This is a genomic window from Streptomyces sp. GQ60 (assembly GCF_059758875.1).
On the sequence record NZ_JCAXEG010000011.1, the window covers coordinates 113,376 to 170,803 of the forward strand.

Below are 57,428 nucleotides of genomic sequence, written 5' to 3' on the forward strand. Positions count from 1 at the left end.
CCGCCGGAGCCGACCCAAGTCGCGCCGGACATGTTCGGGGTGTAGCCGACGAACCAGGCGTTGTAACGGCTGTCGGTGGTACCCGTCTTGCCCGCGCTCTGGCGGTCGGTCAGACCCGACTGCTGGCCGGTACCGGAGTCGACCACGCCGAGCAGCAGCGTGTTGATGGTGTCCGCGGTCCGCTCGGTCATGGCGCGGCCGCACTTGGACTTCGGGACCGTCAGCGCCTTGCCGTGCGAGTCGGTGATCGACTCGATGGTGATCGGGGTGCAGTACACGCCGCGGTTGGCGAAGGTGGCGTAGGCGTTGGCCATGGTCAGCGGGGACATGCCCTCACTGCCCAGTGCGATGGCCGGGACCTCGGGGAGCTTGGCGCCGTTGGCCGGGATCACACCGAGCTTGGTGGTCATCTCGGTGACGGGGCACATGCCGATCTCGGAGATCATCTCCACGAAGTAGGTGTTGACCGACTTGGCCATCGCCTCCTTCATCCCGTACGGGCCGACCTCGGACTCGGTCTCGTTCTCCACCTTCGCGCGGTCGGTGTTGACCCAGGGCTTGTCGCCGCAGGTCCGCACCGGGCTCGGGTAGTCCATGTCGTACGGGGCCTGGTACATCTTCGTCGGCGGCAGTCCGCCCTCCAGGGCCGCGGCCGCGACGAACGCCTTGAAGGTGGAGCCGGTCGGGAAGCCGAAGTTCGAGCCGCCCATCTTCTTGTCCACCGAGAAGTTGATCTGGGTCTCGTCCTTGCCGAAGCCGTACGGCTTGGACTGCCCCATGGCGAGGACCCGCCCGGTGCCGGGCTGGACGAGGGTGACGGCCGTCGCGACCTTGTCGTCCTGGTCCACGTGGTCCTTGATGGACTCGTTGACGGAGTCCTGCGACTGCGGGTCCAGGGTCGTACGGACCGTCAGGCCGCCCTGGTTCCAGACCTTCGCCCGCTCCTCGCGGGTTTTTCCGAAGGCGGTGTCGTCGAGGAAGGTGTTGCGCACGAAGTCGCAGAAGAAGCCCGCGCCCTTGACGGCGGTGATGCAGCCGTTCTTCGGCTTGGTCACCTTGAGCTGGACCGGCTTCGCCTTCGCCGCGTCCGCCTCGGCCTGGGAGATGTCCTTCACGTCCGCCATGCGCTGGAGGACGATGTTGCGGCGCTTCATCGCCTCCTGCGAGTCGTTCAGCGGGTCGTACCGGCTCGGCGACTGGACCACGCCCGCCAGCAGCGCCGACTCTTCCAGGGTCAGGTCCTTGGCGGCCTTGCTGAAGTAGCGGTGGGCGGCGGATTCGATTCCGTACGCCTGCTGCCCGAAGTACGTGATGTTGAGGTAGTTCTCGAGGATCTTCTGCTTCCCGAGCTCCTCCTCGACCTGGATCGAGTACTTCAGCTCGCGGATCTTGCGCCCGAGGCTCTTCTCCTGGGCCTCGCGCACCTTGGTCTCGTCGTCGCCGGCTTCCTCGACGAAGACGTTCTTCACGTACTGCTGCGTCAGCGTCGACGCGCCCTGAGCCGCGCCGCCCTCCTGGGCATTGCGGTTGACCGCACGCAGGATGCCCTTGAGGTCGATCGCGCCGTGCTCGTAGAAACGGGAGTCCTCGATCGCGACGATGGCCTTCTGCATGTACGGGGAGATGGCCGTGATCGGGACCACCTGCCGGTCACGCGAATAGACCGTGGCGATCAGGCCACCCTCGGAGTCCAGAATCGTGGTGCGCTGGCTCAACGGCGGTGTCTTGAGATTGGCCGGGATCTCATCGAACCCCTCGACCGTGCCCTTGGCCGCGAGCCCCAGGGCGCCGGCGCCCGGGATCGCGATGCCGGCGAGTACAACCCCGGAGAGAACGGACACACCGAGGAACTTGGCGGCCTGCTGTGGCCCCGTGAGCCCGCCGCCCGAGCGCTTCTTTCCCATGGAGGGCAGCCTACGTTCTCATTCGCCGGACACGCGCGAATGCCTTGGCCTAAGCTGTCCTCAACTGTCACAGCAGTGCGGTGGGACATCAACCCCTCGGCTTGTTTTTCACCCTTCCCGAATGGGGTGGACGCATGTCCGAATCTCGCCCCCTGTGATCAGCATGCCCCGTCGATTTCACCCAAATCGCCGGAATGGTCGGGCATGTCGCAGGATCACTCCGTCGGGTGATCTGCCGCTTACCCATAGTCCGTTCGGACCATTCAAGATTGGGCCCGTCGGGGGTGTTGCACTGTGCCCACCTTCCGTAACGTCCTCAACTGGTAGCGGTGAATATGCCGCTACCGCCGTGGGGGAGCCTCGATTCGGGAGAGGACGGCGCCGGGATGGGCTGGGTTACCGACTGGAGTGCGCAGGCAGCCTGCCGCACTACCGATCCGGATGAACTGTTCGTTCAAGGAGCGGCACAGAACAGGGCCAAGGCGGTGTGCACCGGATGTCCGGTGCGGACCGAGTGCCTGGCCGACGCGCTCGACAATCGTGTCGAGTTCGGAGTGTGGGGCGGAATGACCGAGCGGGAACGACGTGCGCTGTTGCGCCGGCGTCCCACCGTCACCTCGTGGCGGCGACTGCTCGAAACCGCCCGCACGGAGTACGAGCGGAGTACGGGCATCCTCACCATGGATGCCGATGACGAGATCGGCGTTCCGTACGAGACGTACGCGGCAGCCGGGTAGACACCTGGGCGCCACGTCGTAGGAACGCCTACGCTCCGGCCGGAACCCCGGCCGCGAGTCGCTCTCCGATGGCCCGCAGCCCGGCGAGGTCGTGTACGTCGCCGGGCAGGGCGGCCACTTCGGCCACCGCCACCTCGGGGTGCAGCGAGGTGAAGCGGTCACGCGTGCGCTGTTCGCGCGCGATGACCTGCATCCGCTCCGCGTGCAGGCGGAGCAGTCCTGCAGTGATCACGTCCACGTCCACGTCGTCGTCGGCGCCGGTCTCCCGCACGGTGCGGGTGTCGGGGTCGGCCTCGGGGGCGGGGTCCGTGCCGGGGTCGGAGCCGGTGTCCGTGGAGTCACGAAGTCCAGCTTTCCCGGACTCCTGATCCACAATGCCGCCTTCTTCAAGATTCTCCGCGGCGGCCAACGCCCGCTCCGCCGACAGCTGTTCGGCGTCGCTGCCGTGCACCCGGTTCAGTACGAGCCCGGCCAGCGGCATCCGCTCCGCGGCCAGCCGTTCCACGAAGTACGCGGCCTCGCGCAGCGCGTCCGGTTCAGGGGCGGAGACCACGAGGAACGCCGTGCCGGGAGCCTGGAGGAGCTGGAAGGTCGCGTCCGCGCGGGTGCGGAAGCCGCCGAACATCGTGTCCATGGCGGCCACGAAGGTCTGTACGTCCTTCAGCAGCGAGGCACCCATCAACTTGCTCAGCGTGCCCGTCATCATCGACATGCCGACATTGAGGAACTTCATCCCCGCCCGGCCGCCCACCTTCGCCGGAGCCATCAGCACCCGGATGAACTTCCCGTCCAGGAAGGACCCCAGGCGCCCCGGCGCGTCCAGGAAGTCCAGCGCGGAGCGGCTCGGCGGGGTGTCCACCACGATCAGGTCCCAGTCGTCCCGGGCCCGGAGCTGACCCAGCTTCTCCATCGCCATGTACTCCTGCGTGCCCGCGAAGCCGGCCGACAGGGACTGGTAGAAGGGGTTGGCGAGGATGGCCTGCGCCCGCTCGGGGTCGGAGTGGCCTTCGACGATCTCGTCGAAGGTCCGCTTCATGTCGAGCATCATGGCGTGCAGTTCGCCGCCGCCCGTGCCGTCCGTGCCCGGCCCGCCCTGCACCCCCTGAACCCGGCGCGGGGTGTTGTCGAGCGAGTCGATCCCCATCGACTGGGCCAGCCGGCGCGCCGGGTCGATGGTCAGGACGACCACCTTGCGCCCGCGCTCCGCCGCCCGTACCCCGAGCGCCGCGGCGGTCGTGGTCTTGCCGACCCCGCCCGCCCCGCAGCACACGATGATCCGGGTCTGCGGATCGTCCAGCAGCCGGTCCACGTCCAGCCGCGGGGGAGCGTCCATCGTCGCCTCCATCGTCCCGGGCTCGCTCATTCCTCGCCCACCTGCTTCCGCAGCTCCGCGGCGAGGCCGTAGAGCCCGGCCAGGTCGATCCCCGCGCCGAGCACGGGGAGTTCGTACGTCGGTACGCCCAGGCCCGCCAGTACGGTGCGCTGGGCGCGCTCCAGTTCCACCCGGCTCGCGTGCTCCGAGGCCTGCGCGAGCAGCGGGTCCACCAGCCGTTCGGCCGGTCCGCCACGCCGGGCGCTGCCCAGGCCGGCCCGGGACAGCGCCCTGGAGACGTCGGAGCGCCGCTCGCCGGCGGCGGAGCGCAGGGCGTCCTCGTCCAGGTGGTGCGGCCGGACCATGTTGACGACGACCCGCCCCACCGGCAGGCCCGCCTGCCGGAGTTCGGCGATCCCGTCGGCGGTCTCCTGCACGGGCATCTCCTCCAGCAGGGTGACCAGGTGCACGGCCGTCTCGGGGGACTTGAGCACCTTCATGACGGCCTGCGCCTGGTTGTGGATCGGCCCGAACCGGGCCAGACCCGCCACCTCGTCGTTGACGTTCAGGAAGCGGGTGATCCGCCCGGTCGGCGGGGCGTCCATGATCACGTGGTCGTAGACGAACCGGCCGGTCTTGTCCTTGCGGCGCACCGCCTCGCACGCCTTGCCCGTCAGGAGCACGTCCCGCAGCCCCGGCGCGATGGTCGTCGCGAAGTCGATGGCGCCGAGCTTCTTGAGGGCGCGTCCGGCCGAGCCGAGCTTGTAGAACATCTGGAGGTAGTCGAGGAGCGCGCGCTCCGCGTCGATGGCGAGCGCGTAGACCTCACCGCCGCCCGAGGCGACGGCGATCTTCCGGTCCTCGTAGGGGAGCGCCTCCGCCCCGAAGACCTGGGCGAGGCCCTGCCTGCCCTCGACCTCCACCAGAAGAGTCCGTCTGCCCTCGCGTGCGAGGGCGAGCGCGAGTGCCGCGGCGACCGTGGTCTTGCCGGTGCCGCCCTTGCCGCTGACCACCTGGAGCCTGCTCACAGGGCCCGAGCCTAATTCCTCCCGGGCGGCGGCGGTGGTGGCGGGGCCCCGCACGGCAGGCACTACGCTCGCTCCCATGACCAAGAAGTTCGAATACGCGACCGTCCCGCTGCTGGTCCACGCCACCAAGCAGATCCTGGACACCTGGGGCGAGGACGGCTGGGAGCTCGTCCAGGTCGTTCCCGGCCCGAACAACCCCGAGCAGCTCGTGGCCTATCTGAAGCGGGAGAAGGCGGCATGAGCGGAGCCGTCGAGGCGAAGCTGGCCGAACTCGGCCTGACCCTCCCCGAGGTCGTCCCGCCGCTGGCCACGTACCAGCCGGCCGTCCGGTCGGGTGTCTACGTGTACACCGCGGGCCAGCTCCCGATGGTCAAGGGCAACCTGCCGGTCACCGGCAAGGTGGGCGCCGAGGTCTCGGCGGAGCAGGCCAAGGAACTGGCCGCGACCTGCGCGCTGAACGCGCTGGCCGCGGTGAAGTCCGTCGTCGGCGACCTCGACAAGATCGCGCGCGTCGTGAAGGTGGTGGGCTTCATCGCCTCCGCCCCCGACTTCACGGCCCAGCCGGGCGTGTTGAACGGCGCGAGCGAGCTGCTGGGCGCGGTCCTCGGCGACAAGGGCGTCCACGCCCGCAGCGCGGTCGGTGTGGCGGTCCTCCCGCTGGACGCACCGGTCGAGATCGAGATCCAGGTCGAGCTGGTCCCGGGAGCCTGACCTCACCGTCTGCCTGCCCCTGAGGGCGGGATCTTGCGGAGGGGCTGAATGTGCCCGCAGGGCGCATTCAGCCCCTCCGGCGTCTTTCCAGCCGTCCGGCGTTGAGGACCGGGGTCCGGAAAGAGCCCGGGGAACGGGCGAAGGGTGGCAGCGGGGGCTTCCCCCGCGCAGCGGCAAGGGTCGCAGCGGTGACTACGCCCCGCGCAGCGGCAGGGCGCCCCTCGAACATCGGCCCGGATGCCCGTAGCATCCCGCCATGCCGAATGGTCAGTACGGTCAGCAAGAGACCTCCGCCGGAGGTCAGTGGTACCCCCCGGAGTGGCCCGACCGGATCCGCGCGCTCGCGGACGGCGCCCTCACCCCGGTGGAGCCGAGGCGAGCCGCCACGGTGATGCTGTTGCGCGACACCCCCGACGGCCCCGCCGTGCACATGCTGCGCCGCCGGGTCGAGATGGCCTTCGCCGGAGGCGCGTACGCGTACCCCGGCGGCGGTGTGGACCCCCGTGACGAGGACCACCTCATCGGCTGGGCCGGCCCGAGCCGTGCCGAGTGGGCCGAGCGGATGGGCACCGACCCCGCCACCGCCCAGGCGATCGTCTGCGGAGCCGTCCGCGAGACCTTCGAGGAGGCCGGGGTGCTGCTCGCGGGCGAGTCCGCGGACACCGTCGTCGGCGACACCACCGGCGAGGAGTGGGAAGCCGCGCGCGCGGCCCTGGTCGCCCGCGAGCTGTCCTTCGCCGAGTTCCTGGACCGCCGGGGCCTGGTCCTGCGCTCCGACCTGCTCGGTGCGTGGGCCCGCTGGATCACCCCGGAGTTCGAGCCGCGCCGGTACGACACCTGGTTCTTCGTCGCGGCCCTCCCCGAAGGCCAGCGCACCCGCAACGCCTCCACCGAGGCCGACCGCACGGTCTGGATCCGCCCGGCCGACGCCGCCGCCGGCTACGACAAGGGCGAGCTGCTGATGATGCCGCCCACGATCACCACCCTGCGCTCCCTGGAGCCGTACGGGAGCCCCGCCGAGGCCCTCGCCGCGGCCGGCGCCCAGGACCTGACCCCGGTCCTCGCCCGGGCCACCCTGGCGGACGGGCAGCTCGTGCTCAGCTGGCCGGGCCACGACGAGTTCACCAAGCGCGTCCGCCTCACGGCGCCCGGCACCCCGGGCCCGGGTCCCGAGCACCCCGGCCCCGCGCACCCGGGAGGAGCCCCCGCATGACCGATGCCGCCGCCCTGCCCGGCCAGCCCCGCGGAGTGGTCGCCTCCGGGCCCGCCACCGCCCGCGCGGTGAACGTCCTGGCCCCGAACGCCTCCCCGATGACCCTCGACGGCACCAACACCTGGCTCGTCTCCGAGCCCGGCTCCGACCTGGCCGTGGTGATCGACCCCGGCCCGCTGGACGAGGTACACCTGCGCGCGGTCGTCGCCGCCGCCGAGGAGGCGGGCAAGCGGGTCGGGTTGACCCTCCTCACCCACGGACACCCCGACCACGCGGAGGGCGCGGCCCGCTTCGCCGAGCTGACCCGCACGAAGGTCCGCGCCCTGGACCCGGCCCTGCGCCTGGGCGACGAGGGCCTGGCCGCCGGGGACGTCATCCGCACGGGCGGCCTGGAACTGCGGGTGGTCCCGACACCCGGCCACACCGCGGACTCGCTCTGCTTCCACCTGCCGGCCGACCGCGCGGTCCTGACCGGCGACACGGTCCTGGGGCGCGGCACCACCGTCGTCGCGCACCCCGACGGGCGCCTCGGCGACTACCTGGACTCCCTGCGCCGGCTGCGCTCGCTGACGGTCGACGACGGGGTCCACACGGTGCTCCCGGGCCACGGGCCGGTCCTGGACGACGCGCAGGGCGCGGTGGAGTTCTACCTCGCCCACCGGGCCCACCGCCTCGCGCAGATCGAGACGGCCGTCGAGAACGGCCTGACCACCCCCGAGGCGGTCGTAGCCCACGTCTACGCGGACGTGGACCGGTCGCTGTGGCCGGCCGCGGAATGGTCCGTACGCGCGCAGCTGGAGTACCTGACGGAGCACGGGCTGATCCCCGGGAACCCGGAGTGAGCGGGCCGGATCCGAAAGAGACGGCCTAGCCCGCCGGACGGGGCGCCTTCGTCCCGTGCCGGGCCGTGTACTCGTCCGCGAGCCACGGCCCGAGGTCCTCGACGTAGGCGCGCAGCACGGCCGGGTCCGCGACCGGCTCCAGCGCGGCGGCCGCCGCGGCGCGCATCTGGTCGGCGCGCTCGGGGTAGTACCGCCCGAACACCTCCGCCGACTCGGTGAGGTCGCTGGTCCAGCCGCCCCACCGCGGCATGACGAGGGTGAACCCGGTCCGTACGAGGTGCCGCGAGACGCCCCGGCACAGCTTCCGGTACTCCTCGGGTGTGGCCGCCTCCCGGATCCGCTCGCGCACCCTGGGCAGCAGTTCGGCGAGGTCGCCGTTGGTCTCGCGGGCGAGCAGCCCGTCCGGCCGGTAGCGGGGCAGGTGCTCGGCCAGGTCCGGGCCGAGCAGCGGGGTGCACAGGCAGGCGAGGAACCAGCCCAGGTCGTGACGTTCCTGCTCGCTCAGCAGCCGGTCCTTGCCGTACAGCAGGATCCCGACGCCGTCGATCTCCGCGAACTCCTCGTCGATGCCGCGCGCCAGTGCCTCGGTGGTGTCGCGGTCCTCCTCGCGGGGTGCGCGGTGCAGGGCGATCAGCAGGTCGAGGTCGGACCGGCCGGGCCGGGCCGTCCCGCGCGGCACGGATCCGTACAGGTAGGCGCTGTGCAGCCGTCGCCCGTACGCCTCCCCGATCCGCTCCCGCACGGCGGCGACGAGCGGCCGGAACTCGGCCTGCACCCGCCCGAGCGAGCCTTCGCGCTCGAAGTACCCGTACGCGTCGAGGCCTCTGTGCTCCATGGGTCCACTGTGCCTCCTGCGCGGCCAAAATCAGCCCGCCGCCGCTGGAGGCGCGGGGCGCGGGCGCGGAGCCCCCGGAACGGCGCCGCAGGGACGCGAAAAGGGGCCCGCCCACCCGGGCAGGACCCCTCAACGGCTAAGACCGGCGTCAGCGGGACCGCTTCGCGAGCCGCTCCACGTCCAGCAGGATCACCGCACGGGCCTCCAGGCGGAGCCATCCGCGCCCCGCGAAGTCGGCCAGGGCCTTGTTCACGGTCTCGCGCGACGCGCCGACGAGCTGGGCCAGCTCCTCCTGCGTGAGGTCGTGCACGACGTGGATGCCCTCCTCCGACTGCACGCCGAAGCGGCGCGACAGGTCGAGGAGCGCACGGGCCACGCGGCCCGGAACGTCGGAGAAGACCAGGTCGGACATCTGGTCGTTGGTCTTGCGCAGGCGCCGCGCGACGGCGCGCAGCAGCGCGGTCGCCACCTCGGGCCGGGCGTTCAGCCAGGGCTGGAGGTCTCCGTGGCCCAGACCCAGCAGCTTGACCTCGGTCAGGGCGGTGGCGGTGGCGGTGCGCGGGCCCGGGTCGAACAGCGACAGCTCGCCGATCAGCTCTCCGGGGCCGAGGACGGCCAGCATGTTCTCGCGGCCGTCGGGGGAGGTGCGGTGCAGCTTCACCTTGCCCTCGGTGACGACGTAGAGCCGGTCACCGGGGTCGCCCTCGTGGAACAGGGCGTCACCACGTGCGAGGGTCACCTCGCCCATGGAGGCGCGGAGCTCCGCGGCCTGCTCGTCATCGAGCGCCGCGAAGAGCGGGGCACGCCGCAGTACGTCGTCCACGAGTCTCTCTCCTATGTCGACCAGCCGAGGGGATCGCTCCCCCATTTTGCCGGACGGCTCAAACAGTGCGATCAATCACGTTCATCACAAGGATGCCGGACGTACGGGTGTGCTGTGCGGCGAGAGGCCTATCGGGGTGGTGTTACCTGAGGTCCGGGGCGGTCGTCGCCGCCGTGTCCCGGACCGGCCGGGCCTCCAACAGGCCGGTGAGAGCACAGGCCAAGGGGTCCGGTGGAGTGACGGCCACGATGAATTCAGCCGTGGGCGAACATGGCCCGGTGGGAGCCCTCCCGGAGCAGTGACCCCCGCTCCAGGGCAAAACTTCGGCCAAGAAACCCCGTCCGGGCGGAGGACACGTCCGCCCACGGGCGGAGGGCTGCGCGGCGTAGCCTTCGGGGATGGCAGAGAGCAAGGTCAAGAAGGCCGGGGCGAAGCCGGAGAGCCATCTGGCGATGGTGCGGCGGGCGCGCAGGATCAACCGCGAGCTGGCGGAGGTCTACCCGTACGCGCACCCGGAGCTCGACTTCCGCAACTCCTTCGAGCTGCTGGTCGCCACCGTCCTGTCCGCGCAGACCACCGACCTGCGCGTGAACCAGACGACCCCGGCCCTCTTCGCCGCGTACCCGACCCCCGAGGACATGGCCGGAGCCGATCCGGAGGCGCTGGAGGAGATCATTCGGCCGACCGGGTTCTTCCGGGCGAAGGCCAGGTCCCTCCTGGGCCTCTCGCAGGCCCTGCGCGACAACTTCGGCGGTGAGGTGCCGGGCCGGATCGAGGACCTGGTGACGCTCCCCGGGGTGGGCCGCAAGACGGCGAACGTGGTCCTCGGCAACGCCTTCGGCGTCCCCGGGATCACGGTCGACACCCACTTCGGGCGGCTGGTGCGGCGCTGGAAGTGGACCGAGCAGGAGGACCCCGAGAAGGTCGAGGCGGAGATCTGCGCGATCTTCCCGAAGAGCGAGTGGACGATGCTCTCGCACCGCGTCGTCTTCCACGGCCGCCGGATCTGCCATTCCCGCAAGCCCGCCTGCGGGGCCTGCCCGATCGCACCGCTCTGCCCGGCCTACGGGGAGGGCGAGACCGATCCGGTGAAGGCGGCGAAGCTCCTGAAGTACGAGAAGGGCGGCCAGCCCGGCCAGCGCCTGAGCCCGCCCCCGGACTACCCGGGCCTGCCGGCGCCGGCCAGGTCCGGCCCGGCGGACGCCTGAGCCCTGCCCGATCCGGCCCCGGCGGCGTTCGAGGCGCGGGCTCCGGGGCGGAACACGGCAGCGGCGCCGCACCCGCAAGGAACGAATCGCTACCCGCACCGCGTTTGGCGGAACGTGGGGAAACGCAGAAGCACGGACAGGGGTGCCTATGACAGAGGCCACGCAGAACCGCCGGGCGGACGCCGCCGCCCTCCCCGGTGCGGCCACCGCGCACGGGGCCCCGTACCACCAGCGCGGCCGGCGCGGAAGCATCGACCTGCGCACCCACGGACTGCCGGGCTGGCTGGACCCCGTCGTCGAGGCGGCCCGGACGGTCCGGCCCACCCAGCTCAGCCGGTTCCTGCCGCCGGAGGACGGCCGCGGCCGCCAGTCGGCCGTGCTCGTCCTCTTCGGGGAGGGCCCGCGCGGCCCCGAGCTGCTGCTGATGGAGCGCGCCGGCACCTTGCGCTCGCACCCCGGCCAGCCCTCCTTCCCCGGCGGCGCCCTCGACCCCGAGGACGGCGACCCGCGCACCACCGGCCCGCTGCGCGCGGCCCTGCGCGAGGCGGAGGAGGAGACCGGTCTGGACCCGGCCGGCGTCCAGCTCTTCGGGGTGCTGCCCCCGCTCTACATCCCGGTCAGCGAGTTCGTCGTGACCCCGGTGCTCGGCTGGTGGCGCGCCCCCAGCCCGGTCGGGGTGGTCGACCCGGCCGAGACCGCCCGCGTCTTCACGGTGCCCGTGGCCGATCTCACGGACCCCGCACACAGGGTCACCGTCGTTCACCCCGGCGGCTTCCAGGGCCCGGCCTTCACCGTCCAGTCGGCTCTGGTCTGGGGTTTCACCGCCGGCGTGATCGACAGGCTCCTGCACTTCGCCGGCTGGGAACGCCCCTGGGACCGGTCCCGGGAAGTCCCGCTCGACTGGCGCGCATGAGACGGTGGCCCCTGTGAACGTGCTGGACATCCTGTTGCTGCTCGCCGCCGTGTGGTTCGCGATCGTCGGCTACCGCCAGGGGTTCGTCGTCGGCATCCTGTCGGTGACCGGCTTCCTCGGCGGTGGTCTCGTCGCCGTGTCCCTGCTGCCCCTGATCTGGGACCGGGTCACCGACAACGGCACCCAGGTGTCCACCACGGTCGTCATCATCGCCGTGGTCGTGATCATCGTCTGTGCCTCGATCGGCCAGGCGCTGACCACCCACCTGGGCAACAAGCTCCGGCGCCACATCACGTGGTCCCCGGCCCGCGCGCTCGACGCGACGGGCGGCGCCCTGGTGAACGTGGTCGCGATGCTGCTGGTGGCCTGGCTGATCGGTTCCCTGGTCGCCGGCACGTCCATCCCCACGCTGGGCAAGGAAGTCCGCAACTCCAAGGTGCTCTTCGGCGTCTCGCGGGTCCTCCCCGAGCAGGCGAACACCTGGTTCACGGACTTCAGCTCCACCCTGGCGCGCAACGGCTTCCCCCAGGTCTTCAGCCCCTTCTCCAACGAGCCGATCACCGAGGTCAAGCCGCCGGACCCGTTGCTCGCGAGCAGCCCCGTGGCCGAGCACGCCAAGCAGTCGATCGTGAAGGTCGTCGGCACGGCGCCCGCGTGCAGCAAGGTGCTGGAGGGCACCGGCTTCGTCTTCGCGCCGGGCAAGGTGATGACCAACGCGCACGTCGTCGGCGGGGTCGGTGAACCGACCGTGCAGGTCGGCGGCGAGGGCAAGCTCTACGACGGCAAGGTCGTGCTCTACGACTGGGAGCGCGACATCGCCGTCCTGGACGTGCCCAAGCTGAAGGCGCCGGCGCTGGAGTTCACCGACAAGGGCGCGGCGAGCGGCAGCGACGCCATCGTCGCGGGCTTCCCGGAGAACGGCGCGTACGACGTCCGCTCGGCGCGCGTCCGCGGCCGGATCAACGCCAACGGCCCGGACATCTACCACCGGGGAACCGTGCGACGGGACGTCTACTCCCTCTACGCGACGGTCCGCCAGGGCAACTCCGGCGGCCCCCTGCTGACGCCCGACGGCAAGGTGTACGGGGTCGTCTTCGCGAAGTCCCTCGACGACCCCAACACCGGTTACGCCCTGACCACGGACGAGATCCGCGAGGACATCCGGATCGGGGAGACGGCGAACCGTCGGGTCGACAGCCAGGGCTGCGCCCTCTGAGCCGTACGGGAGGCATGAGGGGCTCCCGCAGCCCTGCGGGGCCCCGGAACCCCCGGAGCCCCTCCAGGGCCCGTGTGCCTACGTACGCTGGTGCCTGAGCCGGGCGGAGACCCAGCGGGCCCGGCGGCGCAGGATGCGGGGAATTCCGAGTCGGGGGTCGTCGTGGCCTTCGCGGCCCTGCCCCCTGTGCGTGCCCGGCGTGACCGTCGAGCGGCGTTCGTGTGCGGTGTCACCGTAGTCGTGCGTCCAGCCCATACTCCGAGCTGTGCCCGGCGCCCAAGGTCGGTAATCGCGTTGAGGGCGGCCAATTGGCCTATGCGCCAGGCAATTGAATGCTTGTCATATAAGCGGCTCGGTCGGGCTCAGCGGTCCGGCTCGGGGTCCTTCAGCCAGTTGACCAGCTCGGTCGAGAACGCCGCCGGGTCCTCCTCGTGCGGGAAGTGCCCGAGACCGTCGAAGAGCCGCCAGCGGTACGGGGCTTCGACGTACTGCCCGGACCCCGCCGCACTCCGCGTCCGCATCACCGGATCGAGCGAGCCGTGCAGGTGCAGCGTCGGCACCCGCACCGGCCGCTTCATGCGCCGGTTGAACTGCAGTCCGTCGGGCCGGGCCATGGACCGCATCATCCAGCGGTACGGCTCCACCGAGCAGTGCGCCGTGGACGGGATGCACATCGCGCGCTGGTACACCGCGACGTCCTCCTCCTCGGGGAGCCGCGGGCCCGACCAGTCCCGGATCAGCTCGCCCACGAGCGCCCCGTCGTCGGCGACGAGCTGACGCTCCGGCACGAACGGCCGCTGGAAGCCCCAGATGTGCGAGCTGGCGCGGGTCTGCCCGAAGTCGGACAGCATCGCGGAGCGCCAGCGGCGCGGGTGCGGCATCGAGGACACGACCAGCCGGCGCACCAGCTTCGGCCGCATCACCGCCGCCGTCCAGGCGAGGTAGCCGCCCAGGTCGTGCCCGACCAGGGCGGCGTCGGGCTCGCCGAGGGACCGTACGACCCCGGTGATGTCGAGCGCCAGGTTGGCCGGGTCGTAGCCGCGCGGGGTGCGGTCGCTGCCGCCCACCCCGCGCAGGTCCATCGCGACCGCCCGGTAGCCCGCGTCGGCGAGGGCGGTCATCTGGTGCCGCCACGTCCACCAGAACTGCGGGAAACCGTGCAGGAGCAGCACCAGCGGTCCGTCACCCAGCTCGGCGACGTGGAACCGCGCCCCGTTGGCCGCGACGTCCCGGTGCGTCACTTCTCGCCCGCCGGGGATGTCGATCCGGACCGCCGTGGCGGCGGTGGGGGGCGTACCGGACGTGCCGGAATCGGACGAGGGGGCTGTCATGAGGACGAGCGTGCCACACCCACGGCGTTGTCACTGACCGACCGGGCGTGGGGCTTGACGGTGCCGACGAGGGCCGCCGTCTCCTTGACCGAGGCGATGGTCTTCACCGGCGGCTTGATCTTCTTGAACTTCGCCATGGCGATCAGCCCGATCACGCCCGCGAGCAGCCAGAACGCCACACCGACGATCAGGAAGGACCAGGCCAGCCCGAGCCCGAGGTTGTGGATCCCGTACGCCGCCGCGAAGCTCAGCACCGGCAGCGAGAAGAGCAGGAGCACGCCCGCGACGATCGCCGCGCCGCTGCCGATGCCCGCGCGCTTGACGTCCTGCTTGATCTCCACCTTGGCGAGGGCGATCTCGTCGTGCACCAGGGCGGACATCTCGGCGGTGGCCGAGGCGACCAGCTGGCCGAGTGTGCGCTCGGCTCCTGGGGCCCCTTGGTCCACTGCGCTCATCGCTCTCTCCCTTTGTCGTCCGACTGCGACGGCTGTCCTGTCGTCAGTCAGATCATGCCGGACAGCCGTCGTCGGCGCTGGCGCCGCCCGGAGCTTCGGCCGCGGCGTCCCGCGCCGCGGCGGTGGCCGCCTCGGCCCGGCGCAGGTGCTCCGCCGCCTTGGCCTCGTGGATCTTCGCCATCCGCAGGTGGTAGTCCGGGTTGTCCTGCTCGTAGATGTCGGGGATGCCGTCGAGGTCGTCGTCCCGCTCCTCGTCCTCGATGAGCGCCTTGTACTTCCGGTTGCGCATCTTCAGCAGGACGCACGCGACGATCGCGGCGATGAGCGACCCGATCAGGACGGCGGCCTTGATCTCGTCCGTGAGGACGGGGTCGTCGGTGAAGGCGAGCTCGCCGATCAGGAGCGAGACGGTGAAGCCGATGCCGGCGAGCGAGGCGACGGCGAAGACGTCCGGCCAGGCGAGGTCGTCGTTGAGCTCCGCCTTGGTGAAGCGGGCGGCCAGCCAGGTGCCGCCGAAGATGCCGAGCGTCTTGCCGACGACGAGGCCGAGCACCACGCCGAGGGGCTCGGGCCGGGTGAAGACCTGGCCGATGGACTCGTCGGAGAGGGAGACGCCGGCCGAGAACAGGGCGAAGAGCGGGACGGCCAGACCGGCCGAGAGGGGCCGGACCAGGTGCTCGATGTGCTCGCCCGGGGAGTGGTGCTCGCCCTCCTTGCGGTGGCAGCGCAGCATCAGGCCCATGGCGACACCGGCGATGGTGGCGTGGACGCCGCTGTTGTACATCAGGCCCCAGACGGCCAGGGCGAGCGGGACGTAGACGTACCAGCCGCGCACGTTCACCCGGAGCAGGAACCAGAAGAGGACCAGGCCCGCGAACGCCCCGCCGAGCGCCAGGAAGTTGATCTCGCTGGTGAAGAACACCGCGATGATCATGATGGCGAACAGGTCGTCGACGACGGCCAGGGTCAGCAGGAAGGCGCGCAGGGCGGACGGCAGCGAGGTGCCGATGACGGCGAGGACGGCGAGGGCGAAGGCGATGTCGGTGGCGGTCGGGACCGCCCAGCCGTCCGTCGAGCCATTGCCGAGCACGTTGGTCAGTACGTAGACCAGCGCGGGCACGGCCATGCCGCAGAGCGCGGCGATCACCGGTAGCGCGGCCGCCTTGGCGTCGCGCAGGTCGCCCGCGACGAGCTCGCGCTTGAGCTCGATGCCGGCGACGAAGAAGAAGATGGCGAGCAGGCCGTCGGCCGCCCAGTGCTGGAGCGAAAGGTCCAGCCCGAGGGAGGCGGGCCCGATGTGGAAGGAGCGGACGCTGTCGTAGCTCGCCGCGATGGCGGGCACGTTCGCCCAGACGAGGGCGGCGATCGCGGCCACGAGGAGGAGGACGCCGCCGACCGTCTCGGCGCGCAGGGCGTCGGCCACGAAGCGGCGCTCCGGCAGCGAGAGGCGGCCGAGGAGCTTGCGGCTGTGGTTGTCGGTGGGGCTGGGCGCGGCCACGGGGGGCACCTCCGGGGTGGGTTGGACGGCATGGCGAAGCACGTTGCCGACCAGACTTCCCGGCGCACCCTGTGGAGTAGCTCTTTAACCGTCTAATACTTTACAGGGTGTACGCGTGGGTGTATCCGGTGATCGTCACTTTATGTGCGAAAGGGGCATCCGGCGCGGCGCGCCGGATGCCCCCCTCATCGTGTCGAACGGGTCCTCCCGGGTGGCCCCGGGAGGTGCCTCAGTCCTCGCTGCCGGACGCCGGCAGCTTGCTCTGGATCAGGTCCATGACCGAGGAGTCCGCGAGCGTGGTGACGTCACCGACCGCGCGGTTCTCGGCCACGTCGCGCAGCAGGCGACGCATGATCTTGCCCGAGCGGGTCTTCGGCAGCTCCTGCACCGGCAGGATCCGCTTCGGCTTGGCGATCGGGCCGAGGGTGGCACCCACGTGGTTGCGCAGCTCGCCGACCAGCGTGTCCGTCTCGGAGGCGCTGCCGCGCAGGATGACGAAGGCCACGATGGCCTGGCCGGTGGTCTCGTCGTTCGCGCCGACGACCGCCGCCTCGGCGACCGAGGGGTGCGAGACCAGCGCCGACTCCACCTCGGTGGTCGAGATGTTGTGGCCGGAGACCAGCATCACGTCGTCCACCCGGCCGAGCAGCCAGATGTCGCCGTCCTCGTCCTTCTTGGCGCCGTCGCCCGCGAAGTACTTGCCCTCGAAGCGCGACCAGTACGTGTCGATGTACCGCTGGTCGTCGCCCCAGATGGTGCGCAGCATCGAGGGCCACGGCTCGGTGAGGACCAGGTAGCCGCCTCCGCCGTTCGGGACCTCGTTCGCCTCGTCGTCCACGACGGTGGCGGCGATTCCGGGCAGCGCGCGCTGCGCCGAACCGGGCTTGGTCTCGGTGACGCCGGGCAGCGGGGAGATCATCATCGCGCCGGTCTCGGTCTGCCACCAGGTGTCCACGATCGGGCAGCGGTCGCCGCCGATGTGCTTGCGGTACCAGATCCAGGCCTCGGGGTTGATCGGCTCGCCGACCGAGCCCAGGACGCGCAGGCTCGACAGGTCGAACTTCGCGGGGATGTCGTCGCCCCACTTCATGAACGTACGGATCGCCGTGGGCGCGGTGTAGAGGATGGTGACGCCGTACTTCTGCACGACCTCCCAGAACCGGCCCTGGTGCGGGGTGTCCGGGGTGCCCTCGTACATCACCTGGGTGGCGCCGTTGGCGAGCGGCCCGTAGACGATGTAGGAGTGCCCGGTCACCCAGCCGATGTCGGCGGTGCACCAGTAGACGTCGCTCTCCGGCTTCAGGTCGAACACCGCGTGGTGGGTGTACGAGGCCTGCGTGAGGTAGCCGCCGGAGGTGTGCAGGATGCCCTTGGGCTTACCCGTGGTCCCCGAGGTGTAGAGGATGAAGAGCGGGTGCTCGGCGTCGAAGGCCTGCGGCGCGTGCTCGGCGCTCTGCCGCTCGACGATCTCGTGCCACCAGACGTCGCGGCCCTCGGTGAAGGCGGTGTCCTGGCCGGTGCGGCGCACGACGAGGACGTGCTCGACCTGCGGGCACTTGGCGACGGCCTCGTCGATGGCGGGCTTCAGGGCGGAGGGCTTGCCGCGGCGGTAGCCGCCGTCCGAGGTGATGACCAGCTTCGCGTCGGCGTCCTGGATGCGGGAGGCGACGGCGTCGGCGGAGAACCCGCCGAAGACCACGGAGTGCGCGGCGCCGACGCGGGCGCACGCGAGCATCGCGACGACCGCCTCGGGGATCATCGGCAGGTAGACGGCGACCCGGTCGCCGGCCCGTACGCCCAGCTCGGTCAGGGCGTTCGCGGCCTTGGAGACCTCGTCCTTGAGCTCGGCGTAGGTGATCGAGCGGCTGTCGCCGGGCTCGCCCTCGAAGTGGATGGCCACGCGGTCGCCGTTGCCGGCCTCGACGTGGCGGTCCACGCAGTTGTACGCGACGTTCAGCTTGCCGTCCGCGAACCACTTCGCGAAGGGCGGGTTGCTCCAGTCGAGCGTTTCGGTGGGCTCGGTGTCCCAGCTCAGCCGCCGCGCCTGCTCGGCCCAGAAGCCCAGCCGGTCCGCGTCGGCCTGTGCGTACGCAGCCCGAGTCACGTTGGCGGCGGCGGCCAGATCGGCGGGCGGTGCGAACCGCCGCTCCTCCTTGAGCAGATTGGCCAGGCTTTCATTGCTCACGACGCATCTCCCTTTCCCAGGGTGTCCGTTGTGTCCCCGGTTGTGTCCCCGGGCATAGCTCATCAGTCAATGGCCCGGGTGACAAGAGGTTGCCGGTAATTGGTGTAGACCTATTACCGGCTGGGCCCACGCACGAGTGGCCCCCTCCCGCCGTGCGTGCGGGAAAGGGCCACTGTGTGGCACGGATACGGGAGGGTATCGGTTCAAAGCTCCCGCTCGGACGGGGTGCTACCCGTTCAGCCGCGCAGCGCGCCCGCGCCGACGGTGTCGAAGACCCGGCAGTCGAAGAAGTCCTGGCCCTCGGACAGCAGGTACGCCTGGGCCTCGCCGACGTGGAAGTACATCCCGTGCAGCTCCAGGGTGCCCTCGGCGAGCCGCCGGGCCACCGATTCGTGGGCCCTCAGGTGCTCCAGCTGCTGCACCACGTTGGTCAGGCACAGTTGCTCCACGGCGTCCGCCGGCAGCCTTCCGGAGATCCGCGCCCAGGCGTGATGGCGGCTGGCCATCCGCTCCAGGCTCGGCAGTCCGTGCCGCAGCCACCGCCGCAGCGGGGTCATGGGCACCCCGGGCGCGGAGCTGAGCAGCGCCTGCATGGCCCCGCACCCCGAATGCCCGCACACCGTGATGCTGTCCACCATCAGTACGTCCACGGCGTACTCGATCGCCGCGGCGACCGAATCGTCCGTGGACTCGGCCCCCGGGAGCGGGACCAGGTTGCCGACGTTGCGCACCGTGAACAGGTCCCCGGGGCCGCTGGCCGTGATCATGCTGGTCACCAGGCGGGAGTCGGCGCAGGTGAGGAAGAGCTGCGAGGGCCGCTGCCCTTCGCGGGCCAGCCGGGCGAGTTCCTCGCGGACGTGTGGAGCCGTGTCCCGCTGGAAGGCGCTGATCCCGTTGGCCAGTTGACCGGCCCCGCGTCCGCGCGCGGCCACCGGTGCGGCGGGTGCGGGGGGCACGGAGGGCGAAGCCGTGCCCGCGGCGGCCTCCGGGGCGGTACGGGGAACCGTGGCCCGGTGGTCGCAGTGGTTCTGCCACGGCGTCCAGGGCCGGCAGCATTGGTGGTGCCCGCGCTGCGCACCCCGGTGGGCCCGCTCGGCGAGCTGTGCCCACTCGGTCCGCCCCGGCTGATCGGTCTGCTCCGGCTGATCGGTCTGCTCCGGCTGATCGGATCCGGAGAACCTGGCCCCGGACCGGCCGGTCACCTCCAGCGAGCCCCCGTGCGCCAGATGGGAGTCCCGCCAGTCCTGGATGGTCTCGTAGGCGGCGTGGTCCATGAACGAGCCGTCCAGTTCGATGACGGCGTGCCCGTTGCCCGGGATCTGGTTCAGCACCCGGCTCAGCCGTGGTACCGCGAGGAAGGTCAACTGCCCCCGCGCCCAGACCCGGTGGACCCCGTCGTCGAGCCGCTCGACGGTGATCCGGGTCCGGGCCAGGCGGTGCAGGGCCAGGGCGACGGCCATCGCGATGCCGATGGCGACGCCCTCCAGGACTCCGCCGAGCACCACGGCCACGATGGTCGTGGCGTAGACCAGGAACTCGCGGTGCCGGGTGACGGTGCGCAGGTGCGTGGCGCTCACCATCTGCACGCCCACCGCCATCACCAGCGCGGCGAGCGCGGCGAGCGGGATCAGGTCGAGGACCGGCACGAGCAGTGCGGCGGCGAGCAGGACCCAGAGGCCGTGCATCATGGACGACCGCCGACTCACCGCACCGGACTTGACGTTGGCCACGCTGCGGACCGCCACACCCGTGATGGGCAGGCCGCCCAGCGCGCCGGAGACGATGTTGGCCGCGCCCTGGCCGCGCAGTTCGCGGTTGAGGTCGGCCCGGGCGGGGCGCTTGCCCGTGGCCCGCTCGGCGGCGATCAGCTTGTCGGTGGCCACCGCCGAGAGCAGCGACTCGACACTGCCGACCAGGGTGATGGTCAGCACCGCGGCGATGAGCCCGAGGACCGGCCCCTCGGGCAGCTCGGGCAGTGCGTGGCTGCGCCAGGACGGCAGGTCCACACGGGGCAGGGAGAGCCCGGCGAGGGCCGCGAAGGCCGTCGCGGTGGCCACGGCGGCGAGTGCGGCCGGCACCTTGCGCAGGGCCTGCCCGACCCGGCCGGGCAGCCTGGGCCAGCCGAGCAGCACGACCAGCGTGAGCACGCTGATGCCGAGCGCGACGGGGTGCAGGTCGGCCAACTGGGCGGGCAACCCCTGGACATTGGCCAGGGCGGAGCTCTGCGGGGTGCCGCCGAGCACGATGTGCAGCTGCGCCAGGGCGATCGTCACACCGATGCCCGCGAGCATGCCGTGGACGATGGCGGGGCTGACCATCAGCGCGGACCGGGCGGTCCGCAGCGCGGCGAGGCCGAGCTGGCAGCAGCCCGCGAGGACCGTGATGGCGCAGGTGGTGCGCCATCCGTAGTGCTGGATCAACTCGGCGGTGACGACGGTGAGACCGGCTGCGGGGCCGCTCACCTGGAGAGGTGCTCCGCCGAAACGTCCTGCCACGATCCCGCCGACGGCCGCGGCGACGAGCCCCGCCTGGAGCGGCGCTCCGGTGGCCAGGGCGATGCCGAGGGAGAGCGGCAGGGCGATCAGGAAGACGGCGATGGAGGCGGAGAGGTCGGCGGAGAGGCCGGCGGAGCGGTCCTTCGCGACGGGGGGAGGGGAGGTGGTGGTGGGGGTGCTTGTCATAGGTCCCGTCTCCTCGGGGGGAGGGGTGAAGCGGCGGGATTCTCAACACTCGGTAAACGAACGGTAATGGAGAGTAAAGGCCGGTGGTAGGTAATACGGGCAAATGGCCTAGAAATTAGCGCTCACGAGTGAATAGGCATTTAGTACGGCTTGTCACACCTTCCTTAAAACGGACCGCATGGGACGTTGCGGCGCGGAAGTCCTGCGACGGAACTGCGAGGGAAGAGGTGCGGCGGATGACTGCCACCACGAAGAGGGGTGCCACGAAAAGGGCCGCGACGCTGAGGATCGGCGGCGGTCTGGTCGCGACGGCGTTGGTCCTGGGCGCGGCCGGGTGCAGCACCTCGGAACCCGCCGACCGTCCGGCCCCTGGGGGTCAGGCGGCCAAGAAGGGCGCGGCCGCGCCGGAGGGCCCGGCGCCCGGCAGCGTCAAGCGGCTCATCGGGGACGGCTCGACCTCGTACACGGGCCTGCAGCCGAACGTACAGAAGGCGGAGAAGCTGAAGCCCGGCGAGAAGCCGCCGCAGTTCGTCGTCTATTCGTGGGACGGGGCGGGAGAAGACAGCCAGAAGCTCTTCTCGCATTTCCGTGAGGTGGGCAAGAAGTACAACGCCCGTATGACGTACTTCCTCAGCGGCGTGTACATGCTCCCGGAGGAGAAGCGTTCCCTCTACACCGCGCCCCAGCACTCCCCGGGCCGCTCCGACATCGGCTTCGGCGACCCCCAGGGCATCAAGGACACGGCTCTCCAGGTGCGCGAGGCCTGGCTGGAGGGCAACGAGATCGGCACCCACTTCAACGGCCACTTCTGCGGACCCGACGGCGGCGTCGGGACCTGGTCCGTGGAGGAGTGGAAGAGCGAGATCAACCAGGCGAAGTCGTTCGTCAAGAACTGGAAGACGAACTCACCGGCCCTCAAGGGCATGGAGGCGCTCCCGTTCGACTACGACAAGGAGATGATCGGGGCCCGCACCCCCTGCCTGGAAGGCCAGAAGAACTTCATGCTGGCGGCGAAGGAGATGGGCGGCTTCCGCTACGACTCCAGCGGCATCAGCAAGCAGATCTGGCCGAAGAAGACGGACGGCCTCTGGGACATCCCGCTCCAGCTGGTCCCCATGCCCGGCCGCGCCTTCGAAACGCTCAGCATGGACTACAACTACCTGGTCAACCAGTCCGGTACGACCACGCAGGGCGATCCCTCGCAGCACGCGTACTGGGGTCAGCAGATGCGCGACGGCCTGGTCAAGGCCTTCGAGCGGACCTACCGGGGCAACCGCGCGCCGCTGATCATCGGCAACCACTTCGAATCCTGGAACGGCGGCACCTACATGCGCGCCGTCGAGGACTCCATCAAGACCATGTGCACGCAGAAGGAGGTCCGCTGCGTGCCCTTCCGCGAGCTGGTGGACTGGCTGGACGCGCAGGACCCGAAGGTAGTGGAGTGGATGCGCACCCTCGACGTCGGCGAGGCGCCGAAGGCGGGCTGGAACACCTTCCTGACGGCGGGGCCGCCGGCCAAGCCGGCCGCCCCCGCCGGGGTCAAGCCGGCTGAGGAGCCGGCTGAAGCGAGTCAGAACGAGGAGTGAGCAGCTCCCGCAGGACGAAACCGGGGTCGACCTGTTCCGCCAGGTCGACCCCGGTCTTCGCGTTGCCCCAGCTCTCCGCGTTGCGCAGGTGGAAGTGGACCATCTGCTCGGTGTACCGCTCCCAGTCCCGGTGCGCGTAGGAATCGTCCGCGGCGTCCTGCAGCGCCTGCAGGGCCAGCCGGTTGGTGGCCTCCAGTAGCTCGAAGGCGGCCGGCCGGCCCTTCTCCATCGCCCGCACCCAGTCCGACTGCCCGACGGTGACCAGGAGGTCCTCGCCGGCCTCGTCCTGGAGGAACTCGATGTCCTCGGGGCCCTGCACCTTGTTGCCGACGACCTTGAGGGTGATCCCGAAGTCCCGCGCGTACTCCTTGTACTGGCGGTAGACGGAGATGCCCTTGCGCGTCGGTTCGGCGACCAGGAACGTCACGTCGAAGCGGGTGAACATGCCGGAGGCGAAGGAGTCCGAACCGGCCGTCATGTCGACGACGACGTACTCGTCCGGGCCGTCGGCGAGGTGGTTGAGGCAGAGTTCGACCGCGCCGACCTTGGAGTGGTAGCAGGCCACGCCGAGGTCGGACTCGGTGAACGGCCCCGTCGCCATCAGGCGCACGGGCTCGCCGTCGAGCGTCACGGTGTGCGCGCAGGCGTCGTAGACGGGGTTGTCCTCGTCGACCCGCAGCAGCCGGGAGCCGGTGCCGGGCGGAGTGGTCTTGATCATCGTGTCGGCGGAGGCGATGCGCGGGTTGGAGCCCCGCAGGTAGTCCTTGATGAGGGGCAGGTGCGCGCCCAGCGCGGGCAGCGAGGAGGCGTCGTCCTCGCTGAGTCCGAGCGCGGTGCCCAGGTGCTGGTTGATGTCGGCGTCCACCGCGACGACACGGGCTTCGTTCGAGGCGAGGTGGCGGATGAAAAGGGAGGACAGCGTGGTCTTGCCGCTGCCGCCCTTCCCCACGAAAGCGATCTTCATGTTCACGAAGGGTAGTGGGTCGGTGGCTTTGGGTTGTATGCCTGAGTGAAGAAGACCACTCCAAGGAGGGGTCGGTGCTATGGGGGAGCAGTGCGTAGGCTCCTTACTTATGAGTAGCGCTTCTGCTTCCGCCGCCTCTTCCGCCTCTTCCGCCGGGGGCGCCGCCGACCCGCTCGCCCCGCTGGCCGGTCTGCCGGGCGTCGCCGAGTCCGTGGATTCCGTACGCAAGTCCGTGGACCGGGTCTACGGCCACCGCGTCATGCGCCGCCGCGCCGGGGAGATCACCTCGGAGGCCGCGCTGCGCGGGGCCCGCGGGAGCGCGGCGCTGTCCGGGGCCGACTGGGCGCTGGAGGAGGTCCGCCGCCGGAGCGATTTCGGCTCGGAGCCCGAGGCGCGCACGGTGGGTGCCGCCCTGCGCCTGACGGCGGAGGCGGGCCAACTGCTGAGCATCTGGCGCCAGTCGCCGCTACGGGTCCTGGCGCGGCTCCATCTGGTGGCCTCGGGCTCCACGGCCGACGGCGACGTGGTCGGCCGGCCCCGCCTGGCCGGTGAGCCGGTGGACGAGCCGCTGATCGACCTGCCCCTGCCCGACGCGCAGGAGGTCGCGGGCCGGCTGGACGGGCTCTCCCGCCTGATCATCGCGGGCGGCTCCGCTCCGGCGCTGATCACGGCGGCGGTGGTGCACGGCGAACTGCTCGCGCTGCGTCCGTTCGGCTCGTACAACGGCTTGGTGGCGCGGACGGCGGAGCGGATCGTGCTCATCAACAGCGGCCTGGACCCGAAGGCGATCTGTCCGGCGGAGGTCGGTCACGCGGAACAGGGTCGCGAGGCCTATGTGGAGGCCTTCAAGGGCTACGTCTCCGGGACCGCGGAGGGGATGTCGGCCTGGATCGCGCACTGCGGCCGTGCGATCGAGCTCGGGGTGCGGGAGTCGACGGCGGTCTGCGAGGCGCTCCAGCGCGGCGCGGCCTGACGGGATCTGGCGCGGCCTGAGGGGGGCCGCCGGGGCCTGACGGGGCCGGACATGGGTTGCGGCGACACCGTACTGCTCTGGTGTCGCCGCTGGCATTTACGCCCAGTTACCAAGCGTCCTCGATGATTGCCCATCAGGTCGGGAGCTTTGCCCGTCACCTGGTGCGGCTGGCCCGTAATCGACGGGTCGACGTCGCGTGGGTGCTCGGCGTTCATGCTTCGGTCCGTGGGCCATACTGCGTTTTAAAGATGATCCTCTCGGATGTTCTTTGGTCTCGCGGGCCTTGATTCCTTTGTACTCCGCTTCGGGGTGGAGCGAAACCCCTGGCCGCATTTCTTTGCTTTCCGGTGCGATTCAGGATGTATCGGACATCCGATGTTCGCGCAGGTCAGCGGAGTGCGGCGGCCGCCAGTGCGCGCCGCCGGCTCGCGTACCAGACCAGCCCGGCGGTGGCCGCGGCCGCGCCCACCGCGGCGGCGGCCACCAGGGCCGGCCGTGCGGGCATCGACAGTCCGGGCAGCCGCTGCTTCAGCCGTACCGGTCGGTTGAAGACCAGCACCGGCCACTCGCGCGCCACCGCCTCCCGCCGCAGTGCCCGGTCGGGGTTGACCGCGTGCGGGTGTCCCACCGCCTCCAGCATCGGGATGTCGGTGGCCGAGTCGCTGTACGCGTAGCAGCGCGCGAGGTCGTACCCCTCGGACTCGGCGAGTTCCCGTACCGCCTCCGCCTTGGTGGGGCCGTAGGCGTAGTACTCGATCTCGCCGGTGAAGCAGCCGTCCTCGCCCACGACCATCCGGGTGGCGACGACCCGGTCGGCGCCCAGCATCTCGCCGATGGGCTCGACGACCTCGGCTCCGGAGGTGGACACGATCACCACGTCGCGGCCCGCGGTGTGGTGGGCCTCGATGAGGGAGGCGGCCTCGTCGTAGATCAGGGGGTCGATGAGGTCGTGCAGGGTCTCGGCGACGATCTCCCGGACCTGCTGTACGTTCCACCCCTTGCAGAGGGCGGACAGGTACTCCCGCATCCGTTCCATCTGATCGTGGTCGGCGCCGCCGGCCAGATAGATGAACTGCGTGTAGGCGGTGCGCAGCACGGCCCTTCGGTTGATCAGGCCGCCCTGGTAGAAGGACTTGCTGAACGTCAGAGTGCTCGACTTCGCAATGACCGTCTTGTCCAGGTCGAAGAAGGCTGCGGTGCGAGGCAAGGAGTGCGGCAAGGGCTGATTTTCCACGACCCGAGCATATGCGCCCACCATTCGGCGTAAAGTGCGGCGCGTGGGTTTGCCTGAGAAGCCTCTCGGGTACACCATGGAAGTCACGGATCGTTCGCGACCGTGCTAACCCGGTCTGGCTCCTCCCCCCCCGAGTCGGACCGTGGGGACGACCCCCGCTCTCCCCCCCGGCGGGGGTCGTCGCATGTCCGGACGCGGTTCGCGTCCCTGCTTTCGACCCCAAGTGATCATTCCTCGGGCCTCCTCGTCTTCGAGGGGTCTGCGCGTCGAAGGCCCTCACCTCCCGAACTCATCACGGTGCGTAGTCGTTCCGACGCGCTCCGGAACTCACCTGTTGGGGTGAGGGGGTTATTCACAATGGGGCGGATGTCCACGGTTTTAGAGCAAGATCCACTTCTTTTCTCCGATCCCGTCACGGTGATTCCGGCCGCGAAGTCCGCGGCGCTGGATTTGCGGTGAGAAGGAGGCGGAGATCGTGGCTGGATCGAAGTCGTGTGAAGTCCGGGATCTCGCGGTGTCGGGCGGGGGCGGGCCGAATCCCGGTGTCGGCGGGCCTGTGGCCGCCGGGGGACGTCCGCTGATCATCACCGAGGACCCCCTGCTGCTCGACGACCTGCTGCGGCTGTGCGCCGCCGCTGGAGCCGAGCCGCATGTGCACCACGCGGTGCCCGAGCAAAGCGGAGCCGAGCGTGTGAGTGGCGACGGGCGTGACCGGCGTGACCGGCGTGACGGGCGCGCCGCGGGTATCGCGGGTGTCGCGGCGGTTGCGGGGGTCGGCTGGGAATCGGCACCGCTCGTCCTCGTCGGCGACGACGCCGCCCGGCGGGTGCGCGGGGCACCCCGGCGGGACGGGGTCTTCCTCGTGGGCCGGGACCTGGACGACCCCCACGTGTGGCAGCGGGCGGTGGAGATCGGCGCCGAGGAGGTGCTGACCCTCCCCGACGCCGAGAGCCGGCTCGTCGACCGGATCGCCGATGTGGTGGAGGGGGCCGGTCGCCCCGCCCTCACGGTCGGGGTGATCGGGGGCAGCGGCGGCGCCGGAGCATCCACCCTCGCCTGCGCCCTGGCCCTGCGGGCCGCCAAGGCCGGGGAGCGGACCATCCTCATCGACGGAGACCCCCTCGGCGGCGGTGTGGACGTCCTCCTGGGAGGCGAAGCCGCCGAAGGGCTGCGCTGGCCCGATTTCGCCGCCTCGCGCGGCCGGGTCGGCGCCGGAGCCCTGGCGGAATCCCTGCCCGAGCTGCACGCCCTGCGGGTGCTCAGCTGGGATCGCGGGGACCGGGTGGTGGTGCCGCCCGCCGCGATGCGCTCGGTGGTGGCCGCGGCGCGGCGCCGCGGCGGGGTCGTCGTGGTCGACCTGCCGCGCCGGGTCGACGAAGCCGTGGCCGAGGTGCTCGCGCAGCTGGACCTGGTGCTGATGGTGGTGCGGGGGGAGCTGCGGGCGGTGGCCGCGGCCGGCCGGGTGGCCGCCGGAGTCCGGATGGTGGCCCGCGACGTCCGCGTGGTCGTACGGGGCCCTGCGCCCGGCGGGCTCGACGCGGAGGCCGTCGCCGGGCTGCTGGGGGTGCCGCTGGCCGGCGAAGTGCCGGTCGAAGTGGGGCTCCCGGGCCGGGTGGCCGAGGGCGAGCCCCCGGGAGCGCACGGCAGGGGCGCCCTCGCCCGCTTCTGCGACGGCTTCTGGCAGCGCGCCCTCGGCTCCGGCCAGGGGGTGGCGGCATGAGCGCCGTACTCCTCGACGCGGTGCGCCAGCGGCTCGCCGAGAGCGGGGCGGAGCCGACCCCGGCGCGAGTGGCGGCGGCCCTGCGGGCCCAGGGCCGTCTGCTGGGCGACGCGGAGGTGCTCGGTGCCGCCGCCGAACTGAGGTCCGAACTGGTCGGCGCGGGCCCGCTGGAGGCACTGCTCGCCGACCCCGAGGTCACCGACGTCCTGGTGGCGGCCCCCGACCGGGTGTGGGTGGACCGCGGCGGCGGGCTGGAGCTGACCGGGGTGACCTTCGCCGACGCCGCCGCCGTGCGCAGGCTCGCCCAGCGGCTCGCGGCCGTCGCCGGGCGCCGGCTCGACGACGCCCGGCCCTGGGTGGACGCCCGGATGCCCGACGGCACCCGGCTCCACGCCGTACTGCCTCCGGTGGCCGTCGGATCGGCGTGCCTGTCCCTGCGGGTGGTGCGGCCGCGCGCCTTCACGCTGGAGGAGCTGGTGGCCGCGGGGACACTGCCGCCCGGCGGGCAGCGGCTGCTGCGGGACATGGTGCGGGCCCGGCTGTCCTTTCTGGTCTCGGGCGGGACGGGCACCGGCAAGACCACCCTGCTCAGCGCCCTGCTGGGACTGGTCGGCCCCGGGGAGCGGATCGTGCTCGCCGAGGACTCGGCCGAGCTGCGGCCCGACCATCCGCACGTGGTCCGGCTGGAGACCCGGCCGGCCAACCAGGAGGGCGCCGGCCAGGTCACCCTCGCCGACCTGGTCCGCCAGGCGCTGCGGATGAGGCCGGACCGCCTCGTCGTCGGCGAGGTCCGGGGCGCCGAGGTGGTGGACTTGCTGGCCGCCCTCAATACGGGCCACGAAGGCGGCTGCGGCACGGTCCACGCGAATGCCGCCGCCCATGTGCCGGCCCGGCTGGAGGCCCTCGGGTCGGCCGCCGGGCTCGACCGGGCCGCCCTGCACAGCCAGTTGGCGGCGGCCCTGACCCTGGTGGTCCACCTCGTACGGGACCGGGCCGGCCGGCGCCGGGTCGCCGAGGTGCACGTCCTGGAGCGGGATCCCGCCGGACTCGTGGTCACCGTTCCGGCGCTGCGCTGGGGTGCCCGTGGGTTCGTACGGGACCGGGGCTGGGAGCGGCTGCGCCCGCTGCTCGCGGGTCCCCGGTGAGCGCCGGGGCGGTGGCACCGCTGCCGGTGTTCGCGGGGGTGCTGTGCGCCGGGGCGGCCGCCTGGGCGCTGGCCGGGGCCGACCGGGTGTCCCGACGGGCCAGGGCGGTGCTGACCGGGGCGGGGCCGCCGGTACCGGCCGCACCGGCGCCCTGGGAGCGGCTGGTGGCGGGAGTCCGGGTCCGGGCCGCGCGGATCCGGGAGTGGGCCTGCCTGGGGGCCGGGCTGGCGCTCGCGCTGCTGGGCGGGTCGGTGATCCCGCTGCTCGCGGGGGCGGCGGCGGTGCCGCTGGTGCGCCGGTGGCTGCGGGCCAGGGAGCGGACCCGGGCCCGGACGGCGCGGGCCGCCGAGGTGGTGGCCCTGTGCGGAGCGGTGGTGGGCGAGCTGCGCGCCGGTGCGCAGCCCGGCCAGGCGCTGACCGAGGCGATGCGCCGGACGGTGTCGGGCCCCGGCGGGCCGGGAGCCGCGGAGGCCGGGGTCCTGGCGGCCGCGGCCTTCGGCGGGGACGTGGCCGCGGCCTTGCGGCAGGCGGCGCGGGAGCCCGGCGCGGAGGGGCTGGCGGCGATGGCTGCCTGCTGGCGGGTCTCGGTGGACGGAGGCGCCGGGCTGGCCGCCGGACTGGACCGGCTGGAGGCGGCCCTGCGGGCCGAGCGGGACCGGGAGGAGTCACTGCGCACCCAGCTCACGGGTGCGAGGTCGACGACGGCGGTACTGGCCCTCCTCCCGGGGGTCGGCCTGCTGATCGGTACCGGGCTCGGGGCGGATCCGCTGCGGGTGCTCCTGCACACGCCGGTGGGGTGGGGCTGCCTGCTGGCGGGCGCGGTGCTGGAAACGCTGGGGCTGCTGTGGTGCCGGCGGATCGTACGGGTCGGGGAGCGGTGATGGACGGCTTCGCGATCCACAGGCTGGGGACGGCCCTGTGCCTCGGGGCTGTGGCGCTGTGGGCGGTGTCGGCGGCGGCGGCGCGCATCAGGGAGCGGGCGGCCCGGCGACGGCTCACCCGGCTGCTCGCGGTGGAGGCGGCGCGCAGGCACCCGCTGCCCGGGCCCCGGCTGCGGGCGGCGGTGGCGGCCTGGGCCGGGCCGGCCGGAGCGCTCGCGGCGGCCTGGGTGCTGATCGGCGGGCTCGCGGGAGCAGCGGCCGGCTGCGCGGCGGGCTTCGCACTCCGCAGGTGGCTCGCGCGGCGACGGCCGGCCGCAGGGGTGGACCTCGCGGAGGCGGAGCGGCAGCTTCCCTTCGCCGCCGACCTGTTGGCCGCGTGCCTGGCGGCCGGGGCCGGGCCGGTGGACGCCGCCGAGGCGGTGGGGGAGTCGCTGGGCGGCCCGGTGGGTGAACGGCTGGCGATGGCCGGGGCGGAGCTGCGGCTCGGTGGCGAACCGGGCGCCGCGTGGGGGAGGTTGGCGGAGATACCGGGAGCGCGGGCCCTGGCCGAGTGCCTGGAGCGCGCCGCGCGCACGGGGGCGCCCGCCGCGGAACCGGTCTCCCGGCTCGCGTCGACGCTCCGGGCGGACCGCGCGCGCCGGGCGGGGGCCCGCGCACAGCGGGCGGCGGTCCTCGTCACCGCGCCGGTGGGCCTGTGTTTCCTCCCCGCTTTCCTCGCGCTGGGAGTGGCGCCCGTGGTGATCGGAATGGCCTCCGGTCTCCTTTCCGGCACCTGAAGGTCTACGAGAAGGGCGATCCGAGGGGGCGCCTAATCGATCACCCCAATGGCCGACTGAATGGGCCGAACGGGCTGAACGGGCCACTTGAAATGACCATCTGAGATCACGTCAAAAAGCCGAATCAACGGGAGGTTGTCATGTCGATCATCTGGTTTCGCGTGCGGACGGCACTGGTGGGACTGGCGGGACGCGCGGGACGCGCGGGACGGCCGGGAATGAGGGGCCGCGGGGGCGACGCGGGAATGTCCACCTCCGAATACGCCATGGGCACGATCGCGGCGTGTGCGTTCGCGGCTGTTCTGTACAAGGTGGTGACGAGTGAACTGGTCTCGACGGCACTTCAGTCGACCATCGGGAAGGCACTCGATGCGCCGTTCTGACCGCGGATATGTGACGGCGGAGGCGGCCCTGGTGATTCCGGCGCTGGTGCTGTTCGCGGCCCTGCTGGTGTGGGCGCTGATGGCGGCCGCCGCACAGATCCGGTGTGTGGACGCCGCTCGGGCCGGTGCCCGGGCGGCGGCCCGGTCGGAGCCGGCGGACGCGGCGGTGGCGGCGGCCGTGGCCGCGGCTCCGCCCGGGGCGCGGGTGGAGCTCTCGCGGACCGGTGACCTGTGGCGGGTCCGAGTCTCCGCCCCCGCCCCGGGCCCGGCCGCGCTGCCCGTCCGCCTCAACGCCCTGGCCGCCGCCCTGGCAGAGGACACCGTGGGACCGCCGCCGTGACCGGGGCGCGGGTGGACGCGCGGGACCGCGGCTCGGCCACGGTGTGGGGGGTCGTGGTGGCGACCGTGCTGGTGGCGGTGTTCGGCGGGGTGCTCCTGCTCGGGCAGGCGGTGGTCTCCCGGCACCGGGCGGCCGCGGCGGCCGACCTGGCCGCCCTCGCGGCGGCGGTGAGCTGGGCCCACGGCCCCGAGGCAGCCTGCGCCGCGGCGGTACGGGTGGCGGTGGCGCAGGGCGCGCGGGTCACCGAGTGCCTGGTGACCGGTGAGGTCGCGGAGGTCACCGCCCGCGCCCCGACGGGCCCCTTCGGACCGGAGCTGGGCTCCCGCGCGGGCCCGCCGCTGCCCGGGGAGCCCCGGTGAGGGGCCCCCGGGGCCGGGGCCCCGGGGCGGGGTCCCACGGAACCGCGGCTACGCCGAGGGGCCCCAGCGGGCCGTTCACTGGGCGCCGGGGACCGGGGTACGGGTCGTGGTCCGGGCCGGTTGCCACGGCCAGGGCCTGTGTCGGAGCGGCACTAGGGGCGATTTCCAGCCAATCGCGGACGCGGCCCCGGCCCGCGGCGCCACCTCGGCGGCCCCGGCCCGCGGCGCCACCCCGGCGGCCCCGGCCCGGCGGCTCCGGCCCGGGTGGTCGTCCGGGTGGTTCGGAGGGGCTCAGGGAGTCGCTGGCGGGGTGGGGGTGGGGGTCGGGGGCGGGGCCGGGGATTCCGAGAGGAGGTGGGTGAGGAGGCGGATGGCGCCGCGCTTGTGCAGGGGGTCGTTGCCGTTGCCGCACTTGGGCGACTGGATGCAGGACGGGCAGCCGGCCTCGCACTCGCAGGCGGCGATCGCGTCGCGGGTCGCCGTCAGCCAGGCGCGGGCCGTGTGGAAGGCGCGCTCGGCGAAGCCGGCACCGCCGGGGTGGCCGTCGTAGACGAAGACCGTCGGGAGGAGGGTGTCGGGATGCAGCGGGACGGAGACCCCGCCGATGTCCCAGCGGTCGCAGGTGGCGAAGAGCGGGAGCAGGCCGATGGAGGCGTGCTCGGCGGCGTGCAGGGCGCCGCCGAGGATCTCCGGGTTGATCCGGGCCTCGTCGAGCTGGTCCTCGGTGACCGTCCACCACACGGCCCGGGTGCGCAGGGTGCGGGGCGGGAGGTCCAGTTTGGCCTCGCCGAGCACCTCGCCGGTGATCAGTTTGCGGCGCAGGTAGGAGACGACCTGGTTGGTGACCTCCACGGAGCCGAAGCAGAGCCTGCCCCGGCCCCAGGCGATCTCCGTCTCGGTCTCCAGGACGGAGATGGCGGTCGTGTCGCGGGCCGTGGTGGAGAACGGCGGGTCGGCTTCCTCGACCAGCGCGACGGAGTCCTCCAGGTCCAGGTGCTTCACGAGGTACGTGCGGCCCTGGTGGAGGTGGACCGCACCGTCGTGGACGGCGCTGTGGGAGGCCTCCTCGTCGACCGTGCCGAGCAGCCGGCCCGTGGCGGCCTCGACGATCTGGACCGGGCGTCCGCCGCCGCCCCGGATGTCGGTGAGGTCCGAGGCCCGTTCCCGGCGGGTCCAGTGCCAGGCAGTGGCCCGGCGGCGCAGCAGTTTCGCGGCTTCGAGCTGGGGGAGGAGGTCGCGTGCCGCCGGGCCGAACAGGTCGAGGTCGGGCTCCGTGAGCGGCAGCTCGGCCGCCGCCGCGCACAGGTGCGGGGCCAGGACGTACGGGTTGTCGGGGTCCAGGACCGTGGCCTCCACGGGCTGCCGGAAGAGGGCCTCGGGGTGGTGGACCAGGTAGGTGTCCAGCGGGTCGTCGCGGGCGACCAGGACGGCCAGCGCGCCCTGGCCCGAGCGTCCGGCCCGGCCTGCCTGCTGCCACAGGGAGGCGCGCGTGCCCGGGTAGCCGGTGATCAGGACGGCGTCGAGGCCGGAGACGTCCACGCCCAGCTCCAGGGCGGTCGTAGCGGCCAGGCCGAGCAGGTCGCCCGAGTGCAGGGCCCGCTCCAGGGCCCGGCGTTCCTCGGGCAGGTAGCCGCCGCGGTAGGCCGCGACCCGCCCGGGCAGCGAGCGGTCCACGGCGGCGAGCCGCTCCTGGGCGATCAGCGCGATCAGCTCGGCGCCGCGCCGGGAGCGGACGAAGGCGACCGTACGGACGCCCTGCACGACCAGGTCGGTGAGGAGGTCGGCGGTCTCGGCGGTGGCCGTACGGCGCACGGGTGCGCCCCGCTCGCCCTTGAGGTCGGTCAGGGGCGGCTCCCACAGGGCGAAGACGACCTCGCCGCGCGGGGAGGCGTCGTCGGAGACCTCCACCACCGGCAGGCCGGTCAGCCGGGACGCCGCGGTCGCCGGATCGCTCGCGGTGGCGGAGGCCAGCAGGAAGACGGGATCGGAGCCGTAGCGGGCGCACAGACGGCGCAGCCGCCGCAGGACCTGGGCGACGTGGGAGCCGAAGACGCCCCGGTAGGTGTGGCACTCGTCGATGACGACGTAGCGCAGGGCCCGCAGGAAGGAGGCCCAGCGCGGGTGGGCCGGGAGGATCCCCCGGTGCAGCATGTCGGGATTGGTGAGGACGTAGTTGGCGTACTGGCGCACCCACTCGCGTTCCTCGAACGGCGTGTCCCCGTCGTAGACGGCGGGGCGGACGGCGTTGCCGAGGGGCTCGGCCAGTTCCCGCACGGCGCGGCGCTGGTCGGCGGCCAGGGCCTTGGTCGGGGCCAGGTACAGGGCGGTCGCGCCCCGGCCATTGGGCGCCTCCGCCCCGTCGGCGAGGGCCGAGAGCACGGGCGCCAGGTAGGCCAGCGACTTGCCCGAGGCGGTGCCCGTGGCGACGACGACGGACTCCCCGTCGAGGGCGTGCTCGGCGGCCGAGGCCTGGTGTTCCCACGGATGGTCGATCCCGGCGGCCTGAATCGCGGCTACGACATCAGTTCGGATGCGATCGGGCCAGACCGCATGACGACCCTCTCGAGGGGGCAAGTGCTCCGTATGGGTGATGCGCGCAGCCCGGGAAGGCCCCCGTGACAGCCGGTCCAGGACCGTGCCGGGGGTGGGTCTGACGTCCTCGGGTGCCGTGGGCGGACCGGGACGGTGAGTGTTGGCCATTGGAACCGAGTGTGTCACCGGCGTGCGGGACAATGGTCGGAAGGCGTCGTGCGCGCCTGCCGGTAAGTGATTGAATGCCATCGCGGCAGCCAATCCCTCTCCTACCTCCGGGTGGGGAGGCCCCTGGGGGGCGCCGCTCGATAGCAAGGTGCTGGAGGATCCGTGGACCTGTCCCTGTCGACTCGCACTGTCGGCGACCGTACGGTCGTGGAGGTCGGTGGCGAGATTGATGTGTATACCGCGCCCAAGCTGCGCGAGCAGTTGGTCGAGTTGGTGAACGACGGCAGCTACCACTTGGTTGTCGACATGGAGCGAGTGGACTTCCTCGACTCCACCGGGCTTGGTGTGCTCGTGGGAGGCCTCAAGCGCGTCCGCGCGCACGAGGGCTCGCTGCGTCTGGTCTGCAACCAGGAGCGCATCCTGAAGATCTTCCGAATCACCGGTCTGACCAAGGTGTTTCCGATCCACAACTCGGTGGAAGACGCCGTCAACGCCACCGACTGACGGCGCTCGGCGGCGAAACGGCCGATGATGGAGCGGGGGGTACCGGGCCACAAGCGGTCCGGGCCCCTGTAAGGCACGCCCGTAGTCCGAGGGGGACGCGCATGGCCACCGTTGAACTGCGCTTCAGCGCCCAGCCCGAACACGTCCGGACGGCCCGCCTGGTCGCGGCCGCCGTGGCGCGCCGGGCCGGTGTGGAGGAAGCCGTCCTCGACGAGGTCCGCCTCGCCGTGGGCGAGGCCTGTTCGCGTGCCGTCGGACTGCACCGCACCAATGGGCTGACCGCACCCGTCCTGGTGGTGCTGACCGACGAGGAGAAGGTGTTCTCCATCGCGGTCAGCGACGAAGTGCCGGGACCGGCCGGTGGCCCGGATGTCGCCGTGCCGGGGATCGACGCCGTCCTGGATCCCGATGTCGACGGCGAGGACGAGATGGGCCTTGCCGTGATCAGCGGCCTGGTCGACGACGTCGACGTCATCAGCGGGGAGAACGGCGGGACCATCCGGATGAGCTGGCCCGTCTCGCGGACCTCCGAACTGCCGTAGCCGACCGGAGACGGCTTCAGCCGGGTGGCCGGCCGTGGCCGGTTCGCCCGGCTGTTCCGTGCCCGCCGGGTGGCCCTCGTGCCGCCCGGCGGGTTTCGTGCTGCCCGCCGGATGGTCCTCGCGCCGCCTGGCGGCTTCTCGTGCTGCCCGGCGGGTTCTCGTCCCGCCCCGGGGGTTTCGTGGTTCCCGGCCGGTTTCTTGCCCCGCCCGGGCTCCGTCGCGGTCGGTTCTCGGAGTCGGGCCGGCCGGCGACGGGGGACCGGGCGGGCGCCGATATGGCGTCGGAGTGCCGAGGGCGTGGGCACCGGTGATGTTCCGCCGCGCGTGCCGACGTATCTTCCGATCTTATTAAAGGCCCTGCCGAGCAGGGCCTTTCGCATGCCCGTAGATCCAATGCGTGATCGTTCTCCGATGGATTTCCGGAACGCTGATCAAGCGTCAATGCTTTTGCCCCGTTACCGCTTTCGAGGGTAATGGAGTGACCAGATCTATTGGTGAGGAGCAAGTGCGAGCCAATTCCGTTTCCTGCGTACTGTTTTGATCGGGTCGCGCTCCCTACAATCCGTCCACATCTTGAGCTCATCACGTCAAGGAGGACGAATGACGGGGCTCTTCACCCCTATCGCGCCCGGTCGCACCACTGACCTGGCATCCGCAGTACTCACGGATGACAATCGGCTCATCGTGATCGTCATTGCGGTCGTGGCCATCGCCGCGCTCGTCGTCGCGCAGATCCTGGTCCGCCAGGTCCTCGCCGCCGACGAGGGAACCGACAAGATGAAGGAGATCGCCGCCGCCGTCCAGGAAGGCGCCAACGCCTACCTCGGCCGGCAGCTCCGCACGCTCGGCGTCTTCGCCGTCGTCGTGTTCTTCCTGCTGTTCCTGCTCCCCGCCGACGACTGGACACAGCGGGCGGGACGCTCCGCCTTCTTCCTCGTCGGCGCCATCTTCTCGGCCGCCACCGGCTACATCGGCATGCGCCTCGCGGTCCGTGCCAACGTCCGCGTCGCCGCCGCCGCGCGCGAGGCCACCCCCGCCGAGGGCGAGCCCGCCAAGGACCTGACCGAGGTCTCCCACAAGGCCATGCGGATCGCGTTCCGCACCGGCGGTGTGGTGGGCATGTTCACCGTCGGACTCGGCCTGCTCGGCGCCTCCTGCGTCGTGCTCGTCTACGCCGCCGACGCGCCCAAGGTCCTGGAGGGCTTCGGCCTCGGCGCCGCGCTCATCGCGATGTTCATGCGTGTCGGAGGCGGCATCTTCACCAAGGCCGCCGACGTCGGCGCCGACCTGGTCGGCAAGGTCGAACAGGGCATTCCGGAGGACGACCCGCGCAATGCCGCGACCATCGCCGACAACGTGGGCGACAACGTCGGAGACTGCGCGGGAATGGCCGCCGACCTCTTCGAGTCGTACGCCGTCACCCTCGTGGCGGCCCTGATCCTCGGCAAGGCCGCCTTCGGCGACCTGGGCCTGGCCTTCCCGCTGATCGTCCCCGCCATCGGGGTCGTCACCGCCATGATCGGCATCTTCGCGGTCTCCCCGCGGCGTACCGACCGCAGCGGAATGACCGCCATCAACCGCGGCTTCTTCATCTCCGCGGCCATCTCGCTGGTCCTCGTCGCGATCGCCGTCTACGCGTACCTGCCGGGCACCTACAAGGAGCTCGTCGGAGTCGACGACGCCGCGATCTCCGGGCACTCCGGCGACCCGCGGATCCTGGCACTGGTCGCCGTCGCCATCGGCATCGTGCTCGCGGCCCTGATCCAGCAGCTCACCGGCTACTTCACCGAGACCAACCGCCGTCCCGTCCGGGACATCGGCAAGTCCTCGCTGACGGGCGCCGCGACGGTCGTCCTGGCCGGCATCTCGGTCGGTCTGGAGTCCGCCGTCTACACGGCGCTGCTCATCGGCCTCGGCGTCTACGGGGCGTTCCTGCTCGGCGGCACGTCGATCATGCTGGCGCTCTTCGCCGTGGCACTGGCCGGCACCGGCCTGCTCACCACGGTCGGCGTCATCGTCGCCATGGACACCTTCGGCCCGGTCTCCGACAACGCCCAGGGCATCGCGGAGATGTCCGGGGACGTCGAGGGCGCCGGCGCGCAGGTGCTGACCGACCTGGACGCGGTGGGCAACACCACCAAGGCCATCACCAAGGGCATCGCCATCGCCACGGCCGTGCTCGCCGCGGCCGCGCTCTTCGGCTCGTACAACGACGCGATCGCGAACGCGGTCAAGGAGGTCGGAGCCAAGACCGCGGGGGAGATGAACCTCAGCCTGGACATCGCGCAGCCCAACAACCTGGTCGGGCTGATCCTGGGCGCGGCCGTCGTGTTCCTGTTCTCCGGCCTCGCCATCAACGCCGTGTCCCGCTCGGCCGGCGCGGTGGTCTACGAGGTGCGCCGCCAGTTCCGGGAGCACCCCGGGATCATGGACTACACCGAGAAGCCCGAGTACGGGCGCGTCGTGGACATCTGCACCAAGGACGCGCTGCGCGAACTCGCCACGCCCGGGCTGCTCGCCGTCCTCACCCCGATCGCCGTCGGGTTCACGCTCGGCGTCGGAGCACTCGGTTCCTTCCTCGCCGGCGCGATCGGCACGGGCACCCTGATGGCGGTCTTCCTCGCCAACTCCGGTGGCGCGTGGGACAACGCGAAGAAGCTCGTCGAGGACGGGCACCACGGCGGCAAGGGCAGTGCGGCGCACGAGGCGGTCGTCATCGGCGACACCGTCGGCGACCCGTTCAAGGACACCGCCGGTCCCGCCATCAACCCGCTGCTCAAGGTCATGAACCTGGTGGCTCTGCTGATCGCCCCCGCGATCGTGCAGTTCAGCTACGGGGACGACGCCAGCCCGACCGTGCGGGCGATCGTCGCGATCCTCTCGATCGGCGTCATCGTCGGCGCGGTGTACATCTCCAAGCGCCGCGGCATCGCCGTGGGCGACGACGAGACGGGCGAGGGCGCGGCCGCCGAACGGGTGGGCCAGCAGCCCGACCCGGCGACGGCGGTCACTTCCTGAGAAGGCCGTCGCGGGCCTGAACCGGCCCGAACCTGCCTGAACCGGCTCGACTCGACCGTGCGCCCGAACGGCGGACGGGTGGCGCGGACTGACGCGCCGTCCGTCCGCCTTTGCGTTTCCCGGATGGTGGGCGTGTATCTTCCGGGCCGAGAGCCTTCGAAGGGACCAATCCGGTGAACAAGAAGCTTGCGGCCGCGGTATCGGGCGCTGCGGTGCTGATGCTCGTCCTGTCCGGCTGCGGCGGTGACGACGGCGACAAGAAGACCGACGCCTGGGCCAAGAAGGTCTGCGACAGCTGGCAGCCCGAGCTCAAGAAGATCGAGCAGGCGAACGCCGACATCAAGCGGGTGGCGTCCGAGAGCAGTAAGCCCGAAGAGGTCCAGGCGACCGACTCGGCGGCCTTCGGGACCATGTCCGAGTCGTACAAGGCGATGGGTACGGCCCTCACGAACGCGGGAGTTCCGCCCGTCAAGGACGGCGAGAAGACCCAGGCCGCCGCGGTCATGGGCTTCGAGTCGACGTCGGCGGGCTACACCGCCCTGAAGACGAAGATGGACGCCCTCGACGCCAAGGACCAGGGCAAGTTCGCCGAGGGCCTCAAGGAGGTGGCGGGCGGCCTGGAGGAAGCGACCAAGGGCGGCAAGGAAGCCCTCGACCAGCTCAAGGCGGGCGGGCTGGACAAGGCGATGAACAGCCAGAAGGGCTGCCAGGTGACGACTCCGTCACCTGCGAAGTCCTAGCGCGGGCAGCCGCCTTGCCGGCGGCGCCGCACACATCGGGGCGGCCGGGATCCTTCGGGACCCCGGCCGCCCCGGCGCATGTCCGCCGGCGCACACGGCCTGCCGCCCCCGCGCAGGTCCGCCGGCGCCGCAGGCCGTGTGGCGCGGGCATTGGCGGCGGCAGCGGCCACAATGGGCGGGTGAGTACCACCAGCCTTCCCCCCGGTCTGCCCGCCCGCCTCCCCTCGTCGGCCCGCGCGGCCGAGCTCCGCGCCGCGTTGCTCGCCGCGGGCTTCACCGCCGACGGGCTGCTCGATCTGCTCGGTGCCCCGGCGTACGCCGCGCTGGCCCGCAGCGAGACGGTTCCCGCCCTGCGCGCCACGCGGAGCCGCGGCGACGGGCCGCTCGCCAGCCTGATCAGGCTGTTCCTGCTGCGGCAGCCGGTGCCGTACGTGCACGCCGCGGCCGCCCTGCCCGTGGACGCGGCGCTGGCCGACGGCTGGCTGCGGCGGGAGGGCGATGAGGTGCACGCCACCGTGGACGTGCGCCCGTACGGCGGTCCGGACGGCGAGGACTGGTTCATCGTGTCCGACCTCGGCTGCGCCGTCGGCGGGGCCGGCGGCATCGGCAGCCGCGAGGAGGGCGTGGTCCTCGGCGTCGGCGGAGCCTCCACGACCCTGGCCGGGATCACCATCCGCACGCCGGTCGGCTCGGCCCTCGACGTCGGCACCGGATCCGGGATCCAGGCGCTGCACGCCGCCCAGCACGCGACGCGGGTCACGGCGACCGATGTCAACCCGCGGGCGCTGGAATTCACCCGGTTGACGCTCGCGCTGTCCGGGGCCCCCGAGGCGGAACTGCTCGCCGGGTCGCTGTTCGAGCCGGTCGGCGGGGCCACGTACGACCTGATCGTGTCGAATCCGCCGTTCGTGATCTCCCCCGGGGCCCGGCTGACGTACCGCGACGGCGGGATGGGCGGCGACGACCTGTGCCGGAGCCTGGTCCAGGAGGCCGGAGCCCGGCTCAACCAGGGCGGGTTCGCGCAGTTCCTGGGCAACTGGCAGCACGTGGAGGGCGAGGACTGGCACGACCGGGTACGGGCCTGGGTGCCGCGCGGCTGCGATGCCTGGATCGTGCAGCGTGACGTGCAGGACGTGACGCAGTACGCGGAGTTGTGGCTGCGCGACGCGGGCGACCACCGCACCGACCCCGCCGAGTACGAACAGCGGTACGAGGACTGGCTGGACGAGTTCGAAGCCCGCAAGACGAAGGCGGTCGGGTTCGGCTGGATCACGCTGCGGCGCAGCGACGCCGCCGAGCCCTCGATCGTGGTCGAGGAGTGGCCGCACTCGGTGGAACAGCCGCTCGGGGAGGCCGTCCTCGCCCACTTCGCGCGCCAGGACTACCTGCGCGACCACGATGACGCGGCCCTGCTCGCGGGCTACTTCCGGCTGACCGAGGAGGTCGTGCAGGAGCAGGTCGGCGCGCCCGGCGCGGAGGATCCGGAACACGTCGTGCTCCGCCAGAACCGGGGCATGCGGCGCGCCACCAAGGTCGACACGGTCGGGGCCGGATTCGCCGGGGTGTGTGACGGATCACTGAGCGCGGGGCGGATTCTGGACGCCATCGCCCAGCTGGTGGAGGAGGACCCGGTGGTCCTGCGGGACCGGACGCCCGAGGCGATCCGGATGCTGGTGGAGCAGGGGTTCCTGGAGCCGGTGGCCGGGGCGGGAGCGGAAACGGAAGCGGGAGCCGGGGGGGAGTAGGGCGGGCGGACGCCGTGCCCCGCCGGCACCGGGCAGCCGGCGCCAGGATGTAACCCCGGGTTCGCCTGGTGTACGCCCCCGGCTGAAATCCTCCGGTCAGCGGGATCCGGGGGATCCCGTGAGCGGCCCGGGGGACGAGGGGAACGGCATGGAGCACGGTCCGGCGATCTTCGCGGCGGCCGTGTTCCTGCTGTTCGGGGCCGCTCTGCTGGCTTGGACGGGGGCGCGCGCCCTACGCGGCGCGCCGGTGGCCGAGGGCGTGTGCCCCGTCGTGGCCGTACCGCTGGCACTGCTCGCCGGCGGGGCGTCGCTGGCCCTCGGGGCCTGGTGCCTCGGACGGCTCTGACGCCGGGGTCCGGCGGCGCGCCGGTAGCGGCGCGGGTCGAGCGGGTACCGGCGTCGGTGTCGGGCGGGTAGGCGTAGAGGCCGCCGGATCGGCCGGATACCGTCCCCGAGCCTGCGGCGCGCCGGGTTTCTCCCGCTCGTCCGGAATGCGCGCAGGACCCGTACGACGGGGAAACACCGACGTGAAGAAGGGTCCGGAGGCGGGGCCAGACGGCCCTTCGGCCACTCTGCCCGGTGAGTGCGGAGGGCCTGGCGCGGCATCCGGGCGGCAGAAATGGCACTTGTCGGGTTACCGTTCGAGTGGCCGTTGCGGGCTTCTGCCGTTTGACACGGGGGCGGGTTGTACCGTCACACTCCGCAGCGTCGCCGTACTGCGACCGAGTGCCGACCGGAGAGAAGAGCCAAGTTGTCCCCGACTAGCGAGACCGCAAAGGGCGGCCGCCGACTCGTCATCGTCGAGTCCCCTGCCAAGGCGAAGACCATCAAGGGCTACCTCGGCCCCGGATACGTCGTCGAGGCGAGCGTCGGGCACATCCGCGACCTCCCGAGCGGCGCGGCCGAGGTTCCCGACAAGTACACCGGTGAGGTCCGTCGTCTCGGCGTGGACGTCGAGCACGACTTCGCGCCGATCTACGTCGTCAACGCCGACAAGAAGGCCCAGGTCAGGAAGCTCAAGGAGCTGCTGGCCGAGTCCGACGAACTCTTCCTCGCCACCGATGAGGACCGCGAGGGCGAAGCCATCGCGTGGCACCTGCAGGAAGTCCTGAAGCCCAAGGTCCCCGTCCACCGGATGGTCTTCCACGAGATCACCAAGGACGCGATCCGCGACGCCGTCGCCAACCCGCGCGAGCTCAACCAGCGCATGGTCGACGCCCAGGAGACCCGCCGCATCCTCGACCGCCTCTACGGCTACGAGGTCTCGCCGGTCCTGTGGAAGAAGGTCATGCCGAAGCTGTCGGCGGGCCGCGTCCAGTCGGTGGCCACCCGCATGGTGGTCGAGAAGGAGCGCGAGCGCATCGCCTTCCGCTCGGCCGAGTACTGGGACCTGACCGGCACCTTCGCCACCGGCCGCGCCGGTGACGCCTCAGACCCCTCCACGCTGGTCGCCCGCCTGAACACGGTGGACGGCAAGCGCGTGGCGCAGGGCCGCGACTTCGGTTCGACCGGGCAGCTCAAGAGCGAGGTGCTGCACCTCGACGAGGCGAACGCCCGGGCGCTGGCCGCCGCGCTGGCGGAGACCTCGTTCGCCGTCAGGTCGGTCGAGTCCAAGCCGTACCGCCGCTCCCCGTACGCCCCGTTCCGTACGACGACGCTCCAGCAGGAGGCCTCGCGCAAGCTCGGCTTCGGTGCGAAGGCGACGATGCAGGTGGCGCAGAAGCTGTACGAGAACGGCTTCATCACCTATATGCGTACCGACTCCACCACGCTGTCGGAGACGGCCGTGACGGCCGCCCGGGCGCAGGTCACGCAGCTCTACGGGGCCGAGTACCTGCCGGAGAAGCCGCGCGTCTACGCGGGCAAGGTCAAGAACGCGCAGGAGGCGCACGAGGCGATCCGCCCTTCGGGCGATCGTTTCCGCACCCCGGCCGAGACCGGTCTGACCGGCGACCAGTTCCGCCTGTACGAGCTCATCTGGAAGCGGACCGTCGCCTCCCAGATGAAGGACGCGGTCGGCAACTCGGTGACCGTGAAGATCGGCGGCCGCTCCGCGGACGGCCGTGACGCCGAGTTCTCGGCCTCCGGCAAGACGATCACCTTCCACGGCTTCATGAAGGCCTACGTGGAGGGCGCGGACGACCCGAACGCCGAGCTCGACGACCGTGAGAAGCGCCTCCCGCAGGTCGCCGAGGGCGACGCGCTGTCGGCCGAGGAGATCACGGTCGACGGGCACTCGACCAAGCCGCCGGCCCGCTACACCGAGGCCTCGCTGGTCAAGGAGCTGGAAGAGCGCGAGATCGGCCGCCCGTCGACGTACGCGTCGATCATCGGCACGATCCTGGACCGCGGATACGTCTTCAAGAAGGGCACGGCGCTCGTGCCGTCCTTCCTGTCGTTCGCCGTGGTCAACCTGCTGGAGACGCACTTCGGCCGGCTCGTCGACTACGACTTCACCGCGAAGATGGAGGACGACCTCGACCGCATCGCGCGGGGCGAGGCCCAGTCCGTGCCGTGGCTGAAGCGGTTCTACTTCGGCGCGGAGGACGCGACCGAGGTCGTACCGTCCGGCGGCGACGCGCTCGGCGGTCTGAAGGAGCTGGTCACCGACCTGGGCGCGATCGACGCCCGGGAGATCTCCTCCTTCCCCGTAGGCGAGGGCATCGTGCTGCGCGTCGGCCGCTACGGGCCGTACGTGGAGCGCGGTGAGAAGGACGCCGAGGGCCACCAGCGGGCGGACGTCCCGGAGGAGCTGGCCCCCGACGAGCTGACGATCGAGTACGCGGAGGAGCTCTTCGCGAAGCCGAGCGGCGAGTTCGAGCTGGGCAAGGACCCGGTCAGCGGGAACGAGATCGTCGCGAAGGACGGCCGCTACGGGCCGTACGTGACGGAGATCCTGCCCGAGGGCACGCCGAAGACGGGCAAGAACGCGGTGAAGCCGCGGACGGCCTCGCTGTTCCAGTCGATGAGCCTGGACACGGTCACGCTCGAGGACGCGCTGCGTCTGATGTCGCTCCCCCGGGTCGTGGGCGTGGACGCGGAGGGCGCGGAGATCACCGCGCAGAACGGCCGCTACGGCCCGTACCTGAAGAAGGGCACGGACTCGCGGTCGCTGGAGACCGAGGACCAGCTCTTCGCCATCACCCTGGAGCAGGCGCTCGCGATCTACGCGCAGCCGAAGCAGCGGGGGCGCGCGGCCGCGAAGCCGCCGCTGAAGGAGCTGGGGACCGACCCGGTCAGCGAGAAGCCGGTGGTCGTCAAGGACGGCCGGTTCGGCCCGTACGTGACGGACGGCGAGACGAACGCGACGCTGCGGCGGGACGACGACGTCGAGACGATCACGCCGGAGCGGGGCTACGAGCTGCTCGCGGAGAAGCGCGCCAAGGGCCCCGTGAAGAAGACGGCCAAGAAGGCTCCGGCCAAGAAGGCCCCCGCGAAGAAGGCCCCGGCGAAGAAGGCGACGGCGACGAAGACCGCCGCGGCCAAGAAGACGACGGCGGCGAAGAAGACCACGGCCAAGAAGACGGCCGCGACGAAGACGACGGCCGCGCTTCCGGCGGACGAGTAGCCGAAAGCGGGACGCGGTCGAAAAAGGGGCAGGGCCCGTGCACTGTGCACGGGCCCTGCCCCTTTCGGCCCTCTTCGGCCCTCTTCGGCCTTTCCGGCGACCCCCGGAGAGGTGGGTCGGGGGTCACACCGGGGCTTGTCCACAGGGCTCCGCACCCGCCAAGCACAGCGGATAGGCTGGGCGGATGACGCGAGCCGAGCAGCCAACGGTCGTGACCGCCACCGACACCGACACCGCCCCCACCTACGACGAAGCCCTCGCCGCGGACTCCCGCGAGCGTGCGGTGCGCGCTCTGCTGCGCACCCCCGGGCTGCGCCGGCTGTGGAGCGCGCAGCTGGTGAGCGGCATCGGTGATGCCCTCGCCCTGCTGGTCCTGGTGCTCCTGGTCTTCCAGGCGGCCGTGGACCAGGAGCCCTTCGGTGGTGGCTACACCGGCTGGGCCCTCGCCGTCGCCGCCGTCTTCGGCGTCCGCGTGGTGTCCACCGTCCTCTTCGGCGCGGTCCTCCTCGGACCCCTGGCCAAGCTCACCGCCCCCGGCGGCAAGCTGGACCGCCGCTGGACGATGGTCGGCGCCGACGGGGTCCGGCTCGGACTCTTCGTCGTGGCCCCGCTGTGGCTCGACTGGATCGGCACCCACGCGCTGACCGCCCTCCTCGCCACCGTCTTCGTCTCCGGCGCCGCCGAGCGGCTGTGGGTGCTGGCCAAGGACAGCGTCGCGCCCGGCCTGCTGCCCGCGCCGCCGCCGGAGGGGGCGACCGTACGGCCGCTGCCCGACCACCTCGACGCGCTGCGCCGGCTGAACCTGCGCACCTCGTTCGCCGCCCTGCCGATCGCCGCGGCCGCGCTGCTCGCCGCGACCCTGATCGGCAAGGCCCTCGGCCTCGGCCTCGGCTGGTTCGCCGAGAACCAGGCGGCGCTGGGGTCCTACGTGGCCTCCGGCCTCTTCGCGGCGTCCGTATCGCTGCTGCTCCCGCTGGTGCCGGCCGGCACGAAGACCCCGCGTCCGCGCTCCCCGCTGGAGGGCCTGCGCGCCCCCAAGGCCGGGGACCGGCCGGAGAAGGGGCGCACGGGAGCCATCCCGCTGCTCGTCCTGGTCTGCGCGGCCGTCGCCGGAGCCGTTGCCGCAGCCGCCGCCGTGGCCGTCCTGCACGCCACCGACCTGGGGGGCGGAGCGGCCGCGTTCTCGCTGCTCGTACTGGCCCTGCTCGGCGGCACCGCCCTCGGCATCCGCGCCAGCCAGGCCGGCAAGGTCCTGCCCGCCCTGTCCCGGCGCCGCCTGCTCGCGCTGGCCGTCGGCATGACCGGGCTGGCGCTGCTGCTGACCGGGCTGGTTCCGGACACCTCGACGGTGGTCTTCCTCTCGCTGCTCGCCGGTACCGCCGCGGGCGTCGCCGCCAACACCGGGCACACGCTGCTCGACCAGGAGACCGAGGAGTTCCGCAGGGCCCGGGTCACCGAGCACCTGCAGGCCGTCGTCCGGGTCTCCGTGGCCGTCGGCGCCGTGGCCGCCCCGCTGCTGGCCGCCCTGATCGGACCGCACCGGCTCGGCGGCGGCGAGGTCGTCTTCGCCCACGGCGGCGCGGCCTTCACCCTGATGCTCGTCGGCGCCCTGCTGCTGCCGGTCGCCGTCATCGTCCTGGCCAAGGCCGACGACCGCAGCGGCGTACCGCTGCGACGCGACCTGCGCGAGGCGCTGCGCGGCGGGGAGCCGGTCCAGGCCGCGTCCGACGCCGGGTTCTTCATCGCCCTGGAGGGCGGCGACGGCGCGGGCAAGTCCACCCAGGTGGAGGCCATGGCCGACTGGATACGGGCGAAGGGCCACGAGGTCGTCGTCACGCGCGAGCCCGGGGCCACCCCGGTCGGCAAGCGGCTGCGTTCGATCCTGCTCGACGTGTCCTCCGCGGGCCTGTCGAACCGCGCCGAGGCCCTGCTGTACGCGGCCGACCGGGCCGAGCACGTGGACACCGTCGTACGGCCCGCCCTGGAGCGCGGCGCGGTGGTCATCACCGACCGCTACATCGACTCCTCGGTGGCCTACCAGGGCGCCGGCCGGGACCTGTCCCCGACCGAGATCGCCCGTATCTCGCGCTGGGCCACGGGAGGCCTCGTACCGAATCTGACCGTGCTGCTCGACGTGTCGCCGGAGACGGCCCGCGAGCGGTTCACGGAGGCGCCGGACCGGCTGGAATCGGAGCCGGCGGAGTTCCACCAGCGGGTGCGGGCCGGATTCCTGACCCTGGCCGCGGCCGACCCCGGGCGCTACCTGGTGGTCGACGCCGGCCAGGACCCGGAGTCGGTCAGCACCGTCGTGCGCCACCGCCTGGACCGGATGCTCCCGCTGTCGGAGGCCGAAGTGGCCGCGCAGGCGGAGGCCCGTCGGCGCGCCGAGGAGGAGGCCAAGCGCAGGGCCGAGGAAGAGGCGGCGCGCAAGGCCGAGGAAGCCCGGCTGCTGGCCGAGGAAGAGGCCCGCAAGGCCCGCGAGGCGGAGGAGGCCCGGATCGCAGCCGAGGCCGAGGCCGCCCGCAAGGAGCGCGAGGAGCGGCTGCGCGCCGAGGAGGAGGCCCGCGAGCGGGCCGAGGCCGAGCGACTGCGGCTGGAGGCCGAGGAGAAGGCCCGCGCGGTGGAGGCCGAGCGGCTGCGCAGGCAGGCCGAGGAGGAGGCCCGGCTGCACGCCGAGGCCGAGGAGCGCCGGCTGGAGAAGCAGCGGCGCGCCGAAGAGGCCCTGCTGAAGGCCGAGGAGGCGCGGCGGCTGGCCGAGGCCTCGGCGGCGCAGGCGGCGGCCGAGTCCGCCGCGGCTGCCGCTGCCTCGGTTGCGGCGGCTTCGGCCTCCGTGCCGGCGGCCGCGCCTGCTGCCGCGGTGGCCCCTGCGGCTGCCGAGCCCAAGGCCGATCTGCGCAAGGACGCGCACCACGACGAGGCCGTGACGGTCGAGACTCCGGTCGTCAAGCGGGTCGTGCAGCCGGACGACGTCACCCAGACGGTCCCGGTGCCCAAGGCCGATCCGGCGGCGGGTCCTGCGGACGAGACGGCAGTGCTGCCGCCCGTCCGCGCGACGGGTCCGGCGGACGAGACGGCGGTCCTGCCGCCCGTACGCCCCGAGGGCGCGGCTACCGGTACGGGGACGCGCGCGGGCGAAGCGGCGCAGGGGCCGGCGGCGCCCCGCGCCTCCTACTCCGCGTCGCGGCCGACGGCCCAGCGACCCGAGGAGAGCCCGGCCGACCGGGTCCCGCCGGGCATATTCCGCGACTCGGGCAACGACGCGACCCGTGAACTGCCGCTCCCCGCCGAGGACGGCCGGCCGCGTCGGCCCCGCTCGGACTGGGCGGAGGAGACTCCGCTGGACGATCTGCCCACGCTCGCCGACGAGCTGCTGGGCCCGCGCCGGGACGACGAGGACGAGCACGGCCAGGGACCGCGCCGCCGCTGACGGCGGTGGCGGTGGTGACGGCGGCGACGCCGTGACCGCGGTGGCCGTCGCGGGGGCGGACTGACCGGGAATGTCAGTGGGAGCCGCCACACTGGGTGAGCAGACGGCACGGACGGTACGCGAGGGAAAGGCGGTGGGCGGGATGCCCGTATGGGACGACCTGGTGGGACAGGAGCGTGTCCAGACCCAGCTTGCCGCCGCCGCGGTCGACGCCGACGGCCTGGTCACCGCCATCGAAGCGGGGACCCCGCCGCCGGCCGCCTCCAAGATGACGCACGCCTGGCTGTTCACCGGCCCGCCCGGCTCCGGGCGGTCCACCGCCGCCCGCGCCTTCGCGGCCGCGCTCCAGTGCACCAGCCCCGACCGCGCCCTCGGCGGCGAGCCGGGCTGCGGGTTCTGCGAGGGCTGCCACACCACCGTGATCGGCACGCATGCCGACGTGGAGATCGTCCGTACCGACCAGCTGTCCATCGGCGTGAAGGACACCCGGGCGCTGGTGCGCCGGGCGCAGCTCTCCCCGGCCGTCGGACGCTGGCAGGTCATCGTCCTGGAGGACGCCGACCGGCTGACGGAGGGCGCAGGAAACGTACTGCTCAAGGCCGTGGAGGAGCCCGCTCCGCGGACCGTGTGGCTGCTGTGCGCGCCCTCGCTGGAGGACGTGCTGCCCACCATCCGATCCCGCTGCCGGCACCTTTCGCTGCGGACCCCGCCCGTGGCCGCGGTCGCGGAGGTGCTCGTGCGGCGCGACGGCATCGAGCCGGACGTCGCGCGGGCCGCCGCGCGCGCGACCCAGGGGCACATCGGCCGGGCCCGCCGGCTCGCCACCGACCCGGCGGCCCGCTCACGGCGCGCCACCGTGCTGAAGCTGCCGATGCGCGTGACCGACGTGGGCGACTGCCTGAAGGCGGCACAGGAGCTGGTGGACGCCGCCGCGGAGGACGCCAAGCAGGTCGCGGAAGAGGTCGACACCAAGGAGACCGAGGAGCTGCGCGCCGCGCTCGGCGCCGGAGCGGGTACGGGCGGGCGGATGCCGCGCGGCACGGCGGGCGTGATGAAGGAGCTGGAGGACCGGCAGAAGCGCCGCCGTACGCGCACGCAGCGCGACAGCCTCGACCTGGCGCTGACCGACCTCACCGGCTTCTACCGGGACGTGCTGGCCCTCCAGCTCGGCTCCTCGCTGGCCATCGCGAACGAGGAGATACGCCAAGACCTGGACCGGATCGCCCGGGAGTCGGGCCCGGAGCGCACGCTGCGGCGGATCGAGGCGATCATCGCGTGCCGCCAGGCGCTGGACCGCAACGTCTCCCCGCTGCTCGCGGTCGAGGCGATGACGATGTCGCTGCGCGCGGGCTGACGCACGGCCCCTGCCGTGGCCGCGGTGGCGTGCGGTCGCGGCTTTGGTGACGGCTGCGGTGACGGTCGCGGCCGCGGTTGGCGACTCCGGTTGACGGCCTCACCCGTTCGAGGGGTCCGAGTGGCGGGCCGGAGACACCGCCGGTCCGTGCGGGGCGGCGTCCCGCGCCCGGGCGGCCGCCCGCCGCCCGGCGCGGGTACCAACGCCCCGGGCATGCCCGCAGGCCGTAGGCTCCGGGAATGGACACCAGTCGCCTGCTGCGCACCACCGGGACCGTGATCGCCGCTGCGGGGCTACTGCTCTCCGGGTGCACCTCGGGCGGTTCGGGAACACCCCGCGCCGCCGCTTCGTCCGGCGGGGCCTCGGAGGCGACGTCGGCCGCGCCTGCCGCCGTCCCGGCCGCGCTGCGCCCGTACTACGACCAGAAGCTGAGCTGGCGCGAGTGCGGCGTGCCCGGCTTCGACTGCTCCACCATGAAGGTCCCGCTGGACTACGAGCGCCCCGAGGCGGGGGACATCGACATCGCGGTGGCCCGCCGCAAGGCCACCGACCCCGCCAAGCGGCTCGGCTCGCTGGTGGTGAACCCGGGCGGCCCGGGCGGCTCCGGCATCGGCTACCTCCAGGCGTACGCGGGCATCGGCTACCCGGCCCCGGTCCGCGCCGCGTACGACATGGTCTCCTTCGACCCGCGCGGCGTGGACCGCAGCAGCCCCGTGGAGTGCCTGAACGGTCCGGCCATGGACAAGTACACGCAGGTGGACCAGACGCCGGACACGCCGGCGGAGCAGGCCCTGCTGGTGGCCGCCTTCAAGGAGTTCGCGGCCGCCTGCCGGACGCACTCGCAGCGGATCCTGCCGCACGTGTCCACGGTCGACGCCGCCCGCGACATGGACGTCCTGCGTGCGGCGCTGGGCGACGAGAAGCTGAACTACGTCGGAGCCTCGTACGGCACCTTCCTCGGAGCGACGTACGCCGACCTCTTCCCGGGCCGGACCGGCCGTCTGGTCCTGGACGGGGCGATGGACCCCTCCCGGCCCGCGGTCGACCTGAACCGGGACCAGACGGCGGGCTTCGAGACCGCCTTCCGGGCCTTCGCCGCGGACTGCGCGAAGCAGACCGACTGCCCGCTCGGCCAGGGCAGCCCCGAGCAGATCGCGGACCGCCTGAAGGAGTTCTTCCGCAAGGTCGACGCCCAGCCGGTCCCCACGACCGACCGCTCGCGCACCGCGCTCGGCGAGTCGCTGGCGACCACCGGGGTGATCGCCGCGCTGTACGACGAGAACGCCTGGCCGCAGCTGCGCGAGGCCCTGGGTGCCGCGATCAACGGCGACGACGGCGACGGGCTGCTGACCCTCGCCGACAGCTACTACGAGCGCGAGCAGGACGGCAAGTACGCCAACCTCATGTCGGCGAACGCCGCCGTCAACTGCCTCGACCAGCCCGCGGCCTTCGCCGGGCCCGAGGCGGTCGAGAAGGCGCTGCCCTCCTTCGAGAAGGCCTCTCCGGTCTTCGGAGCGGGCCTGGCCTGGGCCTCGCTGAACTGCGCGTACTGGCCGGCGAAGGCCACCGGCACGGCCCAGGCACTGCACGCGAAGGGCGCCCCGCCGATCGTGGTGGTCGGCACCACCCGCGACCCGGCGACCCCGTACAAGTGGGCCGAGGCCCTGGCGAGCCAGCTCGACTCGGGCGTCCTGCTGACCTACGACGGCGACGGCCACACGGCGTACGGCCGCGGCAGCGACTGCATCGACTCGGCGATCAACCGGTACCTCCTGGAGGGCACCGCTCCGGCGGACCGGAAGCAGTGCTGACCCGCGTCGGCGGCCCGTGTTCGGGGCACCCCGTTTAACCCTGTAGACTTGGCGCCGCTGCTGATGAGAGCCTCCCACCAAGGAAATTCTTGTCTTCCCAGCGGTGCCGCCTTAGCTCAGCTGGCCAGAGCAACGCACTCGTAATGCGTAGGTCTCGGGTTCGAATCCCGAAGGCGGCTCGGATTAGCCCCAGGACTCACTCGCCGTGACCTGGGGCTTTTTCATGCCCCCGAGCGGTCAGTTCCGCGGGTGAGAGGTGTGTCTCCTCGACAGGTGGGACCGCCACGCCCAGCGGGCCAGGCCGCCCACGGCGAGCGAGGTGACGATCGCGCCCCAGTCGATGACGTGGGGGAGGCCCGGGAAGAAGGCGAAGGACAGTGCCGTGGCGACCAGGAAGGCGGCCAGGCCGGCGCGGCGGAGCCTGGCTTCCCGCGCGGGGTCGTCGGACGCGGGCTGGGTGGTCATGTGCGGCTCACTTCGTGATGTGGTGGCACTGGCTGACCCGGCGCACGCCATTGACGCTGATGTGGGCTCACGCCTGGCCGTAACGAGGCAGTATCTGGGGCGAGTTGCCCACTCCGTGCGCGTCAGGATGACGCCGTCGATTTGACGGTCGAAGCAGGTGACGGGTGTCGAGTCGATCGCCGCGGCGTGCGCCTCGGTGGGAGGTGGCGCGGCCGGTTCGACCGCGGCTGCCAGGGTGGTGAGGATCCGGGCCGCTAAGAGCTTGTTGGCGGGGGCTTCGGTGGTCGTGAACGCAATGTACGTAAACCCGCCGGGCGGCGGGGGTCGGATCGTTCGGGCAGTTGATGCGGGGCACTCTGCCGCTGCCTAGGCTCGCTGGTGTGGTGCAACTGACCATGCGCCACGACCTTGGCTTGAGCTTGAGCGCGATAAAACGGGGCAAAGTGTACAAGAATTCTTTGATCATCATTTCTGACTCCCTTCCACTGAGGCGCAGCATCCGGGAGGCCGTCGACCGGGTCGACGACCTCGAGGTCGTGGGGGAGCGGGCCGGCTACCGGGCGTTGGAGCGGTCCGCGGGTGACCGGATCGATCTGGTTCTGATCGACACCGCGGACATCCCCTCCGCGGAACTGCGCACGGTGGTGGAGTACCTCCGGGCGGTGCCGGAATCGCCCAAGGTCGCGCTGCTGGCGACGGGGGTCGCCGCCGACATGGATCTGGCGCTGCGGTCCGGTGCCCAGGGCGTGCTGACGAGGGACATGGAGCCCCTCGACCTCGTCCGGGCGCTTCAGCTGGTCGCGTCGGGCTGCTGGGCGGTATCCGCCGCGATGGCCCGGCTCGTGCCGGGGGGGCCGATGTCGGTGATCGGCCCCTCGTCGCCGCGGGAGCGGATCGCCTCGCTCACCGAGCGGGAGCGGCAGGTGCTGTCCCTCGTCGCCGAGGGGCTGTCGAACGGCGAAGTCGGCCAGCGGCTCTTCCTCAGCCCGGAGACGGTCAAGGAGCACGTGAGCCGCATCCTCGGGAAGATGCGGGTCGCCAACCGCATACAGGCGGCCGTGGTGGCGGCGAAGTGCGAGCTCGCGCACCTCTGATCGCCCAGGTGTATTCCATCCCCCCGAAAGGGGGGTTGGAATCACCAACCGGTAGCGACAGAGTGGGACCTGCAGGCAGCCGGACGGGGGGAATGGCTATGGGTAATCTGATACGTGAGCGCGTCTCCACGAGACGGCCGGGATTCGCGCCGGTTGATCTGGAGAAGGTGCCCGAAGTCGACGTACTTCTGGAAAGGCTGGGGCTCGGTCCGTTCGACCGGGATTCACTCGTCGCTCCGGTGGGCCGCAATGAAGTGTGGGCGGGCGACACGGCTGCCGGCCGCAAGGTATTCGTCAAGCGTCTGGTCGGCGGGGGCGACGATGTACGCGCAAGAATGCGGCGCCTGTTGTCCTTCGAGCGGTTCTCCGCGGAACTCCCCTCCAGTGCCTTGCGCGGTCCGGAGTTCCTGGGCTGTGACGAGGAGGCGCGGATCGTAGCCTTCGAGTATCTCGAAGGCGCGCGGAGCGGCGCGGAGTTGATGGTCGACGAGACGTTCGACGACGCGCTGGCCCACGCGGTCGGCGGGGCCATCGGCCTTCTGCACGGCAGCCCGGTGCGGCACCCCGCCGACCTGGACGGTTCCGTACTGGAACTGCCCTCGCCGGCGCTGCTGCAAGCGCTGCCGCAGCGGATGTTCGACAACCTCAGCTTCGGCGAGCTGCAGACCTGGCGGCTCATGCAGGGCGACCCCGCGCTGATCAAAGCGGTGACGGACCTGCGTGCCCGGGAGGCGGAAGCGTCCCGGGTGCCGGCCCACTGCGATCTGCGGGTGGATCAATTGCTGGTCACGGACGAGGCGTTCTACGTCGCGGACTGGGAAGAATTCCGGCTGGCCGACCCGGCGCGCGACGTCGGCGGATTCGCCGGTGAATGGCTTTACCGTTCCATCCTGGACATCGCGACTTCCCGCGGGGATGCGGTTTTCGTGGATACCGATCTCACGCACGAGTCGGTCCTGCGGCGGGGCGCTGAAAAGATCGAGCGGCTGCGGCCACGTATCCGGTATTTCTGGAACGGATACTGCGAGAGCGTCGGACGGGTCGACGCGGAACTCGCCGTGCGGGCCACGGCTTTCGCCGGCTGGCACATGCTGGACCGCATGATCGCGGGAAGCCCGCAACGCGGCCGGATTTCCGGGATCGAACGTGCGGCAGCCGGCGTCGGACGAGGGATATTGCTGAACCCCGAGCGGTTCGCCGTCACGCTTGGACTGGGGGGAACGGAATGAATGGTGTGAACGAGGCCCCCGAGGCCGAGGCCGAGGCCGTGACCGTGGCCGTGTCCGACGCCGTGGCCGGACTGTCCGCGGCCCTGCGGTCGGCGGTCGGTGGCATATCGATCGCGGAGGACGGGGAGTCCGCGACCGTGGACGGCCGGGTACTCACGGCCGACGATCCGCGCGCCCTGGAGTCCCTGCTCGCCGGCGCGCTCTACGAGACCTGGCACGCGGGCCGCGGTGAGGACTCGGAGAACCTGCCGCGGCAGCTGCGGGACGCGGAGTTCGAGCAGGCCCTCGGCGAGGCCGTGCCGCACGAGCACACCTCGGTCGGCGTGCTCGTGCACGCCGTTCCCGCGCGGTCCGCCGCGGGCGGGGCGGAGGCCGTCGTGCAGCGGGACGGGGTGCGCATCCGTATCGCACGGGAATCCCTGGAAGGGGCACTCGGGGACACCGCCGGCGCGACGGCCGGCGGGAGGACCGCCGGCCCGACCGTGGAGTGGGTTCCCGGTGACCGGATCACGCTGCGGGTGCCGGCCGCGCGCCCCGCGCTCTCGCCCGGGTTCTTCCTGGTCGACGGATCCACTCCGGGGAGCGGCTCCGGTGGGGCGACGCTCCGGCTCTACGTCCACCTCACCGACTCGCGGAGCGCCGTCTCCGTATGGGGCCGGGTCCTGAGCCACCTGGAGGAGCGGAAGGTGCCCTACCGGGCCAAGGTCCTCTCCTCGAGGCTGCTGTATCCCCGGCGCGACGCCCTGGTGGTCTATCTCGACGAGGATGCCCGGGCTGCCGTCACGGGGCTGGCCGAGGCCGTCGCGGGCAGTCCCGGGGTGGGGGAGGAGACCTCGGTGTTCGCCCATCGGCTCGGGCCCGGTGTCGCACTGGCCTGGGAACCGGAGGACCGGCGCCAGCCGGTGCAAGGACTGAGCTTCGGCCAGCACCGCGCGGGCGCGGTGGCCAAGGCCGTACTCGACAGCAGGAAGTCCGGGAACTCCGTGGAGCGCGAGCTGCTGTCCCGGTTCGCGGAGGCCAATATCGACCCCGCCGATCCGGCGCGCAATTCCACCTCGCCCCGGTTGTTCTGAGGCGGTTGCAGGGAATGAGTGCACGCATTTCCTGTTTTCGCATCAGCCAGTTACTGAAACAGGGAGAAATGTCATGGGCGACAACGCCTCGATGATGGAGCTCATCGCCGGTTACGACGCGTACGCGAGCGCCAACGAGCTCAACACCCAGGCGGCCGTCGACGCGCCGGCCACCACCCCCGTCTGCGCCGCCGTCACCGGTGCGGCCGCCGGCAAGTGGCTCGCCTCCGCCGCGGTCAGCGCCGTCGGCGGTGCCACGTACAAGGTGGGTTGCTGATCCAGCCCCAGGGCTGAACAGCCCTTCCCTCACACACGTATGTCAGAAACGGAGGAGGTGAATTCAATGAACGAGAAGTTTCTCATCGAAGAGATGGTCACGGGCTACACGTCGTACGCCGAGACCGATGAGCTCAACGTGACCGCCGTGGTCGACGCTCCGGCGACGACCCCCTTCTGTGGCGCGGCCGCGAGCTTTGCGATCAGCTACATCACGACCAATGGTCCCGGCTAGATCGACCTCTCGTAGCAACGGTGGCCCCGCAAACGCTAATTGCGGGGCCACCGTCGGCTCGAAGCACACAGCGTACCGACGAGACGAGTTGGCTGTCACGGCCATGAGGAAGCAAGAATCGTGAACACAAGATCACATGCCGCGACTCTCCTGGACATGGCAGACCTGCTGCGGCCCAACGCGATCCGCGCCGCCGCGGCACTCCAGCTCGCCGACCATCTGGCTCACGGGCCCCTGACGGCACGGACGCTCGCGGAGCGCACCGGTGCGAACCCCGTGATGCTCACCAAGCTGCTCCGCTACCTCGATGAACTCGGACTCCTCCGCCTGGACGGCGAAGGCTCCTTCGAACTGACCGAACTGGGCGGGCCCCTGCGCCGGGACAGCGCGCAGAGCCTGGGCCAGTTCCTCAGCGCCGAAGGGCTGTTCGGCCGCGCCGACCTGGGACTCGTGGGCCTCCTGCACACCGTACGGACCGGCGAGTCGAGCTATGCCGCCGCGTTCGGCCGGGAGTACTGGGACGACATCAACGGAAACCCGGCGTTCTCCGATGCGCTGGACAAGGAAGGCCCGACCCGGATCGCCTTCGACGCGGACCTCATCGTCGACGCCTACGACTGGAGCGGCGTACGCCGCGTCATCGACGTCGGCGGCAACAACGGCACGCTCCTCATCGAACTGCTGGGCAGGCACCCGCACCTGACCGGCGCCGTCCTCGACCTGCCGGGCGTCTCCCAGATCGCCGCCCGCAGGATCGCGGAGGCCGGTCTGAGCGACCGCGGCGAGGCGGTGACGGGCAGCTTCTTCGACCCGCTCCCCACCGGAGCCGACGTCTACCTGCTCTCCGGAGTCCTCGCCGACTGGAGCGACGAGCGCGCCGTGGAGATCCTCGGCCGGTGCCGCGAGGCGGCCGGCCGCGAAGGAAAGGTGCTGCTCGCCGAGATCAACCTGGACATGGACAGCTCGGGCCAGAGCGCCGCGGCCACTGATCTCTGGGTCTCGGCGACCGTACCGACCCCGTCGCGCACCGTCGGCCGGCTGAAGGAACTGGGCGCCGCCGCGGGCCTGACCCTCACCTGGGAGGGGCCCGGCACGCACATCCGCTCGCTGCTCGAATTCGGGGCGGGTGGCACGGGTGCTTGAGTTCGACCGGCTCACCAAGAGCTTCGCGGCCAAGCACGTACTGCGCGAGCTGAGCTTCGAGGTCCGTCCGGGCGAGCTCTTCGGCTTCTGCGGAGCGAACGGGGCGGGCAAGACCACCGCGATGCGCATCGCGCTCGGCCTGCTGTCCCCGGACTCCGGCGAAGTCCGCTGGAACGGCGTCCCGGTGGATGCCGAGATCCGCCGCCGCATCGGCTACATGCCGGAGGAGCGCGGCCTGTACGCGACGATGCGCCCGCGTGACCAGCTCGTCTACTTCGCCCGCCTCAGCGGGATCACCACCGCGGTCGCCAAGCGGCGGGCCGATGAGTGGATCGAACGGCTCGGAGTGAAGATGAGTCCCAAGGACACCCTGGAGAAGCTCTCGCTCGGCAACCAGCAGAAGGTCCAGCTGATCGCCGCGGTGATCCACGACCCCGAAGTGCTGATCCTGGACGAGCCCTTCTCCGGCCTGGACCCGGTCGCGACCGACGCGATGGCCGACGCCCTCGTCGAGTTCAGCGGCAAGGGCGTCCCCGTGGTCTTCTCCAGCCATCAGCTCGAACTCGTGGAGCGGCTCTGCGACCGGGTGGGGATCATCCGCGACGGGACCGTCGTCGCGGAGGGCACCGTGGCCGAGCTGCGCCGCGGCGCCGGCAGCCGGCAGCTGCGGATAGCCCTGACCGGCGCACCACGGGGCTGGGCGGACGAGCTGCCCGGCGCGCGGATCGTGTCCCGGGAAACGGACGAGGAGGGGGCCGTCACGGTGGAGGTCGAGCAGGACGTGCCGGTACGGGACGTACTGGCCGCGGCCCAGAGCCTCGGCGAACTCGCGCACTTCTCACGGCGCGAGCCGACCCTGGCCGAGATCTTCCGGGACGCGGTGGCGTCATGACGACCACGGAGCGACGGGCGAAGACGAAGGCGCCCGGGCAGCGAGAGACGCAGGACCAGGCGCAGGCGAAGACGTACCGGGCCGACCGGCTGAGCAGCGGCACGCTGGTCTGGATGGTCGCCCAGCGCGAGATATCCACCCAGTTCCGGCGCAAGGAGATGTGGGTCTCGCTGGTCATCATGATCGTGGTGTTCTGCGGGTCCCTCGGACTGCAGACCGCCTTCGATTTCGGTGACGAGAAGTCCACGGTCGGAATCGTCGGACAGCAGCGCGGTTTCACGGACGCCCTGACGGCGCAGAGCGCCGCCGGCGGCCCCGCCATCGAGGTCGTCCAGTACGCCGACGCGGACGCCGCACGG

Annotated in this window: 49 protein-coding genes and 1 tRNA gene (2 of these 50 cut by a window edge); 36 read left to right on the top strand and 14 right to left on the bottom strand. The window is 71.9% G+C overall.

Translation table 11 applies throughout. From position 1 onward, the window contains the following. A protein-coding gene (locus AC6CKD_RS25695) for a transglycosylase domain-containing protein (protein ID WP_498330269.1) crosses the window boundary here: on the bottom strand, positions 1–1,904 show its 5' portion. The gene continues 370 nt to the left of window position 1, outside the view; 1,904 of the gene's 2,274 nt are visible here — the first part of the coding sequence; the start codon lies at positions 1,902–1,904; the stop codon falls past the left edge of the window. A 386-nt stretch (positions 1,905–2,290) separates the two neighbouring features. Here AC6CKD_RS25695 and AC6CKD_RS25700 point away from each other — a divergent pair, with 386 nt between their 5' ends. Then, positions 2,291–2,641, top strand: a complete 351-nt coding sequence (locus AC6CKD_RS25700) for a WhiB family transcriptional regulator (RefSeq protein WP_243330532.1) — start codon at positions 2,291–2,293, stop codon at positions 2,639–2,641. Between the two features lie 28 nt (positions 2,642–2,669). Here the strand turns inward: AC6CKD_RS25700 and bagB are convergent, their stop codons facing one another. Continuing rightward, positions 2,670–4,004: an ATPase BagB gene (gene bagB / locus AC6CKD_RS25705; protein WP_498330271.1), complete on the bottom strand. Its 1,335-nt coding sequence runs from the start codon at positions 4,002–4,004 to the stop codon at positions 2,670–2,672. After that, positions 4,001–4,981, bottom strand: a complete 981-nt coding sequence (gene bagA, locus AC6CKD_RS25710) for an ATPase BagA (RefSeq protein WP_498330273.1) — start codon at positions 4,979–4,981, stop codon at positions 4,001–4,003. Before bagA ends, bagB begins: the two co-directional genes overlap by 4 nt. 76 nt (positions 4,982–5,057) lie before the next feature. Here bagA and sp36 point away from each other — a divergent pair, with 76 nt between their 5' ends. The 4 genes from sp36 to AC6CKD_RS25730 all read left to right on the top strand — a co-directional run bounded on the left by sp36 (position 5,058) and on the right by AC6CKD_RS25730 (position 7,747). Beyond that, entirely contained in the window at positions 5,058–5,222 is a 165-nt protein-coding gene (gene sp36, locus AC6CKD_RS25715; RefSeq protein ID WP_112447450.1) for a Sp36 family protein, read from the top strand. Beyond that, the gene (locus tag AC6CKD_RS25720; protein WP_498330274.1) at positions 5,219–5,692 is read left to right on the top strand and encodes a RidA family protein; all 474 of its coding nucleotides are present in this window, start codon (positions 5,219–5,221) and stop codon (positions 5,690–5,692) included. The genes sp36 and AC6CKD_RS25720 overlap by 4 nt, the downstream gene beginning before the upstream one ends. A 256-nt stretch (positions 5,693–5,948) precedes the next feature. Continuing rightward, positions 5,949–6,905, top strand: a complete 957-nt coding sequence (locus AC6CKD_RS25725; protein WP_498330276.1) for an NUDIX hydrolase — start codon at positions 5,949–5,951, stop codon at positions 6,903–6,905. Beyond that, a complete protein-coding gene (locus AC6CKD_RS25730; RefSeq protein ID WP_498330278.1) occupies positions 6,902–7,747 on the top strand; it encodes an MBL fold metallo-hydrolase in 846 nt (281 codons plus the stop codon). Before AC6CKD_RS25725 ends, AC6CKD_RS25730 begins: the two co-directional genes overlap by 4 nt. 25 nt (positions 7,748–7,772) lie before the next feature. On the opposite strand, the gene AC6CKD_RS25735 is transcribed toward AC6CKD_RS25730, so the two are convergent. Together AC6CKD_RS25735 and AC6CKD_RS25740 are read right to left on the bottom strand one after the other, a co-directional pair. Continuing rightward, the gene (locus AC6CKD_RS25735) at positions 7,773–8,582 is read right to left on the bottom strand and encodes a nucleotidyltransferase domain-containing protein (RefSeq protein WP_498330280.1); all 810 of its coding nucleotides are present in this window, start codon (positions 8,580–8,582) and stop codon (positions 7,773–7,775) included. 148 nt (positions 8,583–8,730) lie between these two features. Then, positions 8,731–9,405, bottom strand: coding sequence for a Crp/Fnr family transcriptional regulator (locus AC6CKD_RS25740; RefSeq protein ID WP_003981529.1), 675 nt, complete (start codon positions 9,403–9,405; stop codon positions 8,731–8,733). Positions 9,406–9,803: 398 nt separating this feature from the next. Here AC6CKD_RS25740 and nth point away from each other — a divergent pair, with 398 nt between their 5' ends. The 3 genes from nth to AC6CKD_RS25755 all read left to right on the top strand — a co-directional run bounded on the left by nth (position 9,804) and on the right by AC6CKD_RS25755 (position 12,742). Then, positions 9,804–10,613, top strand: coding sequence for an endonuclease III (gene nth / locus AC6CKD_RS25745; RefSeq protein WP_498330283.1), 810 nt, complete (start codon positions 9,804–9,806; stop codon positions 10,611–10,613). A gap of 148 nt (positions 10,614–10,761) precedes the next feature. Continuing rightward, positions 10,762–11,526 carry an NUDIX hydrolase gene (locus AC6CKD_RS25750; RefSeq protein ID WP_498330285.1) on the top strand — a complete coding sequence of 255 codons (765 nt, stop codon included), beginning with the start codon at positions 10,762–10,764 and terminating at the stop codon, positions 11,524–11,526. A gap of 13 nt (positions 11,527–11,539) precedes the next feature. Then, on the top strand, positions 11,540–12,742 hold the full coding sequence (locus tag AC6CKD_RS25755; protein WP_498330287.1) for a MarP family serine protease: 1,203 nt from the start codon (positions 11,540–11,542) through the stop codon (positions 12,740–12,742). Positions 12,743–13,104: 362 nt separating this feature from the next. Here AC6CKD_RS25755 and AC6CKD_RS25760 read toward each other — a convergent pair whose 3' ends face one another. From AC6CKD_RS25760 to AC6CKD_RS25780, 5 genes are all read right to left on the bottom strand, one after another. Next, positions 13,105–14,073, bottom strand: coding sequence for an alpha/beta fold hydrolase (locus tag AC6CKD_RS25760; protein WP_498330289.1), 969 nt, complete (start codon positions 14,071–14,073; stop codon positions 13,105–13,107). After that, complete coding sequence (locus AC6CKD_RS25765) at positions 14,070–14,528, bottom strand: phage holin family protein (RefSeq protein WP_266906122.1); 459 nt, start codon at positions 14,526–14,528, stop codon at positions 14,070–14,072. The genes AC6CKD_RS25760 and AC6CKD_RS25765 overlap by 4 nt, the downstream gene beginning before the upstream one ends. 52 nt (positions 14,529–14,580) lie before the next feature. After that, on the bottom strand, positions 14,581–16,026 hold the full coding sequence (nhaA, locus tag AC6CKD_RS25770) for a Na+/H+ antiporter NhaA (protein WP_498330291.1): 1,446 nt from the start codon (positions 16,024–16,026) through the stop codon (positions 14,581–14,583). Positions 16,027–16,255: 229 nt separating this feature from the next. Next, complete coding sequence (gene acs, locus AC6CKD_RS25775) at positions 16,256–18,211, bottom strand: acetate--CoA ligase (RefSeq protein ID WP_498330293.1); 1,956 nt, start codon at positions 18,209–18,211, stop codon at positions 16,256–16,258. 236 nt (positions 18,212–18,447) lie between these two features. After that, entirely contained in the window at positions 18,448–20,892 is a 2,445-nt protein-coding gene (locus tag AC6CKD_RS25780) for a SulP family inorganic anion transporter (protein WP_498330295.1), read from the bottom strand. A 236-nt stretch (positions 20,893–21,128) separates the two neighbouring features. Here AC6CKD_RS25780 and AC6CKD_RS25785 point away from each other — a divergent pair, with 236 nt between their 5' ends. Beyond that, positions 21,129–22,478, top strand: a complete 1,350-nt coding sequence (locus tag AC6CKD_RS25785; protein WP_498330297.1) for a polysaccharide deacetylase family protein — start codon at positions 21,129–21,131, stop codon at positions 22,476–22,478. Here the strand turns inward: AC6CKD_RS25785 and AC6CKD_RS25790 are convergent. Beyond that, the gene (locus AC6CKD_RS25790; protein WP_498330299.1) at positions 22,432–23,442 is read right to left on the bottom strand and encodes an ATP-binding protein; all 1,011 of its coding nucleotides are present in this window, start codon (positions 23,440–23,442) and stop codon (positions 22,432–22,434) included. The two genes, AC6CKD_RS25785 and AC6CKD_RS25790, sit on opposite strands and share 47 nt — an antisense overlap. Positions 23,443–23,551: 109 nt before the next feature. Here AC6CKD_RS25790 and AC6CKD_RS25795 point away from each other — a divergent pair, with 109 nt between their 5' ends. Next, entirely contained in the window at positions 23,552–24,415 is an 864-nt protein-coding gene (locus AC6CKD_RS25795; RefSeq protein WP_498330300.1) for a Fic family protein, read from the top strand. 388 nt (positions 24,416–24,803) lie between these two features. On the opposite strand, the gene AC6CKD_RS25800 is transcribed toward AC6CKD_RS25795, so the two are convergent. Further along, complete coding sequence (locus AC6CKD_RS25800; protein WP_498330302.1) at positions 24,804–25,673, bottom strand: HAD family hydrolase; 870 nt, start codon at positions 25,671–25,673, stop codon at positions 24,804–24,806. A gap of 490 nt (positions 25,674–26,163) precedes the next feature. Between AC6CKD_RS25800 and ssd the strand changes: the two genes are divergently transcribed. From ssd to AC6CKD_RS25835, 7 genes are all read left to right on the top strand, one after another. Beyond that, the gene (gene ssd / locus AC6CKD_RS25805) at positions 26,164–27,369 is read left to right on the top strand and encodes a septum site-determining protein Ssd (protein WP_498330500.1); all 1,206 of its coding nucleotides are present in this window, start codon (positions 26,164–26,166) and stop codon (positions 27,367–27,369) included. Beyond that, entirely contained in the window at positions 27,366–28,514 is a 1,149-nt protein-coding gene (locus AC6CKD_RS25810; RefSeq protein WP_498330304.1) for a TadA family conjugal transfer-associated ATPase, read from the top strand. Before ssd ends, AC6CKD_RS25810 begins: the two co-directional genes overlap by 4 nt. Positions 28,515–28,525: 11 nt before the next feature. After that, a complete protein-coding gene (locus AC6CKD_RS25815) occupies positions 28,526–29,395 on the top strand; it encodes a type II secretion system F family protein (protein WP_498330306.1) in 870 nt (289 codons plus the stop codon). Further along, the gene (locus AC6CKD_RS25820) at positions 29,395–30,171 is read left to right on the top strand and encodes a type II secretion system F family protein (protein ID WP_498330308.1); all 777 of its coding nucleotides are present in this window, start codon (positions 29,395–29,397) and stop codon (positions 30,169–30,171) included. Before AC6CKD_RS25815 ends, AC6CKD_RS25820 begins: the two co-directional genes overlap by 1 nt. 218 nt (positions 30,172–30,389) lie before the next feature. Then, the gene (locus AC6CKD_RS25825; RefSeq protein ID WP_498330501.1) at positions 30,390–30,554 is read left to right on the top strand and encodes a DUF4244 domain-containing protein; all 165 of its coding nucleotides are present in this window, start codon (positions 30,390–30,392) and stop codon (positions 30,552–30,554) included. After that, a complete protein-coding gene (locus AC6CKD_RS25830) occupies positions 30,541–30,894 on the top strand; it encodes a TadE family type IV pilus minor pilin (protein WP_498330310.1) in 354 nt (117 codons plus the stop codon). The genes AC6CKD_RS25825 and AC6CKD_RS25830 overlap by 14 nt, the downstream gene beginning before the upstream one ends. After that, positions 30,891–31,253, top strand: a complete 363-nt coding sequence (locus AC6CKD_RS25835) for an Rv3654c family TadE-like protein (RefSeq protein ID WP_498330311.1) — start codon at positions 30,891–30,893, stop codon at positions 31,251–31,253. The genes AC6CKD_RS25830 and AC6CKD_RS25835 overlap by 4 nt, the downstream gene beginning before the upstream one ends. A gap of 291 nt (positions 31,254–31,544) precedes the next feature. Here AC6CKD_RS25835 and AC6CKD_RS25840 read toward each other — a convergent pair whose 3' ends face one another. Continuing rightward, positions 31,545–34,034 (bottom strand): DEAD/DEAH box helicase, encoded by a 2,490-nt coding sequence (locus AC6CKD_RS25840; protein ID WP_498330313.1) that lies wholly within the window; start codon positions 34,032–34,034, stop codon positions 31,545–31,547. Positions 34,035–34,115: 81 nt separating this feature from the next. Between AC6CKD_RS25840 and bldG the strand changes: the two genes are divergently transcribed. The 11 genes from bldG (at position 34,116) to AC6CKD_RS25895 (ending at position 50,841) form a co-directional block, all read left to right on the top strand. After that, the gene (gene bldG / locus AC6CKD_RS25845; RefSeq protein ID WP_243339893.1) at positions 34,116–34,457 is read left to right on the top strand and encodes an anti-sigma factor antagonist BldG; all 342 of its coding nucleotides are present in this window, start codon (positions 34,116–34,118) and stop codon (positions 34,455–34,457) included. Between the two features lie 101 nt (positions 34,458–34,558). After that, entirely contained in the window at positions 34,559–34,999 is a 441-nt protein-coding gene (locus AC6CKD_RS25850; protein ID WP_498330315.1) for an ATP-binding protein, read from the top strand. A gap of 600 nt (positions 35,000–35,599) precedes the next feature. Further along, complete coding sequence (locus AC6CKD_RS25855; RefSeq protein ID WP_498330317.1) at positions 35,600–38,017, top strand: sodium-translocating pyrophosphatase; 2,418 nt, start codon at positions 35,600–35,602, stop codon at positions 38,015–38,017. A 173-nt stretch (positions 38,018–38,190) separates the two neighbouring features. Next, entirely contained in the window at positions 38,191–38,757 is a 567-nt protein-coding gene (locus AC6CKD_RS25860; RefSeq protein ID WP_498330319.1) for a small secreted protein, read from the top strand. Positions 38,758–38,936: 179 nt separating this feature from the next. Further along, positions 38,937–40,502, top strand: a complete 1,566-nt coding sequence (locus AC6CKD_RS25865) for a DUF7059 domain-containing protein (protein ID WP_498330321.1) — start codon at positions 38,937–38,939, stop codon at positions 40,500–40,502. Between the two features lie 148 nt (positions 40,503–40,650). Beyond that, positions 40,651–40,848: a hypothetical protein gene (locus AC6CKD_RS25870; protein ID WP_498330323.1), complete on the top strand. Its 198-nt coding sequence runs from the start codon at positions 40,651–40,653 to the stop codon at positions 40,846–40,848. A 405-nt stretch (positions 40,849–41,253) separates the two neighbouring features. Beyond that, the gene (topA, locus tag AC6CKD_RS25875; protein ID WP_498330324.1) at positions 41,254–44,070 is read left to right on the top strand and encodes a type I DNA topoisomerase; all 2,817 of its coding nucleotides are present in this window, start codon (positions 41,254–41,256) and stop codon (positions 44,068–44,070) included. A gap of 184 nt (positions 44,071–44,254) precedes the next feature. Further along, complete coding sequence (tmk, locus tag AC6CKD_RS25880; RefSeq protein ID WP_498330325.1) at positions 44,255–47,497, top strand: dTMP kinase; 3,243 nt, start codon at positions 44,255–44,257, stop codon at positions 47,495–47,497. A gap of 142 nt (positions 47,498–47,639) precedes the next feature. Next, complete coding sequence (locus AC6CKD_RS25885; protein WP_498330326.1) at positions 47,640–48,851, top strand: DNA polymerase III subunit delta'; 1,212 nt, start codon at positions 47,640–47,642, stop codon at positions 48,849–48,851. Positions 48,852–49,090: 239 nt separating this feature from the next. Then, positions 49,091–50,662, top strand: coding sequence for an alpha/beta hydrolase (locus AC6CKD_RS25890; RefSeq protein ID WP_498330328.1), 1,572 nt, complete (start codon positions 49,091–49,093; stop codon positions 50,660–50,662). A 105-nt stretch (positions 50,663–50,767) separates the two neighbouring features. Beyond that, positions 50,768–50,841: transfer RNA gene (locus AC6CKD_RS25895), tRNA-Thr, on the top strand. A gap of 58 nt (positions 50,842–50,899) precedes the next feature. Here the strand turns inward: AC6CKD_RS25895 and AC6CKD_RS25900 are convergent. Continuing rightward, positions 50,900–51,127 (bottom strand): hypothetical protein, encoded by a 228-nt coding sequence (locus AC6CKD_RS25900; RefSeq protein WP_498330330.1) that lies wholly within the window; start codon positions 51,125–51,127, stop codon positions 50,900–50,902. A 458-nt stretch (positions 51,128–51,585) separates the two neighbouring features. Here AC6CKD_RS25900 and AC6CKD_RS25905 point away from each other — a divergent pair, with 458 nt between their 5' ends. The 8 genes from AC6CKD_RS25905 to AC6CKD_RS25940 all read left to right on the top strand — a co-directional run. Continuing rightward, on the top strand, positions 51,586–52,221 hold the full coding sequence (locus AC6CKD_RS25905) for a LuxR C-terminal-related transcriptional regulator (protein ID WP_498330332.1): 636 nt from the start codon (positions 51,586–51,588) through the stop codon (positions 52,219–52,221). 98 nt (positions 52,222–52,319) lie between these two features. Then, positions 52,320–53,450 carry a class V lanthionine synthetase subunit LxmK gene (lxmK, locus tag AC6CKD_RS25910; RefSeq protein WP_498330334.1) on the top strand — a complete coding sequence of 377 codons (1,131 nt, stop codon included), beginning with the start codon at positions 52,320–52,322 and terminating at the stop codon, positions 53,448–53,450. A gap of 5 nt (positions 53,451–53,455) precedes the next feature. Beyond that, the gene (locus AC6CKD_RS25915) at positions 53,456–54,523 is read left to right on the top strand and encodes a T3SS effector HopA1 family protein (RefSeq protein ID WP_498330336.1); all 1,068 of its coding nucleotides are present in this window, start codon (positions 53,456–53,458) and stop codon (positions 54,521–54,523) included. A 73-nt stretch (positions 54,524–54,596) separates the two neighbouring features. Further along, complete coding sequence (locus tag AC6CKD_RS25920; protein WP_498330337.1) at positions 54,597–54,800, top strand: LxmA leader domain family RiPP; 204 nt, start codon at positions 54,597–54,599, stop codon at positions 54,798–54,800. Between the two features lie 66 nt (positions 54,801–54,866). Next, a complete protein-coding gene (locus tag AC6CKD_RS25925; protein ID WP_498330339.1) occupies positions 54,867–55,034 on the top strand; it encodes an LxmA leader domain family RiPP in 168 nt (55 codons plus the stop codon). 156 nt (positions 55,035–55,190) lie between these two features. Continuing rightward, on the top strand, positions 55,191–56,177 hold the full coding sequence (locus tag AC6CKD_RS25930) for a methyltransferase (RefSeq protein WP_498330341.1): 987 nt from the start codon (positions 55,191–55,193) through the stop codon (positions 56,175–56,177). Next, entirely contained in the window at positions 56,170–57,069 is a 900-nt protein-coding gene (locus AC6CKD_RS25935) for an ABC transporter ATP-binding protein (protein WP_498330343.1), read from the top strand. The genes AC6CKD_RS25930 and AC6CKD_RS25935 overlap by 8 nt, the downstream gene beginning before the upstream one ends. After that, positions 57,066–57,428: the 5' portion of an ABC transporter permease gene (locus AC6CKD_RS25940; protein WP_498330346.1), read on the top strand. Its footprint extends 918 nt past the window's final position; the window shows 363 of its 1,281 coding nt (coding positions 1–363); its start codon is at positions 57,066–57,068; its stop codon lies off the right edge, out of view. Before AC6CKD_RS25935 ends, AC6CKD_RS25940 begins: the two co-directional genes overlap by 4 nt.

Bases quoted from the DNA above. Each gene is read 5' to 3' on its own strand.
- AC6CKD_RS25920 (WP_498330337.1), top strand. From the start codon at position 54,597: ATGGGCGACAACGCCTCGATGATGGAGCTCATCGCCGGTTACGACGCG.
- AC6CKD_RS25870 (WP_498330323.1), top strand. From the start codon at position 40,651: ATGGAGCACGGTCCGGCGATCTTCGCGGCGGCCGTGTTCCTGCTGTTC.
- AC6CKD_RS25780 (WP_498330295.1), bottom strand. From the start codon at position 20,892: ATGACAAGCACCCCCACCACCACCTCCCCTCCCCCCGTCGCGAAGGAC.
- AC6CKD_RS25855 (WP_498330317.1), top strand. From the start codon at position 35,600: ATGACGGGGCTCTTCACCCCTATCGCGCCCGGTCGCACCACTGACCTG.
- tmk (WP_498330325.1), top strand. From the start codon at position 44,255: ATGACGCGAGCCGAGCAGCCAACGGTCGTGACCGCCACCGACACCGAC.
- nth (WP_498330283.1), top strand. From the start codon at position 9,804: ATGGCAGAGAGCAAGGTCAAGAAGGCCGGGGCGAAGCCGGAGAGCCAT.
- AC6CKD_RS25750 (WP_498330285.1), top strand. From the start codon at position 10,762: ATGACAGAGGCCACGCAGAACCGCCGGGCGGACGCCGCCGCCCTCCCC.
- AC6CKD_RS25800 (WP_498330302.1), bottom strand. From the start codon at position 25,673: ATGGTGGGCGCATATGCTCGGGTCGTGGAAAATCAGCCCTTGCCGCAC.
- AC6CKD_RS25725 (WP_498330276.1), top strand. From the start codon at position 5,949: ATGCCGAATGGTCAGTACGGTCAGCAAGAGACCTCCGCCGGAGGTCAG.
- AC6CKD_RS25820 (WP_498330308.1), top strand. From the start codon at position 29,395: ATGGACGGCTTCGCGATCCACAGGCTGGGGACGGCCCTGTGCCTCGGG.
- AC6CKD_RS25730 (WP_498330278.1), top strand. From the start codon at position 6,902: ATGACCGATGCCGCCGCCCTGCCCGGCCAGCCCCGCGGAGTGGTCGCC.
- bagB (WP_498330271.1), bottom strand. From the start codon at position 4,004: ATGAGCGAGCCCGGGACGATGGAGGCGACGATGGACGCTCCCCCGCGG.
- AC6CKD_RS25850 (WP_498330315.1), top strand. From the start codon at position 34,559: ATGGCCACCGTTGAACTGCGCTTCAGCGCCCAGCCCGAACACGTCCGG.
- lxmK (WP_498330334.1), top strand. From the start codon at position 52,320: ATGGGTAATCTGATACGTGAGCGCGTCTCCACGAGACGGCCGGGATTC.
- AC6CKD_RS25765 (WP_266906122.1), bottom strand. From the start codon at position 14,528: ATGAGCGCAGTGGACCAAGGGGCCCCAGGAGCCGAGCGCACACTCGGC.
- AC6CKD_RS25840 (WP_498330313.1), bottom strand. From the start codon at position 34,034: ATGGCATTCAATCACTTACCGGCAGGCGCGCACGACGCCTTCCGACCA.
- AC6CKD_RS25810 (WP_498330304.1), top strand. From the start codon at position 27,366: ATGAGCGCCGTACTCCTCGACGCGGTGCGCCAGCGGCTCGCCGAGAGC.
- AC6CKD_RS25700 (WP_243330532.1), top strand. From the start codon at position 2,291: ATGGGCTGGGTTACCGACTGGAGTGCGCAGGCAGCCTGCCGCACTACC.
- AC6CKD_RS25925 (WP_498330339.1), top strand. From the start codon at position 54,867: ATGAACGAGAAGTTTCTCATCGAAGAGATGGTCACGGGCTACACGTCG.
- AC6CKD_RS25900 (WP_498330330.1), bottom strand. From the start codon at position 51,127: ATGACCACCCAGCCCGCGTCCGACGACCCCGCGCGGGAAGCCAGGCTC.
- AC6CKD_RS25930 (WP_498330341.1), top strand. From the start codon at position 55,191: ATGGCAGACCTGCTGCGGCCCAACGCGATCCGCGCCGCCGCGGCACTC.
- AC6CKD_RS25735 (WP_498330280.1), bottom strand. From the start codon at position 8,582: ATGGAGCACAGAGGCCTCGACGCGTACGGGTACTTCGAGCGCGAAGGC.
- AC6CKD_RS25885 (WP_498330326.1), top strand. From the start codon at position 47,640: ATGCCCGTATGGGACGACCTGGTGGGACAGGAGCGTGTCCAGACCCAG.
- AC6CKD_RS25760 (WP_498330289.1), bottom strand. From the start codon at position 14,073: ATGACAGCCCCCTCGTCCGATTCCGGCACGTCCGGTACGCCCCCCACC.
- AC6CKD_RS25785 (WP_498330297.1), top strand. From the start codon at position 21,129: ATGACTGCCACCACGAAGAGGGGTGCCACGAAAAGGGCCGCGACGCTG.
- AC6CKD_RS25795 (WP_498330300.1), top strand. From the start codon at position 23,552: ATGAGTAGCGCTTCTGCTTCCGCCGCCTCTTCCGCCTCTTCCGCCGGG.
- AC6CKD_RS25720 (WP_498330274.1), top strand. From the start codon at position 5,219: ATGAGCGGAGCCGTCGAGGCGAAGCTGGCCGAACTCGGCCTGACCCTC.
- AC6CKD_RS25825 (WP_498330501.1), top strand. From the start codon at position 30,390: ATGAGGGGCCGCGGGGGCGACGCGGGAATGTCCACCTCCGAATACGCC.
- sp36 (WP_112447450.1), top strand. From the start codon at position 5,058: ATGACCAAGAAGTTCGAATACGCGACCGTCCCGCTGCTGGTCCACGCC.
- AC6CKD_RS25830 (WP_498330310.1), top strand. From the start codon at position 30,541: ATGCGCCGTTCTGACCGCGGATATGTGACGGCGGAGGCGGCCCTGGTG.
- AC6CKD_RS25890 (WP_498330328.1), top strand. From the start codon at position 49,091: ATGGACACCAGTCGCCTGCTGCGCACCACCGGGACCGTGATCGCCGCT.
- AC6CKD_RS25790 (WP_498330299.1), bottom strand. From the start codon at position 23,442: ATGAAGATCGCTTTCGTGGGGAAGGGCGGCAGCGGCAAGACCACGCTG.